The 57,671-nt window shown below is 66.3% G+C and carries 41 protein-coding genes, 1 tRNA gene, 1 other RNA gene and 1 pseudogene (1 of these 44 running past the window's edge); 24 read left to right on the top strand and 20 right to left on the bottom strand.

Going from position 1 to position 57,671, the window contains the following annotated elements:
• The 3 genes in view from SOM28_RS19445 to SOM28_RS19435 are tightly spaced (at most 9 nt apart) and all read right to left on the bottom strand, a layout consistent with a single transcriptional unit that may run on beyond the window.
• Positions 1 to 1,380, bottom strand: the 5' portion of a protein-coding gene (locus SOM28_RS19445; protein ID WP_320469123.1) for a PepSY-associated TM helix domain-containing protein. Its footprint begins 186 nt before the window's first position; 1,380 of the gene's 1,566 nt are visible here — the first part of the coding sequence; the start codon lies at positions 1,378 to 1,380; the stop codon falls past the left edge of the window.
• Positions 1,381 to 1,389: 9 nt separating this feature from the next.
• A complete protein-coding gene (locus SOM28_RS19440) occupies positions 1,390 to 1,662 on the bottom strand; it encodes an iron uptake protein (protein WP_320469122.1) in 273 nt (90 codons plus the stop codon).
• A complete protein-coding gene (locus SOM28_RS19435; RefSeq protein WP_320469121.1) occupies positions 1,646 to 3,769 on the bottom strand; it encodes a TonB-dependent receptor in 2,124 nt (707 codons plus the stop codon). The genes SOM28_RS19440 and SOM28_RS19435 overlap by 17 nt, the downstream gene beginning before the upstream one ends.
• Positions 3,770 to 4,025: 256 nt before the next feature.
• Between SOM28_RS19435 and pflB the strand changes: the two genes are divergently transcribed.
• Genes pflB through SOM28_RS19415 form a run of 4 tightly spaced genes read left to right on the top strand, consistent with a single transcriptional unit; the run spans position 4,026 to position 9,557 of the window.
• Complete coding sequence (gene pflB / locus SOM28_RS19430) at positions 4,026 to 6,230, top strand: formate C-acetyltransferase (RefSeq protein ID WP_346433472.1); 2,205 nt, start codon at positions 4,026 to 4,028, stop codon at positions 6,228 to 6,230.
• 24 nt (positions 6,231 to 6,254) lie between these two features.
• Positions 6,255 to 7,121: a pyruvate formate-lyase-activating protein gene (pflA, locus tag SOM28_RS19425; RefSeq protein WP_320469119.1), complete on the top strand. Its 867-nt coding sequence runs from the start codon at positions 6,255 to 6,257 to the stop codon at positions 7,119 to 7,121.
• Positions 7,122 to 7,131: 10 nt separating this feature from the next.
• On the top strand, positions 7,132 to 8,712 hold the full coding sequence (locus SOM28_RS19420; protein WP_320469118.1) for an aspartate:alanine exchanger family transporter: 1,581 nt from the start codon (positions 7,132 to 7,134) through the stop codon (positions 8,710 to 8,712).
• Complete coding sequence (locus tag SOM28_RS19415; RefSeq protein WP_320469117.1) at positions 8,709 to 9,557, top strand: formate/nitrite transporter family protein; 849 nt, start codon at positions 8,709 to 8,711, stop codon at positions 9,555 to 9,557. The genes SOM28_RS19420 and SOM28_RS19415 overlap by 4 nt, the downstream gene beginning before the upstream one ends.
• Here the strand turns inward: SOM28_RS19415 and SOM28_RS19410 are convergent.
• On the bottom strand, positions 9,538 to 12,447 hold the full coding sequence (locus tag SOM28_RS19410) for a M16 family metallopeptidase (RefSeq protein ID WP_320469116.1): 2,910 nt from the start codon (positions 12,445 to 12,447) through the stop codon (positions 9,538 to 9,540). The genes SOM28_RS19415 and SOM28_RS19410 overlap by 20 nt on opposite strands.
• 84 nt (positions 12,448 to 12,531) lie before the next feature.
• Positions 12,532 to 15,222, bottom strand: a complete 2,691-nt coding sequence (locus SOM28_RS19405) for a two-component system response regulator (protein ID WP_320469115.1) — start codon at positions 15,220 to 15,222, stop codon at positions 12,532 to 12,534.
• 329 nt (positions 15,223 to 15,551) lie between these two features.
• On the opposite strand from SOM28_RS19405, the gene ribBA reads away from it, so the two are divergent.
• Genes ribBA through nusB form a run of 3 tightly spaced genes read left to right on the top strand, consistent with a single transcriptional unit; the run spans position 15,552 to position 17,666 of the window.
• Positions 15,552 to 16,664, top strand: coding sequence for a bifunctional 3,4-dihydroxy-2-butanone-4-phosphate synthase/GTP cyclohydrolase II (ribBA, locus tag SOM28_RS19400; protein ID WP_123068673.1), 1,113 nt, complete (start codon positions 15,552 to 15,554; stop codon positions 16,662 to 16,664).
• A gap of 32 nt (positions 16,665 to 16,696) precedes the next feature.
• Positions 16,697 to 17,176, top strand: a complete 480-nt coding sequence (ribH, locus tag SOM28_RS19395; protein ID WP_005671273.1) for a 6,7-dimethyl-8-ribityllumazine synthase — start codon at positions 16,697 to 16,699, stop codon at positions 17,174 to 17,176.
• Between the two features lie 19 nt (positions 17,177 to 17,195).
• Positions 17,196 to 17,666: a transcription antitermination factor NusB gene (gene nusB, locus SOM28_RS19390; protein ID WP_123068672.1), complete on the top strand. Its 471-nt coding sequence runs from the start codon at positions 17,196 to 17,198 to the stop codon at positions 17,664 to 17,666.
• A 65-nt stretch (positions 17,667 to 17,731) separates the two neighbouring features.
• Here nusB and SOM28_RS19385 read toward each other — a convergent pair whose 3' ends face one another.
• Together SOM28_RS19385 and SOM28_RS19380 are read right to left on the bottom strand one after the other, a co-directional pair.
• Entirely contained in the window at positions 17,732 to 19,459 is a 1,728-nt protein-coding gene (locus SOM28_RS19385; RefSeq protein ID WP_123068671.1) for a hypothetical protein, read from the bottom strand.
• A gap of 143 nt (positions 19,460 to 19,602) precedes the next feature.
• Positions 19,603 to 20,505 carry a transglycosylase SLT domain-containing protein gene (locus SOM28_RS19380; RefSeq protein ID WP_123068670.1) on the bottom strand — a complete coding sequence of 301 codons (903 nt, stop codon included), beginning with the start codon at positions 20,503 to 20,505 and terminating at the stop codon, positions 19,603 to 19,605.
• Between the two features lie 519 nt (positions 20,506 to 21,024).
• Between SOM28_RS19380 and ubiD the strand changes: the two genes are divergently transcribed.
• From ubiD to SOM28_RS19350, 6 genes are all read left to right on the top strand, one after another.
• Entirely contained in the window at positions 21,025 to 22,509 is a 1,485-nt protein-coding gene (ubiD, locus tag SOM28_RS19375) for a 4-hydroxy-3-polyprenylbenzoate decarboxylase (protein WP_320469114.1), read from the top strand.
• 249 nt (positions 22,510 to 22,758) lie between these two features.
• Positions 22,759 to 22,857: signal recognition particle sRNA small type (gene ffs, locus SOM28_RS19370), an RNA gene on the top strand.
• A 161-nt stretch (positions 22,858 to 23,018) separates the two neighbouring features.
• Positions 23,019 to 25,166, top strand: coding sequence for a DNA polymerase III subunit gamma/tau (locus SOM28_RS19365; protein WP_320469113.1), 2,148 nt, complete (start codon positions 23,019 to 23,021; stop codon positions 25,164 to 25,166).
• A gap of 49 nt (positions 25,167 to 25,215) precedes the next feature.
• Positions 25,216 to 25,545 carry a YbaB/EbfC family nucleoid-associated protein gene (locus SOM28_RS19360; protein ID WP_123068667.1) on the top strand — a complete coding sequence of 110 codons (330 nt, stop codon included), beginning with the start codon at positions 25,216 to 25,218 and terminating at the stop codon, positions 25,543 to 25,545.
• A gap of 48 nt (positions 25,546 to 25,593) precedes the next feature.
• On the top strand, positions 25,594 to 26,184 hold the full coding sequence (gene recR, locus SOM28_RS19355) for a recombination mediator RecR (protein WP_123068666.1): 591 nt from the start codon (positions 25,594 to 25,596) through the stop codon (positions 26,182 to 26,184).
• 116 nt (positions 26,185 to 26,300) lie between these two features.
• Positions 26,301 to 27,521, top strand: coding sequence for a glycosyltransferase (locus SOM28_RS19350; RefSeq protein WP_320469112.1), 1,221 nt, complete (start codon positions 26,301 to 26,303; stop codon positions 27,519 to 27,521).
• On the opposite strand, the gene SOM28_RS19345 is transcribed toward SOM28_RS19350, so the two are convergent.
• Positions 27,512 to 27,829, bottom strand: a complete 318-nt coding sequence (locus SOM28_RS19345) for a hypothetical protein (protein ID WP_123068664.1) — start codon at positions 27,827 to 27,829, stop codon at positions 27,512 to 27,514. The genes SOM28_RS19350 and SOM28_RS19345 overlap by 10 nt on opposite strands.
• Positions 27,830 to 28,109: 280 nt before the next feature.
• Between SOM28_RS19345 and SOM28_RS19340 the strand changes: the two genes are divergently transcribed.
• Positions 28,110 to 30,581: a penicillin acylase family protein gene (locus tag SOM28_RS19340; RefSeq protein WP_320469111.1), complete on the top strand. Its 2,472-nt coding sequence runs from the start codon at positions 28,110 to 28,112 to the stop codon at positions 30,579 to 30,581.
• A gap of 93 nt (positions 30,582 to 30,674) precedes the next feature.
• Here SOM28_RS19340 and SOM28_RS19335 read toward each other — a convergent pair whose 3' ends face one another.
• The 4 genes from SOM28_RS19335 to SOM28_RS19320 all read right to left on the bottom strand — a co-directional run bounded on the left by SOM28_RS19335 (position 30,675) and on the right by SOM28_RS19320 (position 38,185).
• Positions 30,675 to 32,819 carry a putative bifunctional diguanylate cyclase/phosphodiesterase gene (locus SOM28_RS19335; RefSeq protein WP_320469110.1) on the bottom strand — a complete coding sequence of 715 codons (2,145 nt, stop codon included), beginning with the start codon at positions 32,817 to 32,819 and terminating at the stop codon, positions 30,675 to 30,677.
• A gap of 1 nt (position 32,820) precedes the next feature.
• Positions 32,821 to 35,703 (bottom strand): hybrid sensor histidine kinase/response regulator, encoded by a 2,883-nt coding sequence (locus SOM28_RS19330; RefSeq protein WP_320469109.1) that lies wholly within the window; start codon positions 35,701 to 35,703, stop codon positions 32,821 to 32,823.
• Between the two features lie 221 nt (positions 35,704 to 35,924).
• The gene (locus SOM28_RS19325) at positions 35,925 to 36,119 is read right to left on the bottom strand and encodes a YbdD/YjiX family protein (protein ID WP_123070577.1); all 195 of its coding nucleotides are present in this window, start codon (positions 36,117 to 36,119) and stop codon (positions 35,925 to 35,927) included.
• Positions 36,119 to 38,185 (bottom strand): carbon starvation CstA family protein, encoded by a 2,067-nt coding sequence (locus SOM28_RS19320; protein WP_123070576.1) that lies wholly within the window; start codon positions 38,183 to 38,185, stop codon positions 36,119 to 36,121. Before SOM28_RS19320 ends, SOM28_RS19325 begins: the two co-directional genes overlap by 1 nt.
• 203 nt (positions 38,186 to 38,388) lie before the next feature.
• Between SOM28_RS19320 and SOM28_RS19315 the strand changes: the two genes are divergently transcribed.
• The 6 genes from SOM28_RS19315 (at position 38,389) to tssA (ending at position 45,329) form a co-directional block, all read left to right on the top strand.
• The gene (locus SOM28_RS19315) at positions 38,389 to 39,762 is read left to right on the top strand and encodes a cache domain-containing protein (RefSeq protein WP_123070580.1); all 1,374 of its coding nucleotides are present in this window, start codon (positions 38,389 to 38,391) and stop codon (positions 39,760 to 39,762) included.
• Entirely contained in the window at positions 39,752 to 40,396 is a 645-nt protein-coding gene (locus SOM28_RS19310; RefSeq protein ID WP_123070575.1) for a response regulator transcription factor, read from the top strand. The genes SOM28_RS19315 and SOM28_RS19310 overlap by 11 nt, the downstream gene beginning before the upstream one ends.
• A 92-nt stretch (positions 40,397 to 40,488) precedes the next feature.
• Positions 40,489 to 41,664, top strand: a complete 1,176-nt coding sequence (locus tag SOM28_RS19305; RefSeq protein WP_320469108.1) for an HDOD domain-containing protein — start codon at positions 40,489 to 40,491, stop codon at positions 41,662 to 41,664.
• Positions 41,657 to 43,711, top strand: coding sequence for a putative bifunctional diguanylate cyclase/phosphodiesterase (locus tag SOM28_RS19300; protein WP_320469107.1), 2,055 nt, complete (start codon positions 41,657 to 41,659; stop codon positions 43,709 to 43,711). Before SOM28_RS19305 ends, SOM28_RS19300 begins: the two co-directional genes overlap by 8 nt.
• 159 nt (positions 43,712 to 43,870) lie before the next feature.
• Positions 43,871 to 43,960 (top strand) — tRNA-Ser (locus SOM28_RS19295).
• Positions 43,961 to 44,147: 187 nt separating this feature from the next.
• A complete protein-coding gene (gene tssA, locus SOM28_RS19290) occupies positions 44,148 to 45,329 on the top strand; it encodes a type VI secretion system protein TssA (RefSeq protein WP_320469106.1) in 1,182 nt (393 codons plus the stop codon).
• A gap of 37 nt (positions 45,330 to 45,366) precedes the next feature.
• On the opposite strand, the gene SOM28_RS19285 is transcribed toward tssA, so the two are convergent.
• From SOM28_RS19285 to SOM28_RS19260, 6 genes are all read right to left on the bottom strand, one after another.
• Positions 45,367 to 45,858: an META domain-containing protein gene (locus tag SOM28_RS19285; protein ID WP_123070567.1), complete on the bottom strand. Its 492-nt coding sequence runs from the start codon at positions 45,856 to 45,858 to the stop codon at positions 45,367 to 45,369.
• Between the two features lie 154 nt (positions 45,859 to 46,012).
• A complete protein-coding gene (locus SOM28_RS19280; protein WP_229415005.1) occupies positions 46,013 to 46,669 on the bottom strand; it encodes a potassium channel family protein in 657 nt (218 codons plus the stop codon).
• A 40-nt stretch (positions 46,670 to 46,709) separates the two neighbouring features.
• A complete protein-coding gene (locus SOM28_RS19275) occupies positions 46,710 to 48,038 on the bottom strand; it encodes a TrkH family potassium uptake protein (RefSeq protein ID WP_123070565.1) in 1,329 nt (442 codons plus the stop codon).
• Between the two features lie 12 nt (positions 48,039 to 48,050).
• Positions 48,051 to 49,271 carry a Na+/H+ antiporter NhaA gene (gene nhaA, locus SOM28_RS19270; protein WP_123070564.1) on the bottom strand — a complete coding sequence of 407 codons (1,221 nt, stop codon included), beginning with the start codon at positions 49,269 to 49,271 and terminating at the stop codon, positions 48,051 to 48,053.
• 304 nt (positions 49,272 to 49,575) lie between these two features.
• Positions 49,576 to 51,009 carry a carboxylesterase/lipase family protein gene (locus SOM28_RS19265; RefSeq protein ID WP_320469105.1) on the bottom strand — a complete coding sequence of 478 codons (1,434 nt, stop codon included), beginning with the start codon at positions 51,007 to 51,009 and terminating at the stop codon, positions 49,576 to 49,578.
• Between the two features lie 51 nt (positions 51,010 to 51,060).
• Entirely contained in the window at positions 51,061 to 51,951 is an 891-nt protein-coding gene (locus SOM28_RS19260) for a LysR family transcriptional regulator (RefSeq protein WP_123070579.1), read from the bottom strand.
• A 297-nt stretch (positions 51,952 to 52,248) separates the two neighbouring features.
• Between SOM28_RS19260 and SOM28_RS19255 the strand changes: the two genes are divergently transcribed.
• The 4 genes from SOM28_RS19255 (at position 52,249) to SOM28_RS19240 (ending at position 56,406) form a co-directional block, all read left to right on the top strand.
• Positions 52,249 to 53,976: a diguanylate cyclase domain-containing protein gene (locus SOM28_RS19255; protein WP_320469104.1), complete on the top strand. Its 1,728-nt coding sequence runs from the start codon at positions 52,249 to 52,251 to the stop codon at positions 53,974 to 53,976.
• 20 nt (positions 53,977 to 53,996) lie between these two features.
• The gene (locus SOM28_RS19250; RefSeq protein ID WP_123070561.1) at positions 53,997 to 54,728 is read left to right on the top strand and encodes a helix-turn-helix domain-containing protein; all 732 of its coding nucleotides are present in this window, start codon (positions 53,997 to 53,999) and stop codon (positions 54,726 to 54,728) included.
• A 178-nt stretch (positions 54,729 to 54,906) separates the two neighbouring features.
• Complete coding sequence (locus SOM28_RS19245; protein ID WP_123070560.1) at positions 54,907 to 55,884, top strand: porin; 978 nt, start codon at positions 54,907 to 54,909, stop codon at positions 55,882 to 55,884.
• Between the two features lie 87 nt (positions 55,885 to 55,971).
• The gene (locus SOM28_RS19240) at positions 55,972 to 56,406 is read left to right on the top strand and encodes a hypothetical protein (RefSeq protein ID WP_123070559.1); all 435 of its coding nucleotides are present in this window, start codon (positions 55,972 to 55,974) and stop codon (positions 56,404 to 56,406) included.
• Here SOM28_RS19240 and SOM28_RS19235 read toward each other — a convergent pair.
• Both SOM28_RS19235 and SOM28_RS26365 read right to left on the bottom strand, forming a co-directional pair.
• Entirely contained in the window at positions 56,368 to 57,387 is a 1,020-nt protein-coding gene (locus tag SOM28_RS19235; protein ID WP_320469103.1) for an SDR family oxidoreductase, read from the bottom strand. The two genes, SOM28_RS19240 and SOM28_RS19235, sit on opposite strands and share 39 nt — an antisense overlap.
• 181 nt (positions 57,388 to 57,568) lie before the next feature.
• Positions 57,569 to 57,671 (bottom strand): annotated as a pseudogene (locus tag SOM28_RS26365) (IS1595 family transposase); the annotation flags it as partial.

Here is a 57,671-nt window from a genome sequence, read left to right as displayed (position 1 = left end):
CACCACGGCCAGCAGGCAGGTGGCCCAGGCTTGATCACGCCAGGCCGCGCGGCCACGCCACCACGCATGGCCGAAGCTGGCCATCCACACCAGGTAGAACGTCCAGACCTCGAGCGCCGCGCGGGCTTCGCCGCCCAGTCCCTGCGCGGGCGGCAGCAAGCGGTTGGTGGCCATGAATGCAAGCGTGGCGATCACGATCCCGGTGACGCTGCCGATAGTGAGCCCTTCCACCACGCTCACCCCGGCCAGTCCCTTCGCGGCATGGCGCGCGCGGCGCGCTTCGAGCCAGAACAGGAAGCCGGTGGCGATCAGCACGCAGCCGGCCAGCCCGGCCAGGAAGTACAGCCAGCGCAAGGTCCAGTGCTCGAACTGGATGAAGTGGATGCCCGAGATGAAGCGCTGGGCCGACATCACGGGCGCTGCCTGGAAGCGGTGCAGCACCTGGCCGCTGGCCGCGTCGAAGAAGATCTGGTCCACGTTCATCGTGACCTCGCGCGCGTAGGACCGGCGCAATTCGACATAGCTGTTGGCGTCGCCCGGGTGCCAGACCCGCACGAAATATGGCTGAGATTCGGGCTGCGTGCCGCCCCATTCGCGCCGCGCGATATCAGCCATCGCATCGAGCGAGGCCAGGGCGCCGGGCGTGTTGGCCCTGGGCCGGCTGTACTTGCCGTAGGCATCGGCGAAGAACGCGGCCTTGGCCGCCTTGCCTTCGCCGTAGGCGCCGGTGTACGCCTGGGGAAAATAAATCATCATGAAGATGACCATGCCAGACAGCGTGATGATGAAGTGGAAGGGCAGGCCCAGCACACCGACCAGGTTGTGCAGGTCCAGGCTGCTGCGCTGCAGGGATTTGCGGGGCCGGAACGTGAAGAACTGGGCGAATATCTTGCGGTGGATGATCACCCCCGACACCAGCAATAGCAGCATGGCCATGCCCGCCACCCCGACGATCCACTTGCCGACTTCTTTCCACTGCAGGTGCAGGCTGTAGTGAAAGGGGAAAAAGAAGCCGCTGCCGCCCAGCGTGCCTTGCTCATGCAGGAAGGTGAGCCGCTGCGGATCCAGTTGGCGCGGCGCCGGCTCGTCATCGCCGGCCTTGTAGGTGAAGCGCAGCACCGGGGTGCGCTGGGTCGGCAGGTCGACCCGCCACTGGCTGGCGCCAGCGGGCACCGCCGGCAGCACGGTGCGCGCGACGGCGTCGAGCGAGATCGGCGCGCTTGCGGGCGCGAGTCGGGTGGGCGGCATCATCCAGCGGTCGATCTCGCGGTCGAACACGCTCAGGGTGCCCATCCAGAACACGGCGAACAGCACGCTGCCCAGCACGACGCCGGCCCAGGTGTGGAGCCAGGCCATCGATTTGCGCAAGGTGTCTTCCATGGCGCCGTCCTAGTCAACCAGGTGGATGACGGTAGCCATCAGCGCTACCCCGGCTGCCAGCACGATCCACAGGCGCGCCGCGGCGCGTACGCTGAACGCCCAGACCAGCAGCGCGAGATAGAACACGAAGCCCAGCATCGAGGATAGCGCGACGGCTTCCGAGCGCGCCATGCCGAGGCGGGCCAGCACGGCGCCGGCCGCGATCACCGTCAACACGGTGAGCAGGTAGCCGCCCACCACCGCGCCGACGACCCTGAGGCCGCGCTCAGAAGCCGAGCGCATAACCCACGGTCACGGTGCGGCCGCGGCCGGCGAAGTAGCGGGCCGGTTCGACCAATGCGCTCTGGGAGTAGTACGTGATGTAGTCCTTGTCGAGCAGGTTGGCGAAGCCCAGGCGCAGGTCGCCCTTGCGCAGCTTGTAGGTCAGGGCCGCGTCGACCAGGGTGTAGCCCGAGAAGCGTTTGGCCGGATCGTCGAAGTCCTGCGAGAACGCATGCTGGGCCTGGACCAGCGACGACAGGCGGTCGCCCCAGTTCGCGGTCCAGCTGGCCAGCACGCGGTCCGGGGAGACGTTCAGGCCGTCGAGCTTCGCATCCAGGCTGCCGTCGTTATTGCTGTCGTAGCGGCCCTTGGTGCGCGCATACGAGAGGCTGGCGCGGTGCGTAGCATTGAAGCGGTGCGCGATCTTGGCTTCGACGCCTTCAAGCCGCGTCTTTTCGCGCGCCATCATGAACACGCCGCCGACCGAGACCACGCGCGCGCCGAAGTCGGAATCGGAACGGTAATAGCTGGCGTCGAATTCCCAGTCGCCCTTGCGCACGCGGGTGCCGGCCTCCACGCCGTCGGTCAGGATCGGTTCGAGGTTGCGCAGGCTGCCGATGCTCTGGCCAGGCGTGTTGATCGAGCGGAGCGTGCGGCCGATGTCCGGCAGGCCGAAGCCTTCCGAATAATTGGCGTACAAGGTGACGTCCTTGACAGGCTCCAGCACCAGTCCCGCATTGAGCAGCGTTTCGTTGAACTTGATCTTGCCGCCTTCGACGAAGGTGTTGTTGTAGGCGGCCAGCGTGCGATAGCTGTCGACTTCGAGGTCGGCGTTCTCGCGCCGCGCGCCGGCGTGCAGCGTCAGATTATCGAGCAGCTTGAATTCGCCCTGGGTGAACAGCGACAGGTTGCTGTACTTTGACTCGGGCACGAAGGTGCGCCCGGTGCCGTACATGTCCTGCTTGCCCTCGTCGACCAGCGTGTCGAAGCCGACGGTGAGCTTCAGGCGTCCATCGAACAGGCCCTCTTTCGTCAGGCCGACCTTGCTGCCGTACTTCGAGGCGACCGAACGCGACTGGTCATACAGGGTGCCGCGCGGCGCGATCGTCACGTCCTGGAAGGTGGCCGAGTTGTCGGCGCCGAACAGGCCGACGAATTCCTGGCTATAGGCCATCGCCGACAGTTCCATGCCGGCCAGATTGGTGTGGGTGTAGCTGGCGCTGGTGGTCCAGACGTCGTTCCAGGCTGGCGCGCCAGGCGGTGTGCCCTCGACCGACGTGGATGGAATGCCGCGCGCGCGGTCGCCCGGCACGCCGAGGTAGCTGGCCTTCGACTTGATGCGGTAGCGGTTGACCGAGAACTGCAGGCGCTGGTGTTCGTCCGGCCGGTAGCCGATCTTGGCCAGCACGTCGTAGCTGCGCGAATCCATCAGGTCGCCCTGGGTCACGTCGACCCCGATCGAACGGCCGGCGCCGTCCAGGTACAGCCCCTGGTCTTCGTAGCCGACCGAGAACAGGTATTCGAGCTTGTCGCCGCGGCCGTCGAGCCGGTAGGTGGTCTTGTAGCCGAGCAGGTCGCCGTTCACATCGGAGGTGGGCGTCGTCACCTGCACGTCGACGTGCTGATTAAAGCTGCCCGCGGCAGGGCGGCGCGTGATGATGTTGATGGTGCCGCCGGTGGCGCCCAGGCCGTTGATGGCGTTCGGGCCCTGCACGATCTCGATGCGGTCGACCATCGCATAATCGATGGTGTGGGCCTCGCGCCCGGTGGGGCGCACCGGATTCGATTGCGGCACGCCGTCGACCAGGATCAGCGGGGTGCGTCCGCGCAGCGTCTCGCCCGAGCCGTTCATCTTGCCGCGACTGGGCGTGTACGAGGGCAGCAGGTTGCTGAGGACGTCGGACGTGTTGGTGGAAATGGTCAGCTGGCGCGCGATGTCTTCCTTGCGGATCACAACCACCGTCTGCGGCGCCTTGTCCACTTCTACGTTGGAGCGCGAGGCGGCGATGACGACCACGGCGCCATCGGTATCGGCCTGTTGGGCTTGCGCGATGAGGGGAAGCAGGGCGAGAGAGACGAGGGCCGCGAGCGGACGGCGGCTGGTGGACAAGGTCTGCGGTGACTGCACGAACGACTCCGATCTACGTGATAATGAGAACTATTATCAATTAGATCGATCGTCGATGTCAAACCGCCATTGGCGCTCGCCACCTAAGACCAAGGTCCGATGGACCCGAAAAAACCGGGGACGTACGCTGTTCCCGGGTTGGACCGCTCGCCACCTTGCCCCTGTTCCGCGCGCCCTCCCGCAGACTACGGAGGACACAATGGACGTCAAGGTCGACATCAAGTTGCAGAACAGGACCAGCTCAGGAGCGTGGCGCATGTTCCTGCCCGGGCTCTGGCAGGACCGCATCAACCTGCGCGACTTCATCCAGCACAACTACACTCCCTACGAGGGGGATGGCGGCTTCCTGGCCGGCCCCACCGCGCGCACGACGGCCCTGTGGCAGAAACTGACGCCGCTGATTTCCGAGGAGCGCGACAAGGGCGTGCTCGACGTATCGCAGGTCCCCGCGAGCATCCTGGCGCACGGCCCCGGCTATATCGACAAGGACAGCGAGATCGTCGTCGGCCTGCAGACCGATGCGCCGCTCAAGCGCGCCATCATGCCGTTCGGCGGCTGGCGGGTGGTCGAGGCTGGCCTGAAGGCCTACGGCTACACGCCCGACCCGCTGCTGGGCGAGATCTTCAGCAAATACCGCAAGACCCACAACGACGGCGTGTTCGACGCCTACACGCCGGCGATCCGGCGGGCCCGGTCCTCGCATATCGTCACCGGCCTGCCCGATGCCTACGGGCGCGGGCGCATCATCGGCGACTACCGCCGGGTGGCGCTGTACGGCGTCGACTTCCTGATCGCCGACAAGCGGCGTGAAAAGGCCGAACTGGACGATCGTCATTCGACCGAGGAGGTGATCCGGCTGCGCGAGGAATTGTCGGAGCAGATCCGCTCGCTGGAAGAACTGGAAGAGATGGCACTGCGCTACGGCTGCGACATCGCGGCGCCGGCGGCCAACGCGCGCGAAGCGGTGCAGTGGACGTACTTCGGCTACCTGGCCGCGATCAAGCAGCAGAACGGCGCGGCGATGTCGGTCGGACGGCTGTCGAGCTTCCTGGACATCTATTTTGAACGCGACCTGCGCGAGGGCACGCTCACCGAGCAGGGCGCGCAGGAAATCATCGACGACCTGGTCATCAAGTGGCGCATCGTGCGCTTCCTGCGCGCGCCGGAATACAACGCGCTGTTCTCGGGCGACCCGGTGTGGGTGACCGAGACCCTGGGCGGTATGGGCGAGGATGGCCGCACCCTGGTGACGAAGACGGCGTTTCGCATGCTGCAGACGCTGTACAACCTGGGGCCGGCGCCGGAGCCGAACCTGACCGTGTTCTGGTCGCCGCGCCTGCCCGAGGGATTCAAGCGCTTCGCGATCAAGACCTCTATCGACACCAGCGCGATCCAGTACGAGTCCGACGACCTGATGCGCCCGAAATGGGGCGACGACTGCGCCATCGCCTGCTGCGTGTCGGCCATGCGGCTCGGCAAGCAGATGCAGTTCTTCGGCGCCCGCGTCAACCTGCCCAAGACCCTGCTGTACGCGCTCAATGGCGGCCGCGATGAGCTGAGCGGCGAGCAGATCGGGCCGGCGCTGGCGCCGATCGCCACCGAGGTGCTCGACTACGACGACGTCATGGCCCACCTCGACCCGATGCTCGACTGGCTGGCCGAGACCTATGTCAATGCGCTCAACGTCATCCACTACATGCACGACAAATACTGTTACGAGGCGATCGAGATGGCGCTGCACGACCGCGACGTGCTGCGCACGCTGGCCTGCGGCATCGCCGGCCTGTCGCATGCGGCCGACAGCCTGTCGGCCATCCGGTATGCCGAGGTGCGGCCGATCCGCGACGAGCGCGGGCTGATGGTCGATTTCGACGTCAAAGGCGAGTTCCCCTGCTACGGCAACAACGACGAACGCGCGGACGCGATCGCGACGATGCTGGTGACGACGATGATGAACAAGATCCGCAGCCATCCGACCTATCGCAATGCGGTGCACACCCAGTCGGTGCTGACCATCACCTCGAACGTCGTGTATGGCAAGGGCACCGGCGCCACGCCGGACGGGCGAAAACAGGGCGAGCCATTCGCGCCGGGCGCCAATCCGTCCAACGGACGCGACACCCACGGCGTGATGGCCGCCCTGATGTCGGTGGCGAAGATTCCCTACGACGATGCCGAGGACGGCATCTCGCTCACCTTGTCGGTGGTGCCGGCGGCGCTAGGCACCGAGGGCGAGCAGGTCGGGCGCGGTGTCGATGCGCTGGACGCCTATTTCGGCAGCGGGGGCTTCCACATCAACGTCAACGTGCTCAATCGCGAGACGCTGCACGATGCGATGGCCCATCCGGAAAAATACCCGCAGCTGACCGTGCGTGTGTCGGGCTATGCCGTCAACTTCATCAAGCTCACCAGGGAACAGCAGTTCGACGTGATCAACCGTACCTTCCACGGCACCCTGTAGCACGGCGCCCTCAAGGAGGAGAGCATGAGTGACCACCACCAATCCTTGTCCGGCAGCCGCTACGAGTTGCACCTGACCCGCGATGGCGCGGACGAGGTCAAGGCGCACCACTTCTACGCCATCCAGCCGGGCGACCTCGAAGAAGAGGAGGACCGGGACGAGGACATGGTCGGCTACGTGCACTCGTGGGAGGTGGGCAGCACGGTGGACGGCCCGGGGCTGCGCTTCGTCGCCTTCCTGTCCGGGTGCCTGCTGCGCTGCCAGTACTGCCATAACCCGGACACCTGGCACAAGCTCAACGGCCGCCCGGTCACGCTCGGGCGCGGTATGCACGAGATCGCGAAGTATGCGCAGGTGCTCAAGGCCAGCCACGGCGGCATTACGCTGTCCGGCGGCGAACCGATGGTGCAGAAGGCCTTCATGATGCAGGTCTTCCGGCGCTGCAAGGCGCTCGGCCTGCACACCTGCGTCGACACCGCGGGGCGGCTTGGGGCGCGCCTGTCCGACGACGACCTGATGCAGATCGACTTGAACCTGCTCGACATCAAATCGGGCGACCCGGCCACCTACGAGAAGGTGACGCGCCACCCGTTGCAACCTACGCTCGACTATGCCAGGCGCCTGTCCGAGCTGGGGCGTCCGGTATGGGTGCGCTTCGTGCTCGCTCCCGGCCTGACCGACGCCTGGGACAACGTCGAAAAGGTGGCCGACATCGCCGCCGGGATCCGCTCCCTGGAACGCGTGGAAATCCTGCGCTTTCATCAGATGGGCCGCGACAAGTGGCACCGGCTCGGCCTCGACTACACGCTGGAAACCATCGAACCGCCCGCGCCGGAACTGACGGAGCGGGTGCGCGCGCAGTTCCGTAGCCGCGGGCTGACGGTGTACTGAGGGGACGACCATGGAATTCATCAAGAACCTGCTCGAGCAGCAGCCGCTGATGGCGCTGTTCTTCGTCATTGCGATCGGCTACCTGGCCGGAGAAATCAATATCAAGGGATTTTCGCTGGGCGCCGGCGCGGTGCTGTTCGTGGCGCTGGCGGTCGGCTGGTTCGCCCCACAGTCGGCGCCATCGCCCATGGTCGGGACCTTGGGCCTGGCGATGTTCCTGTATGCCATCGGTATCCAGTACGGCAAGCAGTTCTTCATCGGCTTGAGCAGCATGAAGGGGCTCAAGGCGAACGTCATGGCGCTCACCGGCGTGCTGCTGGCGGGCGCGGTCAGCGTGCTGTTCATCGGGCTCGTCACGCCGGGTCACGCGCTGGGCCTGTTCGCCGGCGCCGGCACCAGCACCGCGACCCTGCAGGCGGCCATGACCACGCTCGGCAACAACGACGCGGCGGTGGGCTACTCGGTGGCCTATCCGTTCGGCGTGGCCGTCCCGATCCTGATCCTGTACCTGACTTTCCTGATCATGAAGCCGAAGGTCGAGCAGAAAAGCGCCAACCTGGAACTGCTCGAGATCGCGCTGCGCAATCCACAGCACATCGGACGCAAACTGGGTGAGGTGATGACCACGCTGCCGGCCGGCATCCAGATCGTCGCCCTGCGGCACCAGCATCACAATCTGCCGGCCTCGCCCGACATCATCCTGGGCGCCGACGACGTGGTGCTCGCCATCGGCCCGGACCAGGAAACCCTCGACCGCGTGCGCATCGACCTGGGCGAGGCGGCGCCCGGCCGCATCAGCGAGGACCGCAGCGACATCGACTATATCCGCCTGTTCGCCTCGAAGCCGGCGGTGATCGGCCACCGGCTCGGCGAACTGGCGCTGCCGGGCGGCCCGGGCTCGCTGGTGGTGCACGTGCGGCGCGGCGACGCCGACATGCTCCCGGGCCGCGACCTGGTGCTCGAGCCCGGGGACCGGGTCGGGGTGTTTGCCCACCGCGACCAGTTCGCGGCGCTGCGCAAGTATTTCGGCGACTCGATCAAGGCGACGGCCGAATTCAGCTATATCTCGATCGGCCTGGGCATGGCGCTGGGCCTCATCGTCGGCCTGGTCAGCGTTACCATGCCGGGACTGGGCAAGGTCAGCTTCGGCCTGGCCGGGGTGCTGATCGCAGCGCTGGTGCTGGGCAAGCTGCGCCGCACCGGCCCCGTGAACTGGACCATCCCGCTGCCGGCCAACCTGGTCATGCGCAACCTCGGGCTGACCCTGTTCCTGGCCCAGGTCGGCATGTCGGCGGGGCCCAAGTTCGCCGCCACGGTCTCGGCCACCGGCTTCCTGATGCTGGGCCTGGCCACCGTCGCCGTGCTGGCCCTGGTGCTGCCGGTGCTGTTGATGGGGCTGTTCATGTTCAAGATGCCCTACGACGAGGTGGCCGGCATCGTCGCCGGCGCCACCGGCAACCCGGCGATCGTCGCCTATGCCAACAAGCTGGCGCCCACCGACCAGCCCGACGTCGGCTACGCCATGATCTTCCCGGGTATGACGATCGTGAAGATACTGTTTGTTAACCTGATTCCGGCGCTGCTGCCATGAACGAGCGCAGCCGGGCTGCCGACCAAGCGCTGGCGCCGCTGTTCGCCTTCGACGCCTACTCGCCCCAGGAAGTCGCCACCCTCGTCAGGAACAGCGGCGTCAAGAAGGCGGGCCTGCCGCTGCTGCCGCAAGTGATGCTCGCCATCCTGGCCGGCGCCTTCATCGGACTGGGCGCGCTGTATTACGTCCTCGTCCGCTCCGATCCCACCCTCGGCTTCGCGGCCAGGCAGGTGCTGGGCGGCGGCGTGTTCTGCCTCGGGCTCGTCATGGTGGTGATCGCGGGGGCTGAGCTTTTCACTGGCAATAATCTGCTGGTGATGGCCAGGGCGCACGGGCTGATCACGAGCGGCCAGGTGCTGCGCAACTGGACCATCGTCTTGTGCGGGAACCTGGTGGGAGCGGTCGGGCTGGCCGTGCTGGTCTACCTGGCCGGCCAGGCCGCGATGAACGATGGCGCGGTCGGCGACGCCTACCTGGCCATCGCCGCCGGCAAGGCCGGGTTGCCGTTCTGGACCGCGTTTTTCAGGGGCGTGCTGTGCAACGCGCTGGTGTGCCTCGCGGTGTGGATGAGCATGGCGGGGCGCAGCGTGATCGACAAGGTGGTCGTGCTGCTGTTCCCCATCTCCGCCTTCATCGCCGCCGGCTTCGAGCACAGCGTCGCCAACCTGTACTTCTTTGCGATGGCGCTGCTGCTCGAAGGCGGGGCGGATGCGGCGCTGGCGGCGGGCATGGCGCGCAACCTCGCCGCCGTCGTGCTGGGCAATGCGGTCGGCGGCGGCGTGCTGGTCGGGCTGGTGTATTACCTCATCTACGTCAGGGGCCTGGCTAGCGGGAGGCGCCCCTAGCACCCGCGCCCGGTGCGCTGGCCACCTTGGCCGCCGCCTGCGTTTCCGGATTGAGCACCACTTGCACGTAGTTGTTCGTGTCGAAGTAACGGCGCGCCGCCGTCTTGATGTCGTCCGCCGTCAGGGCCTGCACCTGCTTCTCCACCGAGAGGATCGAGGCCGGATCGGTGCCCTCGGTCAGCGCCGATTGCAGGTTCGCCACCCAGTAGCCGTTCTCGCGCAGCGAGCGGCGGTGGTTCTGGATCCAGCCGGTCTTGACCTTGTCCAGTTCCGCCGCGTCCGGGCCGTGTTCCTGCAGGCGCGCGATCTCGGCGAAGGTCGCGGCGATCACCTTGTCCACGTGTTCCGGTCCGGTCGGCAGGCTGATGCCGACCGAGTAGTTCCCGTACGGGATCTTGCTCAGGGTGCCGCTGGCGCCGCCGCCGTAGATCATCGCCATCTTCTCGCGCAGCACCTCGATGATGCGCAGATTGGTCACTTCGATCAGCGCCGACAGGCGCAGTTGCTCGGCGTCGGAGAATTCGGCCGGGCCGGTGAAGTTGAGCGCGATGCTGCTCTTCGGCTCGGAGCCGCTGCGCACCTCGCGCTTGACCACGCCGGTGGCCGGACGCAGGCCGACGTCGCGGAAGGCGACCGGGATGTCGGGCGTCGGCAGGGTGCCGAGATAGGTCGCCAGCAGCGGCCGGATCTTTTGCTCGTCGAAGCTGCCGACCAGGATGAAGGTCAGGTCCTTGGCGCTCGAGAAGCGCTGGCGGAAGATGTCGATGCTGCGGTCCAGGTCGATCTTGGAGAATTCCTCGGCATCGAGCGTGCGCGGTGCGCGCGGGTGGTTGTTGTACAGGGCCGCCACCAGCGCGTCGTTGAAGTAGCGTCCCGGCAGGCCGCTCTGGTTGCGCGCGATCTCGGCCTGCTTGTCGATGTAGGCGTGGAACAGGCCTTCGTCGCGGCGCACGTCGGCGAACTTCAGCCACAAGAGCTGCAGCATGGTCTCGATGTCGGTGGCGCCCGAGGCGCCCGCGATCACGTCGGAATAGCTGCCCAGACCCACGGTCACGCCGGCGGCCTTGCCGGCCAGGATCTTGCGCATGTCGAGCGGACTGAAGTCCTTCACGCCCATGCTGGCCACGATCGCGTTCGAGAAGCGCGCATTGAGGATGTCGCCGTCCGGGAACAGGCTCTGGCCGCCGGGACGGGCCGCGCTCAGCATCACCTGGTCGTTGCGGAAGTCGGTGGGCTTGAGGATCACCTTGACCCCGTTCGACAGGGTCAGGCGGGTCAGGCCCAGCGCCTTGTCGTGCTGCTCGGCGGTGATTTTTCCAGGCTGCGCCGGGCGCTCCATCAGGCGCGTCGCCAGCAGTTTTTCGTCGTGCCGTTCAACGGGCTTACGCGCGGCTTCGCTGACGGCGGCCAGCAACTCTTCACCGGTCGGCGCGTCCGGCTGCTGGTCGCCTTTGCTCACGCCCGTGTACAGCACCAGCTTGCCCGAATCCGCCGGGATCGTGCGTTGCGCGTAATCGTTCATCTCGGCCAGCGAAATGCCCGGCACCAGCTGCTGCACGTAGTGCCACTCGGTGTCGATGCCGGGGATCGCTTCGTCCTGCAGGAAGTTGCGGATGTACTCGGCGGCGTAGGTCGCCGAGTCGCTCTTGGCGCGTTCGTTCCAGGCCTGCTCGTAGGTGCGCACCAGGTTCTTCTTGGCCCGCTCGAGCTCCTGTTCGCCGAAGCCGTGCTGGCGCGCGCGCTCGTTTTCCTGGACCAGGGCCGCGATTGCCGGCAGGGCGCCGCGCGGGCCGATTGCGGCCGACGAGTTATAGGAATGGTAGCGCGGGGTCAGCTTGCCGAGCGAGCTGCTCGCGCCCAGGTAGGGCGCGTCGGGCAGTTGCGCCAGTTCGGCCAGGCGCTGGTTGAGCATGGTCCCGAACAGCGATTGCACCAGTTCGTCCCGGTAGGCGCCGATGGTGCCCAGCTCGCGCACCGGCTGCACCGGGTAGCGGATCAGGACCGCATTGCCGTTGGCTTCCGGGTCGGTGACGACCAGCGCCTCGGTATCGGCGCGCGCCGGAATGGTGGCGTAGTCGCGTGGACGCGGATTGGCCGGGTTCTTCAGGCGCGCGAAATGCTGCTTGACGAGCTTCTCGGCGCGCGCCGGGTCGACGTCGCCGACCACCACCACCGCCATCAGGTCGGGGCGGTACCAGTCGCGGTAGAAGCGTTTGAGGGTCTCTGGCTTGAAATTACGTAGCACGTCCTCGCGGCCGATCGGCAGCCGTTCGGCATACTTCGAGCCGTTGAACAGGCGCGGATAGATCTCCTTGCCCATGCGGTCCGAGGCGCCTTTGCCGAGGCGCAGCTCTTCCAGCACGATGCCGCGCTCTTTCTCGATGGCGTCGGCATCGAAGCGCACGCCATGGGCCCAGTCTTCCAGCACCTGGAAGGCCTTGCTCACGTGTTCCGGCTTGTCGGTCGGGATCGGGAGGATGTAGACGGTTTCGTCGAACGAGGTGTAGGCGTTCAGGTCGGCGCCGAAGCCCACGCCGATCGACTGCAGATAGGACACCAGCTCGTGCTTGCGGAAGTTGGTGGTGCCATTGAAGGCCATGTGCTCGACGAAGTGGGCCAGGCCGCGCTGGTCTTCATCCTCGAGGATCGAACCGGCCTTGACCACCAGGCGCAGTTCGAGCTTGCGTTCCGGGCGCGCATTGCGCTGGATGTAGTAGGTGAGACCGTTGTCCAGTTTCCCGACCTTGACCTGCGGGCCGACCGGGATGGGCGATTCCATCTGCAGCGCCGGCGCCTGGGCCGCCTGCGGCGCGCCATGCGCCAGCGGGGACAGGCCCAGTATCGCGGCCAGCGCCATCAACGGCAGGCCGCGTACGAAGTTGTTGCTCATTCAATGGTTCCCAGAAGACTTGGTTATTGCATTCTACATGGCGCAAGGGCTTGCACGGATGAGCTTAAGGCTGCTCTAAACCTGTCAGAGGATGACCCGTCCTTTCGCCAGCAACTGGGCCATCTCGAAGGCCGGCACCGGCCGCCCGTACAGATAGCCCTGCAGGACGTCACAGCCGAGGGAGCCGAGAAAATCGCGCTGGCCGACCGTTTCAACGCCTTCGGCCACCACCGCCAGCGACAGGCCCTGGGCCAGGGCAATCGTGGCCTGGGCGATGGCGGCGCTACGCTGTTCGGTGGCGATATTGCGCACGAAGGTCTGGTCGATCTTGAGCTTATCGAGCGGGAAGCGCGACAGGTAGCCGAGCGACGAGTAGCCGGTGCCGAAGTCGTCCAGCGACAGCGAGACTCCCATCGCGCGCAGCTCGGCCATCTGGGCCTCGGCCGCAGCGCTGTCGCCCAGCATCACGCTTTCGGTCAGCTCGACCTCGAGCCATTGCGCTTCGAGGCCGCTGTCCTGCAGGGCGGTGCGCACCACCTTGGCCACGCTGCCGGCCTTGAACTGGCTGGCCGAGACGTTGACCGCCACCCGCACCGGCCCGAGGCCGGCGTTTTGCCAGGCCTTGTTCTGGAAACAGGCCTGGCGGATCACCCATTCGCCGATCGGGTGGATCAGGCCCGTGTCCTCGGCCAGCGGGATGAAGTCGGCGGGCGAGACCGACCCGATCTCTTCGCTGCGCCAGCGCAGCAGCGCTTCCATGCCGACCACCTGGCCATCCAGGCGCGAGACCTGCGGCTGGTAGTGCAGTGACAGCTCGTCGCGCTCGATCGCGCGCCGCAGGCGCGTTTCCAGCGCCAGCCAGCGCAGCGCCTCGGCGTTCATCTCGCCCTTGAAGAACCGGAAGCCGTTGCGGCCCGATTCCTTCACCAGGGTCAGCGCGGCGTCGGCCGCTTTCAGCAGGTCGCCCGGGGCGTCGCCGTCGCGCGGGTAGACGCTGATGCCGATGCTGCCAGTGACCACCACGTCGTGCTCGCCGACCAGCAGCGGCTGCGACACGGCTTCCATCAAGCGCTGGGCGCAGTAGATCACGTCGTCGGTGTCGTCGAAGCTGGTCAGCAGCAGCACGAACTCGTCGCCCGACAGGCGCGCCACGGTGTCGGTCGCGCCGGCCACCGCGCCGGCGCGGTGCGCCACCTCGCGCAGCACGGCGTCGCCGGCCGCGTGGCCCAGGCTATCGTTGATGCGCGACAGGCGGTCGACGTTAAACAGCAGCAGCGCCACCTGGGTCGCATCCTTGCGCGCGGCGGCCAGCGCCTGCTGCATGCGGTCGTTGAACAGCGAGCGGTTCGGCAGCAGGGTCAGGGCGTCGTGGTTCGACAAGAAATCCAGCTGGTGGTGGGCCGCCTTGAGCGCCGACAGGTCGGTCGACACCGATACATAGGCGGTAATCCTGCCATGGTCGTCGCGCACCGCGCTCAGGCTGGTGCGCTCGGGGTAGATCTCGCCGTTCTTGCGGCGGTTCCAGACCTCGCCGCGCCACTGGCCTTCTTGCTCCAGGCATTCCCACATCGCGCGGTAGAAGGCCGGATCGTGGCGTCCCGAGCGCAGCATGGCCGGGCTGCGGCCGAGCACCTCGGCTTCGCGGTAGCCCGTGATTTCCTCGAAGGCGGGATTGACGGCGACGATCTTCGTGTCGGCGTCGGTCATCAGGATCGCCTCCTGCGTGCTGTCGAACACCTGGCGCGCCAGTTCCAGCCGATGCTCGCTGTCGCGCAGGGCGGCGTCGGAATCGGCGCGCGCCATCGCCTCGAGCTGCAGCTGGGCGGCGTGGCGCTGCACGACTTCATACAGGTTCAGGTTTTCGTAAGCCACCGCCAGCTGGGCCGCCAGCGCCGTGGCCCAGCGTTCCTCTTCGTCCGAGAAGGGCGCCGCGCCGACCCGGCGCGTGCAATACAGCCAGCCGAGCGGATGCTGCAGGTCGTGCACCTGCAGGCCGAGCAGGTGGCCAACCTCGGGATGGTGCTGGGGCAGGGTGGCCAGCAGGGCGTCGTCGCCGTCCAGGCGCAGCGGGGCGCGGGCGCGCAGCAGCACGCCGGGCAGGTCTCGTTCGTTGAGCGCATAGGACTCGAGCAGGCCGCCTTCGACGCCATGGGTGGCCAGGTGGCGCACCGTGCGCTCGGTGCTGGCCAGCAGGCACAGGGCGACGCAGTCGGCGTTGAGCACGCGCCGCGCGGCGTCCACGAAGGCATCGGCCAGGGCCTCGACGCGGCGCTCGCCCACCAGCATCATGCACATGCGTTCCAGCTCGGACAGGCGCGCGCACAGGTCGAACGGCAGGTCGCGGTCGTGCTCGCGGCCCGAAGGCAGCGCCGGCGCCGGTGCGCCGTGCATCACGCCCAGTTCGGCGGCCACCGCGTCGAGGATGCGCTGCGGCTCGGAAGGCTTGCCCAATACCGTGGTCACGCCGCAGCGCGCCGCCATGGCCATCGTCTCGCGCTCCGAATAGACGGCCGAGAAGAAGATGACGCGGGTCGCGTGCAGGGCAGGATCGGCGCGCAGCTGCTGGACGAATTCGTAGCCGTCCATGGTCGGCATCAGGATGTCGGTGATGATCAGCTCGGGACGCTCGGCGCGCGTGATGGCGAGCGCCCGGGCGCCGTCCTCGGCTTCGAGGATCCGGTGGTCGGTGTAGCCGAGCAGGGCGCCGAGATAGCTGCGGTTGCTCGGGCGGTCGTCGACGATCAGGATCGTGGCCATCAGCAGCGCCCTCCGCATGGGGCGGCGCCTGGATGGCTGACTGGGACGGCTACCGGCATGGCAACTCCGAAAAATGGACAGCACCGCCTGGATGGGTGCGCTAAAGATGTCTTAATAATAATCCAGTTGGATGTGGACACAGTACGATGTTGCACGTGAAAACATCGAGCTTAACAATTTAAAGCCGCAAAATCACTAGTTGTTGCTCAATCGTAACGCCAGTTGACGCGATAGTACGGCTGTGCTGCCAAATTGGGGAGAGGCAGGGGCCGACAATGCGGTTGAAAGCCTGTAAATCCATTAAAATAGCGGATTACGCATAACTCTCCCGTTTCAAGGAATCCCGTATGTCTATTTCTAGCACCGAGGACATCGTTGCCGAACTGCGCGCCGGCCGCATGGTCATCCTGGTCGACGAGGAAGATCGCGAGAACGAAGGCGACCTCGTGCTTGCAGCCGACTTCGTCACGCCCGAGGCGATCAACTTCATGATCCGCCATGCGCGCGGCCTGGTCTGCCTGACCCTGTCCGAAGAGATCTGCGACCGCCTGGCGCTGCCGATGATGACCTCGCGTAACGGCACCTCGTTCGGGACCAATTTCACCGTGTCGATCGAAGCGGCCGAAGGCGTCACCACCGGCATCTCGGCGGCCGACCGCGCGCGCACCATCCAGGTGGCGGTGAACAAGGGCACGACCCCGGACGACCTGGTGCAGCCGGGCCATATCTTCCCGCTGCGCGCCCAGAAGGGCGGCGTCCTGATGCGCGCCGGGCATACCGAAGCGGGTTGCGACCTGACCCATATGGCGGGCCTGACCCCGGCCTCGGTGATCTGCGAGATCATCAAGGAAGACGGCACCATGGCGCGCCTGCCCGACCTGATCGAGTTCGCGAAGGAACACAAGCTCAAGATCGGCACCATCGCCGACCTGATCCACTACCGCAGCCAGAACGAGTGCCTGGTCGAGCGCGTGGCCGAGCGTACGCTGTCGACCGAGGCCGGTGAATTCCAGCTGGTGGCCTTCCGCGACGCGCCGAGCGGCTCGGCCCACCTGGCCCTGGTGCACGGCGAGCTGTCGCCCGAGAAGGAAGCGCTGGTGCGCGTGCACCAGCCGGTGTCGATCCTCGACCTGCTCGAGAACCGCGCCACCACCCACTCGTGGGACATGGCCTCGGCAATGAAGACGATCAAGGCCAGCGATGCCGGTGTGATCGTGCTGCTCAATTGCGGCGAAAACGCAGAGCAATTGTTCGCCCAGCTGGCGCCGCAGGACGGCAAGACCAGCCGCGCCGGCGCACGCGCCGCGTCGATGGACTTGCGCACCTACGGCATCGGGGCCCAGATCCTGCGCGCCCTGGGCGTGGGCAAGATGCAGCTGCTGGCCAATCCGCGCAAGATGCCGTCGATGACCGGTTTCGACCTGGAAGTCACCGGTTACGTGCCGCGTCCGGAAGCCTGAACAATCAACCAATCAACAAGAAGAGGTCAGCCATGACGGTAGGAACTTTTGAAAGCAATCTGCAGGGCGAAGACCTGCGCATCGGTATCGTGCAGGCCCGTTTCAACGCCGATGTGGGCCACGGCCTGCTGTCGTCCTGCCTGGCCGAACTCAAGCGCCTGGGCGTGGCCGACGAAGACATCCTGCACGTGACCGTGCCGGGCGCGCTCGAAGTGCCGCTGGCGCTGCAGCGCATGGCCGTTACCGAGCAGTTCGACGCGCTGATCGCCCTGGGCGCGGTGATCCGCGGTGAGACTTACCACTTCGAGCTGGTGTCGAACGAATCGGGCGCCGGCATCACCCGCATTGGCCTCGACTACGGCATCCCGATCGCCAACGCGATCCTGACCACCGAGACCGACGAGCAGGCCGAAGTCCGCATGGCCGAGAAGGGCGGCGACGCCGCACGCGTCGCGGTCGAAATGGCCAACCTCCTGATGGCGCTGGACGAGCTGGTGCCAGAGGACGAATAACAGTAAAGGCAAGAAAACAATGACTGACAAGAGTACGCACGCCAACCCGAGCAAGAACCGCACGCCGCGCCACCGCGCGCGCGAGTTCGCGCTCCAGGGTCTGTACCAATGGCTGCTGAATAATGAACCGGCACGGGTGGTCTCGACCAATATCCGCGGCGCCCACGGCTTCGACAAGGCCGATAGCGAGTTCTTCTCGGCGCTGCTCAATGGCGCGATCGGCACTTCGGTCGAGCTGCGCGAGTCGATCGCCCCGCTGATCGACCGTTCGATCGCCGAGCTGTCGCCGATCGAGCACGCGGTGCTGCTGCTGGGCGCCTATGAGCTGAAGAACCATCCCGAGATTCCGTATCGTGTCGTGATCAACGAGGCGGTCGAGCTGACCAAGTCGTTCGGCGGTATCGATGGGCACAAGTATGTCAATGGCGTGCTGGATAAATTGGCGTCGCGCCTGCGGCCGGATGAAGTGGCGGCGAACGAGCGTCGTTGATCGTTTTGCTTGCAGCTTGACGAAAAAAGCCACCGTGCGCGAGCCGGTGGCTTTTTTTCAGGCTGCTACGTGCAGGGCCGCGTGATGCAATAGCGGGTGGCGCGCTGCCAGAAGCGCTTGCCGGCGAATTCCAGGTCAAAGCAATAATGAGCATTCAGTCTGCGGTCCATCGCTCTGGTAGTGTCGACCTGGTCGAAACCGGTCGCCTGGAAGTAATGCGCAATGACCTGCTCCGGATCCTCGAGAGGGAGGATGCCCGCGCTGGTGCTGGTATGCGACGTCGCCCGATTCCAGTCGTCTTGTGGCGCAGCCGTATGGTTGATCATTCCTCGACGTAGCAGGTTGCGAAACAGGTTCCATTCATAGATCACGACACCACGGTTGCTGTACGCGCTGAAGTAAGGAAGCGTATGGATGATGATAAAGTGTGCGTTGTCCTGGATTTCCTTGTCGGTCAAGCGGATGCCAGGAAGGGCGCTTCTGACCTTGTCGCATACCGGGTGTTCCGACAAGCGCTTGCGGAGGCCTTCCAGTTGTCCGACGCCATGATCCATCGGTACGTTCTTGGCGCTCCAGGCTCTTAACTCATCTTCCAGGGACGCGGTTCTTCCATCGCGCTTCCATTTTGCCTGGATAAAAAAGATTTTCTTCCGTCGTGGCTCGTACAAGGTAAGGTCGCAATCGTAATTGATGCCGGGCCCGTTGGGCCCCTTCTGCACCGGTCCGCCGACGATGTAATCGTCGGGCGATATATTGTCCTCGATGAAGTTGCGAACGTGTAGCTCGAACCGCTCGCCTAATTGCCTGCTCTGAGTCCCATCGAGTACGACGCGTTTGCAGCAGTTAATTGCATGTGCCAGCGAGGTCTTGCCCAGCGTGATAGCGCCGGACCGATTGCGATAAATCCCCTGATCGGATGCAAGGCGGGTGGCTTGCGATGCAATCACTTCGTCCAATAGGACGCGGTCCAGCGCGAGGTCTTCGACCAGTTCCGGATGCGGCCACAGTTCGGATTCCTCCGCCGAGCGGACCAACTGGAGGAGAGCAATCCAACGGCAAAACTGGTAGGCGCGTGCGATGATCGGGCGAACGGCGGGATCGCGCTGCATCGGGGTACTCAATGAGAAGAAGCAGTCCAGCAGGCGACCTGCCAGCAAATCCAGCTGATCAAGGCTGATCTTGCGGGCAACGCTGGCGACCTGCTTTGATGGCAACTGACGCAGTGTGCTAGCTACAGCGGTCATCTCTCCCAGGAGAGCGGCTTCGGTTTGGTGCTGCATGGTAACCGTCGTCGTCCTGTTGCGCACGCACTCGCGCCCTAACGCTGTCAGGTCGAACCGATAGCTGGAGCCATTCACCCGAAGTTCGAAGGCGCCGGCGAGTGTCAGGAACAACGCCTCATGAAAGGATGCCGCGCGCAGCGTCATGACCGCGTCCTGCATGCTCATTTTGCCCGAGGCGGCGATCTGTTTCTTCGAGCGCAAGCCCTCGTGGGCGTCGCGTACGTACTCGTCTAGTAGAATGACTTGTGCCGTGAGCAGCGGGTCCGCTATTTCCGGTCCAGAGGGATGGGTGGGAAGCGCCGAGAATACGGATTCCACATTGTCCGCCAGCCATGGCAGTCCTTGGCTGGCCCGCGCCGCATGGTCTGCGGCCAGCCTGCGATAAGCGCCTGCAAGTTGTGGAACCCTGGCTTCCACCAGTTGGCAACTCGGCTCCGAGAACGGGAACCGCAAGAAGCCGCCAAGCGTGTCGCGTAATTCCTGTGAAATCTGATCGGCGAAAATCAGCATGGACTGTCCTTTATCAAAGGATGGACCGGATTTGCGACATCGCATGGTTGCGCATCGGACATCGCGCGCCAGCGCTCGCCTGCGATGTCAAACGCAAAAAACCACCGCCTTGGCGGTGGCATCGAAGAACTCTCTTCGTGAGCTTACAGGCCGGCCAGCGGCTCCACGTTCGGCACGTGCGCGCCGACGGTGGAGGCAGTGGTGGTTTCCTGCATCGGCTTGGCTTCAGGCTTGACCGTGTCGGACTCGGTCTGCTTGGCGGTGACGATCGTCGCCGGCAGCGGCGCCGCGCGCGGGGTGCGCACCGGGACGTTCTGGCCTTTCGAGACCTTCTTGAGCAAACGGTATTCGGTCAGCACCTTGTGACCATAGCCCGAGTCGGTGTCGAAGTTGGCTGCGCCGACATAGGTTTTCAGGCCGCCTTCGACCGAGCCGGTACGCTTGACGTAGTCCTTCAGGATCAGGGCGCCGACACGGATGTTGGCGACCGGGTTCAGGGCAGCTTGCGGGCCGCCCACGTCCTCGAACTTGTCGTGGTGGACCTTGGCCATGACCTGCATCAGGCCCTTGGCGCCCATCGCGCTTTCGGCGAACGGGTTCAGGCCCGATTCGATCGCCATCACCGCCAGGATCAGCAGCGGATCGAGTTTCAGCTCGTGCGCCGTCAGGTAAGCAGTCGACACCAGCATATTGGCAGCATCGCCGGCGACGCGGTAACGCTTCGACAGCCAGGTGGTGACGTACTGCTGCTGCTTGCTGTCACCGAGCATTGCGTGCGAATCGCGCAGGTGCGTCGTTTCGACGGCCACTGCTTCGGCCACGGCCTTTGGCGTAGGCGCGACGATTGCCACCGGTTCTACGGCGGCGACGACTGGCTGCGGATGCAGCATTTCAGAAACGCGCTTGGCGAAACTGTCATTGGTGTACAGCAGCGCCAGCATGGCAACTGCGGTCAGACCGAATACGGTCAGGGTAGTGCGGGCGGTTTTCATGAAACCGCTTGCCGTTTTGCTCACGGAAGACCACGTGATTGGCTGGCTGGCCATGGATTGCACGAGCCTTGCGCTCGTGGTTAAACGATGAAACATCGAATTTTCCCCTTGTCGCGGCGAAAAGAATCCCGTCGTGTCGCTGTGAGCGAAACGCAGAATGTGGTTTGCCGTGCATCAGAAAATCGTTTGTCGCCGCGACGCGGCCGACTAACGCCGTCATTGCTTTGCTTCAGCTGGCTGCTAACCCGTAGGGCAGGGACCAGTGGCTCAACAACTGTCTCGGGGGATATGGGCAGACGCCCAAAAAGAAAACACTCCTTAAAATGTCGTGTGGGGCCCCGACCCCGTGAATGCATGAGAACAGCTAAAATTGTGGCAAAAAAAGTAAGGCCGTCTCATCAAGTAGGACGGATTGTAGGGGCGGAGCTTATATCAAGTCAACCCTAGCACGCCTGTCTCTTATTACTTTTGGTTCTGATGACGTGGCCTTCCAAATAGAAATACTTGACGAATCAATCACTTGGCTCCACCCTCTCACTTACGTTCTGCAATCGAAGAAATGCTCAAAACTTGATGAAATATACAGACTTGCGAGATTTTATGGCCCAGCTCGAACGCATGGGCGAGCTCAAACACGTTGACATTCCGGTGTCGACCAACCTCGAAATGACCGAGATCTGCGACCGCACCCTGCGCGCCGAAGGTCCCGCGCTGCTGTTCCGGCAACCGACCGGGCACACGATCCCCGTCCTTGGCAACCTGTTCGGCACCCCGAAGCGGGTGGCGCTGGGCATGGGGGCGCAGGATTTGAGTGAGCTGCGTCAAATCGGCCACGTGCTGGCGCGCCTGAAGGAGCCCGAGCCGCCCAAGGGTTTCAAGGACATCATGGGCATGGGCTCGCTCGTCAAGGCGGTATGGGATATGGCGCCGAAAGAAGTAAAAGGCGCTGCCTGCCAGGAAATCGTCTGGGAGGGCCAGGACGTCGACCTCGGCCGCCTGCCGATCCAGCACTGCTGGCCGGGCGACGTGGCGCCCCTGATCACCTGGGGCCTGGTGATCACCAAGGGTCCGAACAAGAAACGCCAGAACCTGGGCATTTACCGCCAGCAGGTGCTGGGCCCCAATAAAGTGATCATGCGCTGGCTGGCCCACCGCGGCGGCGCGCTCGATTTCCGCGAACACGCGCTGGTCAATCCGGGCAAGCCCTATCCGATCGCGGTGGCGCTGGGCGCCGACCCGGCCACCATCCTGGGCGCCGTGACGCCGGTGCCGGACACGCTGTCCGAATACCAGTTCGCCGGCCTGCTGCGCGGCAGCCGCACCTCGCTCACCAAGGCGATCGGCAGCGAGCTGATGGTGCCGGCTTCAGCCGAAATCGTGCTCGAAGGGCATATCTACCCGGACGAGAACCACCCGTCCGGCTTCGAGCATGCGCTCGAGGGGCCGTATGGCGACCACACCGGCTACTATAATGAACAGGACAGTTTTCCGGTGTTCACGATCGACCGCATCACGATGCGGCGCGATCCGATCTATCACTCGACCTATACCGGCAAGCCGCCGGACGAGCCGGCCGTGCTGGGCGTGGCGCTGAACGAAGTCTTCATCCCGCTGCTGCAGAAGCAGTTCACCGAAATCACCGATTTCTACCTGCCGCCGGAAGGCTGCAGCTACCGCATGGCGGTGGTGCAGATGAAGAAGCAGTACGCGGGCCATGCCAAGCGGGTGATGTTCGGTGTATGGAGTTTCCTGCGCCAGTTCATGTACACCAAATTCATCGTCGTGGTCGACGAGGACGTCAATGTGCGCGACTGGAAAGAGGTGATCTGGGCCATCACGACCCGCGTCGATCCAACCCGCGACACGGTCATGGTCGACAGCACCCCGATCGACTACCTCGACTTCGCGTCGCCGATCAGCGGGCTGGGCAGCAAGATGGGGATCGACGCCACTAATAAATGGCCGGGTGAAACCAATCGCGAGTGGGGCACGCCGATCGTGATGGCGCCGGAGGTCAAGAAGAGGGTGGATGAGATCTGGGGGCAGCTGGGGATTTGAGGCTGGCGCATCTGCTCGTTCCGTTTCCAGTATCAGCTAGCCCCGGCACGTCGTTCCCGCGCAGGCGGGAACCTAAGTTTTCGTGCGTAGCCGATAGCGTTTGAGTTGGCAGCTGCGCGTAGAGCTTAGGTTCCCGCCTGCGCGGGAACGACGGGCTGAGGCTAACAAAGAATTTGCCTTCTGCGGTTTGTCCCAAGCCATGACAGGGCGATTTCCCCAAACGCCATCCGCTAAGGTATAATGTGCGCTGGCGGGCCCCTGCGCATTGTGGCATGGTTTACCTGGTCAGGTCGGGAACGAAGCAGCCAAAGCCGTTCACCGCAAGTGCCGCAGATCAGGCTCGCCTCTTATCTCTTTTCAGTAGTACCTTCTCGGCAGTACCTCCCCCTATTTTTTCTCAGGCAGCCTACGGCGCCCGCACGTCCGTCTCTCGCATTTTTCATGCCAGTTGCACAAGAGCCCGACCGTTGAATGTTCGCGACGACCGCCATCTGCGGTAAAATCGTGGCATGTCCTATCAAGTCCTCGCCCGCAAATACCGTCCCAAGAACTTCGACACGCTGGTTGGCCAGGAGCACGTCGTCCGTGCGCTGACCCATGCCTTGCGCACGGAGCGGCTGCACCATGCCTATCTGTTCACGGGCACGCGCGGGGTCGGCAAGACCACCCTGTCGCGCATCCTGGCCAAGTCGCTCAATTGCACCGGGCCGGATGGGCAGGGCGGCATCACCGCCGAGCCGTGCGGACAGTGCGAGGCTTGCCGCGCGATCGACGCCGGCCGCTTTGTCGACTACATCGAGATGGATGCGGCGTCCAACCGCGGCGTGGACGAGATGGCCCAGTTGCTGGAGCAGGCGGTCTACGCGCCGAGCAATGCGCGCTTCAAGGTCTATATGATCGACGAGGTGCACATGCTCACCAACCACGCGTTCAATTCGATGCTCAAGACGCTCGAGGAACCGCCGCCGCACGTCAAGTTCATCCTGGCCACCACCGATCCGCAAAAGATTCCCGTGACGGTGCTGTCGCGCTGCCTCCAGTTCAATCTCAAGCAAATGCCGCCGGGCCATATCGTCGGCCATCTCGAGAACATCCTGGGCCAGGAAGGCGTGAGCTTCGAACAGCCGGCGCTGCGCCTCTTGGCGCAAGGCGCGCACGGCTCGATGCGCGACGCGCTGTCCCTTACCGACCAGGCGATCGCCTATGCGGCCGGCCAGGTCACGCTCGATGCGGTGCAGGGCATGCTCGGCGCGCTCGACCAATCCTACCTGGTGCGCCTGCTCGATGCCCTGGCGGCGCAGGACGGCGCCGACCTGATGGCGGTGGCCGACGAGATGGCCAGCCGCAGCCTGTCGTACAACGGCGCGCTGCAAGACCTCGGCACCTTGCTGCACCGGATCGCGCTGGCGCAGTCGGTGCCCGGCGCCGTGCCGCAAGACCTGCCCGAGCTGGCCGACATCATGCGCCTGGCCGGCTCGTTCGAGCCGCAGGAAGTGCAGCTGTACTACCAGATCGCCGTGCACGGCCGCAACGAGATCGGCCTGGCGCCGGACGAATATGCGGGCTTCACCATGACCCTGCTGCGCATGCTGGCCTTTCGCCCCGGACAGGGTGGAGCGGAAGCATCTGCAGCGCCGCCCGCCGCCGCTCCGGTAGGCGCGTCGCCTGCGCGTGCGGCGGCCGCTGCCGCGGCCAGCCATGCGGCGGTGACGCCACGTTCGGCCCCACCATCGGCCGCACCGCCCGCACCGCCCGCACCAGCACCTGCGGCGCCTGCGCAGCCCAGTGCGCCGACCGCCGCAGCAGCCCCCGGCGCGCCGGCGATGACGTCGGCGCGGGCCGCGATCAATGCGGCGCTGGAGGCAGCGCGCGCCGCCTCGGGCATCCGCACCCCACCCAAGCGTCCAGGGGCCGAACCGGTCGCGCCGGCGGCGCCACCGCCTGCGGTGCCGCCGCCAGCCGCGCCCGGACCGGCGGCAGCGATGTCGTCTCCTGGCGTCGGCATGCAGGCGCGCGCCGCTGCCGCGCCGCCGCCATGGGAGGGCGGCCAGCCGCAGGCCATGGCCCAGCCGCAGCCGGCCATGCAGGCCCGCCAGCAGCCGCAGTCACAGCAGCCGCAGCAGGAAGACGACGTGCCGTCCTGGGTCACCGATTTTTCCGATGACACCGCCGTCGCCGCCGAAGCGCCGGCCGTGGTCGCACCCGCGCCCCAGGTGCGGGCACCGGCCGCGCCGCCGCATGCCTATGTCGTCACGCCCGTGCCAGAGATCAATTGGGACGGCAACTGGCCGGCGCTGGCCGGCAGCCTGCCGCTGCGCGGCGTGGCCCAGCAGCTGGCGCTGCAGACCGAACTGGTCGCCTGCGTCGTGCACGACCGCTCGGCCACCTTCAATCTGCGCGTGCCGGTCGATACGCTGCGCGCCAGCGGCAATAGCGAGAAGCTGGCGGCTGCGCTGCAAGAACATTTCCCCGACTTCCGCGTGAATGTGGAGTCCGAGATCGGCCCGGTGTGGTATACAGCCGGGGCCGAACAGAAAGCGGCGCGCGAAGAGCGCCAGCGCCTGGCCGAGTCCATCGTTGCCGCCGATCCTTTCGTGCAGGAGCTCGAGCGACGCTTCGACGCGTTCGTCGTGCCCGGCTCGGTCAAGGTCGCCTGAGCACGTCGCTGCCGATCAATCACCCATCCGACTTTTGGAGAAACCCACCATGATGAAAAACCAGCTCGCAGGCTTGATGAAACAGGCGCAAGCCATGCAGGACAATATGAAGAAGGCGCAGGAGCAGCTGGCCCTGGTCGAAGTCGAAGGCCAGTCGGGCGCCGGCCTGGTGAAGGTCGTCATGACCTGCAAGAACGACGTCAAGCGCGTCACCATCGACCCGTCGCTGCTGGGCGACGACCGCGACATGCTGGAAGACCTGGTCGCGGCCGCGTTCAACGACGCCGTGCGCAAGGCCGAGGCGACCGCTGCCGAGAAGATGAGCGGCCTGACCGCCGGCATGCCGGGCCTGCCGCCTGGCTTCAAGATGCCTTTCTGATCCATTGAAAGCAGTCCCGGCCGGCGCCTTGCCGGCGGGACGCCCCACATGTCGACCTCGCTCGAATTTCTCATCGAATCGCTGCGCCGCTTGCCGGGCGTGGGCCCCAAGTCGGCCCAGCGCATGGCATTCCACCTGCTGCAGCACGACCGCGAGGGCGCCGCACAACTGTCGCGCGCGCTCTACCAGGCGGTCGACACGGTGCATCACTGCGCCAAGTGCAATACCTTCTCCGACATTGAAATTTGCGAGCTGTGCGCCGACCCGGAGCGCGACCACACCCTGCTGTGCGTGGTCGAGACTCCGGCCGACCAGATCATGATCGAGCAGACGCTCACCTGGCGCGGCCTGTACTTCGTGTTGATGGGCCGGCTGTCGCCGCTGGACGGCATCGGCCCGCGCGACCTCGCCCTGGACAAGCTCGTCAACCGCGCCACCGATGGCCTCGTCGGCGAAGTGGTGCTGGCGACCAATTTCACCAACGAGGGCGAAGCCACCGCCCACTACATCAGCGAAATGCTCAAGGCGCGCGGCCTGAAGGTCAGCCGCCTGGCGCGCGGTGTGCCGGTGGGGGGAGAGCTCGAGTACGTCGACGCCGGCACGATCGCGCGCGCCATGCTCGACCGTCGCAGCGCGTGATGTCCGCCGTCTCTTTCCGCTAAGCCCGGTCGATCCGGACCACCGGCGCACGCCCTGCGTGCGCGCAAGCCTGCTTGCCGGGCCGCTGCTATCGTGGATTTTTCTGCGAGCCGGCCATGCATCTCGTCGATCTCACGATGTTCTATGCCGCCGAGGGTGGTGGCGTCAGCACCTACCTGAACGCCAAGTCGGCGTGGCTGGCGCGCCAGGGCCGTGCGCGGCACACGATCCTGAGTCCGAACCGCGATGTTGCGCGCGATGTGGGGCCAGACACCGCGCGCGCCACGCGCGCCGGGTCGGCATGCTTGCGCGTCCCCAGCCTGGCCTTGCCCGGCTTCCACGGCTACCGCATGCCGCTGTCGGTGGCCGCCATCGCCCGCCGCCTGCGCCGCCTGCGGCCCGACCTGGTCGAAGTGGGCGACGCCGGCCATTGCGCCTGGGCCGCGCTGCGCGCGCGCGACCGGCTTCACATCCCGGTCGTGGCCTTCTACCATTCCGATCTGCCGCGCCTGGTCGAGAACCGTTTCGGAGCTCACGCCGCCCAGCTCACCCGGCGCTACCTGGCGCAGCTGTACGGCCAGTTCGACCTGGTGCTGGCGCCGAGCCGGCTGATGGTCGCGCAACTCCATGCGATGGGGGTGCGGGGCGCGCTGCACCAGCCGCTCGGCATCGATTGCACCATCTTCCATCCCGACCGGCGCGACGCCGCCGTGCGCGCCGAACTGGACGTGGCGCCCGGGACATGCCTGCTGGTATATGCCGGACGCTTCACGGCCGACAAGAAACTGGACGTGCTGCTGGCGGCGATGGGCCGGCTCGGCCCAGGCTTCCACTTGCTGATGGTCGGGCCCGACGAGACGGCATTCGATCTCCCGAAGGGCGCCCGGATCAGCCGCCTGCCGTTCCAGCGCGACCAGCGCGCGTTGGCGCGCCTGCTGGCCAGCTGCGATTTGCTGGTGCACCCGGGCGATTGCGAAACTTTTGGCTTGATCGTGCTCGAGGCCATGGGCTGCGGCCTGCCAGTGGTGGCAGCGGGCGCAGGGGGCCTGGCCGAACTGGTCGACGACGATACGGGCGTGCTGGCGCGGCCCAATTGCCCCAACAGCCTGGCCGAGGCGATCAGGCATGCGTCCGCCAGCGACCTGGCGGCGCTTGGCGCCAATGCGCGGCGCAAGGTCGAATCGTCGTTCGCCTGGGAGGCGGTGTTTGACGGGTTACTGATGCACTACTGCAAGCTGCTGCCGAAGGATGTAGCGGGCTGCGTAAAGCCGGGCTGCGCGACCCCGGGCCGCGCGCTCGACGAGCAATCCTATGCCGGGGCCGGCTCTTACCAGTAAGGGCCCCAGTAGCCGCCGCGATAGCGTGGCCCCCAGGCGCCATATGCCCCGGCGCCATTGCCCATGCGCTGCAATTCCTCGCGCGTGCCCAGGTGCAGCACGCATTCGCGCCAGGGATCGGTGTTCGCGCCATAGCCGAGCTGGGTGCATGCCGGGCCATAGATATTCATGAGTTCCGCCATCTCGGCCTGTGCACGCGCCGATTTTTCTTGCGGCGTGGAACAGGCCGCGGCCAGCAGGGCCAGGCCGATGACGGCGGACGTGCGCACGATGGCTGGCATTCTTGCGCCCTTGGTGACGTTTTGCATGACAGTTCCTCCCGCCGCATCGCGCGGCATGATTCCAGAATAGCATCGTCGGCACACACCGCGTGTGCGATGGCCAACGAATAGTGAGATTTCTTCACATCCCTCATTATCGGATATGGGGACGGATGTGTCCGCCTTCAACGACATCGGTAGCTACGGCGCCGCGGGTGTAATGGATCCACCCGTAATACGACGTGCGACGGGGTATTTTCTCGCGCCGTACCGCATCGGGCGTGGATTTTCTGGCAAGATACGCCCCCAAAACAAGGAGACGCGACGTATGGACAAACCCTTGGGCAAGTCCCGATGGAAGACCTGGACCCTGCGCGGGGCCGGGGCGCTGCTGGCGCTCGTGCTGCTGGCCGCCCTGGCCATCTGGATATTCCTGCGCGCCAGCCTGGCCCAGCTCGATGGTGAGCGCCGGGTGGCCGGCCTGGCGGGGGAAGTCAGGGTCGAGCGCGACGCCGGTGGGGTGCCCCTGATCAGCGGCGCCAGCCGGCTCGACGTCGCCTATGCGACCGGCTTCGTACATGGACAGGAGCGTTTCTTCCAGATGGATTTGCTGCGCCGCACGGCGGCCGGCGAGCTGGCCGAGCTGTTCGGCGCGGCGGCGCTGCCCGCCGACCGCACGCACAGATTGCACCGCTTCCGCGCCCGCGCGCTGGACACGCTGGCGCGCCTGCCGGCGCCGGAACGCGAGATGCTGGAACGCTACGCGCAAGGCGTCAACGAGGGCTTGGGCGCGCTCGGCGCGCGGCCCTTCGAATACGCGCTGACCGGCATGGCGCCGCGGCCGTGGACGGCGCCCGATTCGCTGCTGGTGGTGTGGGCCATGTACATCGACCTGCAAGGCGCCCAGGAGGCGCGCGAACTGGCGCGCGGCTGGCTGCGCGCGCACAGCGACGAAGCGCAGCTGGCTTTCCTGCTGCCCGAATCGACCGCTTTCGATGCGACGCTCGACCAGGGCGAGGCGAAGGCGCAAAGCCCGTTGCCGCCGCAGGCGCCGGCCTGGTGGGGCGCCGCGCCGGAAGCGCCGGGCGCACCGGTCAAGCTGGCCGGCCTGGACGTCACCGATTCGGTCGGCAGCAACAACTATGCGCTGGCCGGGACCCGCAGCAGCACCGGCGCGGCCATCGTGGCCGACGACATGCATCTGGGCCTGCGGCTGCCGAATATCTGGTACCGCCTCGCGCTGCGTTTTCCCGACCCAGGCGCGCCCGGCGGCCAGCGCCGCCTGGGCGGCGTCAGCCTGCCCGGCGCGCCGCCGTCCGTCATCGTCGGCAGCAATGGCCAGGTGGCCTGGGCCTTTACCAACAGCTATGCCGATTCGCTCGACCTGGTCGAACTGCGGCTCGACCCGGCCCGTCCAGGGCAGGTCGGCCTGCCGGGCGGCTGGGAGACGCCGCGCGAGCACGTCGAGGCGATCGCCGTGAAAGGCGCCTCAGTCGAGCGCATGGTCGTGCGCGAGACCTCGCTCGGCCCGATCCGCGAGGTGGCGGGGCGCAGCTATGCGCTGCACTGGATCGCCCACGATCCGGCCGCGCTCAATATGAATCACCTGAAGCTCGAGACGGTGTCCAACGTCGAAGAAGCGCTGGCCGCCGCCGCGAGCAACGGCATCCCGGCCCAGAACTTCGTCGCCGGCGACGTACAGGGAAATATCGGCTGGACCATCGCCGGCCTGCTGCCGCGCCGCGCCGCGGACGGCCAGGCGGCCGGCCTTGCCGCCGGAATTACAGCTGGAATTACAGCTGGATTCCCGCTCGCCGCCGGCAGCGGAGCGCAAACCTGGAGCGAGGCGCTGCCCTACGCCGAGTATCCGCGCATCCTGAATCCCGCCGATGGCCAGATCACGACCGCCAACAGCCGCCAGCTGGCCGGCGCCGGATATGCGCTGCTGGGCGACGGCGGCTACGACCTGGGCCAGCGCAACCGCCAGCTGCATGAAGGCTTGCAGGCCATGGGCGACAAGGTCGACGTGCGCCGCGCCTTCGACGGCGCGCTGGACGACCGCGCGATCCTGGTCGGCCAGTGGCGCCAGCGCGCCCTGGCCGCGCTCGACGCGCAGGCGCTGGCCGGCCACCCGCAGCGCGCCGAGTTCCGGCGCCTGCTCGAGACCAGCTGGAGCGGGCGCGCCAGCGTGGAGTCGATCGGCTATCGCTTGGCGCGCGACTTCATGTGGGCCGTGCACGACCTGCTGTACGGCGGCGTCAATGCAGCGCTGAAGGAGATCGATCCGAAGGCCAGCGCCGCCGCGGCCAGCGCGCGCTGGCCGGCGGTGGCGGCGCGCCTGCTGGACGAGCGGCCGCCCGGCTGGCTGCCGGCAGGCCACGCCTCGTGGCGCGAGCTGGAGCTGGCGGCGGTGGACCGCGCCATCGCGGCCCTGGTCGACGCCGGCACGCCGTTGGCCGAGGCCACCTGGGGCCGGCGCAACACCGCCGACATCGCGCATCCGATCAGCATGGCCGTGCCCGCGCTGCGCCCCTGGCTCGCCGCGCCGAGCCAGCCGCTGGTGGGCGACGCCCACATGCCGCGCGTGGCCGGACCGAAGTTCGGCCAGTCGGAGCGGCTGACCGTGTCGCCGGGGCGCGAAGAAGAGGGTTTGTACAATATGCCGGGCGGGCAGAGCGGCCACCCCTTGTCGCCGTTCTTCCTGCTGGACCACGCGGCCTGGGTCGAGGGCAAGCCGGCGCCGTTGTTGCCGGGGGCGGTGAATCATACGCTGCGGTTTGTGCCCCAACCCGTGCCGTAGGGTGGGCGGCTACGCCGCCCACGCGTTCAAATCACCTATGCGTCGTAGCAAAGCTCAATATGGTTGAACGCGTGGATGGCGAAGCCATCCACCCTACTTCGCCGGCAAGGCCTGCTGCGCATGCTGCAGCATCTCGGTGATCTTCTCGGCGCTGGAGGGATGGCCGAGGTAGTAGCCTTGCACCATGTCGCAGCCCAGCTCCTCGAGCAGCAGCAGCTGCTCGCCGGTCTCGACGCCCTCGGCCACCACCACCATCTTGAGGCCGTGGGCCATGGCGATGATGGCGCGCGTGATGGCCGCGTTTTCCGAATCCTGGGGCAGGCCGGCGATGAAGCTGCGGTCGATCTTGAGGGCCCGTACGTCGAAGCGCTTCAGGTAGTTCATCGATGAGTACCCCGTGCCGAAGTCGTCGATCGACAGATGCACGCCGATGCCGCGCAACTGCTCGAGCGTGACCAGCGTGGCGCGCGCATCGTCCATCAGGGTGCCTTCGGTCAGCTCCAGTTCCAGCAGGCGCGGTTCGAGCCCGGTCTCGGTCAGGGCCGACAGCACGATCTGCGACAGGTTCTCGTCCTTGAACTGCTTGGCCGACAGGTTCACGGCGATGCGCAGCAGGCGCCGCGTCAGGCGCTGCCAGGCGCGCGCCTGGCGGCAGGCGGTGCGCAGCACCCATTCGCCGATCGGGACGATCAGGCCGGTCTCCTCGGCCAGCGGGATGAATTCGGTCGGCGGCACCAGCCCGCGCTCGGGATGGCGCCAGCGCACCAGCGCCTCGACGCCCACGATTTCGGATGTGCGCACGTCGCGCTGCGGCTGGTAGACTAGGTACAGCTCGTCGTTCTGCAGCGCACGCCGCAGGCCCACCTCGAGCTTCACGTGGCTCATGATCTGCATCGTCAGCGAAGAGCTGTACAGCTTGGCGTTGTTCTTGCCGCAGTTCTTGGCATGATACATCGCGGTGTCGGCGAACTTGAGCAGTGATCCACAATCGTCGCCGTCCTCGGGGAATAGCGAGATGCCGATGCTGGCGGTGACGAAGATCTCGTTGCCCTCGATCAGGAAGGGCCGCCGCATCGCTTCCTTGACGCGGGTGGCCACGTTCAGCGCATGCTCGACCCGTTCCAGGTCGGGAATCAGGATGGTGAACTCGTCGCCGCCCAGGCGCGCCAGGCTGGCGGCATCGCGCTCTGCGCCTTCGCCGCGCGAGACCAGGTCGCTGGGACGGGTGGTCTCGCGCAGCCGCTCCGACACCATCTTGAGCAGCTGGTCGCCGGCGTTGTGGCCCAGCGTGTCGTTGATGCGTTTGAAGGCGTCGAGATCCATGAACAGCACCGCGAACTTCTTGTTGCCCATCTTGGCGCGCTGCAGCTCGCGCTCCAGCGTCTCAAGAAAGGCTTGCCGGTTGGGGATGCCGGTCAGGCCGTCGCAATAGGCCAGGCGCCGGATCTGCTCCTCGGCGCGCTTGCGTTCGCTGATGTCGCGCACCAGTCCCAGCACCTCGGACGGACTGGTGGCCACCAGCCGCGCCTCGAAGTGCAGCACGTCGCCGCATTCGATCAGCTCGTACTCGACCGAGCGCACCTGCTGGCTGGCGAGCACGGTCTTCACCTGCTCCAGCATGCGCGCCGCGATCTCGGGCGGCAGCGTGTCGGACAGGTGCTTGCCGATGAAGCGCGCGCTGGGCGGGAGAGTGCTGGCCGCGCGTCCGGGACACGGCTGGCGCTCCTGGCCTGGCTCGTAGTCGAGATAGAAGCCGTCACCGTTCAGGCGAAAGAAGGTGTCGGGGATGGCTTCGAGCACGGCGCGGTTCTGGGCGTCGGCGATGCGCAGGCGGGCGATGGCGTCGCTGGCGCGCAGCACGTACAGCACGCGGTGGCCGAGGATCGGCCAGTTGATCGGCTTGGAGACGAAGTCGGTGGCGCCGACCTCGTAGGCCTGGGTCACGGCCTCGACGTCGTCGCTGCCGGTGACCATGACGATCGGGACGCAGGCGCCATCCTTCTCGGCCGCGCGGATCGTGCGGCAGGCCGTGAAGCCGTCCATGCGCGGCATGTCGACGTCCATCAGGATCAGGTCGGGCATGCGCGCGCGCGCCAGCTCGACCGCTTCCAGGCCGTCGCCGGCCTCGATGCCTTCCATCCCGACCTGGGCCAGCATCTCGAGCATCAGGAGGCGCATGACGGGATCGTCGTCGGCGACGAGCACCGTCCCGCGCTGGTTGGAGGCAAAGGCTGGCATGTCAGGATTCCTTTTCAAGCATGGCGTGGAGCGACTGGCGCACCGACTGGAATTCGCGCTCCATGTCGGCCAACAGCGGCGCGGCGCCGTCGACGCTACCGCCGCGGCCGAGCTGTTCGAGGTCGCGGCACGTCGCGGCCAGGCGCCCCGCGCCGATGTTGGCGCTGGCCGACTTGAGGCCGTGGGCGATGCGGCGCAGGCTCTCGGCGTCGCCCGTGCTCACTGCCTGGCGCAGCGCCTGCAGGTGGCGCGGGGTGTCGCCGACGTAGGCGTTGATTACTTTCTGCACCAGGGCGTCGCCGGCGTCGCGGCTCAGCGCGCGGATATTGTCGAGGGCGGCGCGGTCGACCGGGTCGCCCTTCGGCGGTGGCGGTGGGGACGCGGGAGGTCGCGGGGGCGGTGGCGCAAAGCCGAGCGCCAACTCGGGTTCGTCGTCATGGTGGCGCTCGGCCAGCACCGGCAGCGCGACCCAGCGCCCGATCACGGCCGCCAGCTGCTGCTGGGTAAAAGGCTTGGACAGGTAGTCGTCCATGCCGGCCGCGAGACAGGCTTCGCGGTCGCCCTGCAGCGCGTTGGCGGTGATCGCGATCACGGGCAGGGTGCGGGCGCGGCCCATCTCGCGCTCATGGCGCCGGATCTCTCCGGTCGCCGCGAAGCCGTCCATCACCGGCATCTGGCAGTCCATCAATACCGCGTCCCAGCCGCCGTCGTGCACCGCATGCAGCGCCTCCTGGCCGTTGGTGGCGCAATGGGTTTCCAGGCCCAGGCCTTCCAGCATGGCCCTGGCCACTTCGACGTTGACCGGATTGTCCTCGGCCAGCAGCACGCGCCGCGCGCGCCGCGCCGGCTGCTGGAGCGGCGCCGGCGCCGGCCGGGGAGCATCGTACGGCGCCGCAGCGGCAATGGCGGCGCCGGCCGGATGATGCAAGCGCGCCGCGCGCGCCGTCAGGCACGCGTACAGGTCGGCCGCGCGCGCCGGCTTGACCAGCTGGTAGGCCACGCCGGCCTCGCGCCGCTGGACCGGGTCGGCGGCCAGCTTTTCGGGGCTGAGCAAGACAAAATGGGTAGTGATCGGGGTCGAACGCGCCACCGCCTCGGCGCGCACCGAGGCCGCCAGCGCCAGGCCGCTGGTCTGGGTGAGTTCCATGTCCAGCACAGCCGCGTCATAGGGGCGGCCGGCGCGCGCCGCGCTCACCAGGTGTTCGAAGGCGGCCGCGGCGCTGCCCACGCCCTCGCAGTCCGCGCGCCAGGCTTCCAGCTGCTGCACCAGGTCCTTGCGGCTGGCCTCCTGTTCGTCCACCACCAGCACCCGCAGGCCGTCCAGCGTGTGCTGGCGGTGGCCCGGTGCATCGGGGTCGACGCGGCGCTTGTCGAAGCTGAGCGTGAACCAGAAGATCGAGCCCTGCCTGGGCGCGTTCTCGACGCCGATCGTGCCCTTCATGAGTTCGACCAGCTGTTTCGAGATGGCCAGCCCCAGGCCGGTGCCGCCGTACTTGCGGGTGGTGGAATCGTCGGCCTGCGAGAAGGCATTGAAGATGCGCGCGCGCGCGTCGCGCGAGATGCCGATGCCGGTGTCGTGTACCTCGAAGCGCAGCGCCACCCGCTGCGCGTCCTCGCCGGCCACGCGCACCCGCGCCATGATGCGGCCCTCTGTGGTGAACTTGATCGCATTGCCGATCAGGTTGGCCATGATCTGGCGCAGCCGGTTCGGGTCGCCGCAGATCGCCACCGGGATGTCGTTGGCGATGTCGAAGTCGCAGCCCAGGCCCTTGGCCGCCGCCTGCGGGGTGTAGACGTTGTGGATGTCGTCCAGCAGGTCCCACAGGTTGAAGTTGATGTATTCGATGGTCAGCTTGCCGGCCTCGATCTTCGAGAAGTCGAGGATGTCGTTGATGATCACCAAGAGGTGTTCGCCCGAGCGCTTGACCAGCTGGGTGTAGCTGCGCTGCGCCTCGGTCATCTCGGTGGCGAGCAGCATCTCGGTCATGCCAAGAACCCCGTTCATCGGGGTGCGGATCTCGTGGCTCATGGTGGCCAGGAAGCCGCTCTTGGCGCGGCTGGCCGCTTCGGCCGCGTTCTTGGCCTTTTCCAGCTGCTCGGTGCGCACGCCGACCTGCCGTTCCAGTTCGTCGCGATGGTGCAGCAGGGCCGCGCCGCGGTCCTCGATCTGGGCCAGCATGGTGTTGAAGCTGTCGATCAGCACGCCCAGTTCGTCGCTGCGCTTGTGCTGCACGCGCAGGGCGTAGTTCTGGCTGGCCGAGACTTTTTGCGCGGTCTGGATCAACCGGGCGATCGGCTCGGCGATGCTGCGCTTGAGCGGCCGCGCCAGTCCCAGCGAGACCAGCAGCGCGGCCCCCATCGCCAGCCCGATCACGACCATGCTGGCCAGGATCTCGAGCCACATCGGCAGCAGGTCGGCCTCGATCATGACCGCACCCACCGCCAGCTCGCCATGGCGCACCTCCTGCACCACGCGCATGTGGCGCGACAGCAGGACGCTGCCGGCGCGGTTGGCATCAATCAGGGTGTCGAGCCCGAGATCGTCGAGCGAGGGCAGTTCGGCGCCCAGGCGCGACGGCGCGCGGTACTCGGCCAGCGAGCGGCCGAAGCGGTCGTACAGCACTGCCGCCGAGATGTGCTGCTGCGCTTCCAGCGCCGCCAGCGTGGCGCCGGCCTGGCGCCGGTCGACCAGCATCAGGTCTCCCGACGTGGCCGCGCCGATCACGCGCGCGAAGGCGGCCAGTTGCAGGTGTTCGGCCTGGCGGTGGTTGATAATGGAAGTGACGGCAAAGGCGCAGAACACGAACAGCAGCGCGGTCGCCGTCGAAAGCAGCGAGAGGATGTTCAGCTTCCGGTTCAGGCTCGAGCGCTCGAAATTCTGCATCGTGGTTCCCGCAAACGGCACAGCGCAGCGGATCCGGCAACGGTGCAGATCCTCCTAGCGGGCAAGAACCCGCAGGAAAAAAATATACGCACTAGGGGAGGTGACAGCTTTGCGAATCCGCAAATGTGGCAAAGGGAACAATTCCATGTCGCAATTAGCATCGACGGGCGCAAAAAAGGGGCGCCCGCGGCGCCCCTTGTCGGATCAGTTCATGCCGCCTGTCAGCAGCACGACGCCCGGCTCCCCCCATAGCGCGCCTCCTGGCGCTCGCGGAAGAATTCCTCGTACGTCATCGCCGGTTTATCCGGATGGGTACGTTCCATATGCGCCAGGTAGGTGTCGTACTCGGGCAGGCCGACCATCAGCCGCAGGCTCTGCCCGAGGTAGTTGCCGGCCTGTTTCAGGGTGCCGAACATCACTGCACCTGCGGGGCAGGCATGGCGACGTACGGCGACTCCTTGGCGGTCGGCCCATTCGCGCGGCGCGCATCGATCACCGTGCGCACGCCGTAGAACAGCACCGCCAGCACCACGAAGATGAAGAAGCCGGCCAGGCTGGCGTTGACATAGTCGTTGAAGATGATGCGCTCCATGTCGAGGATCGACTTGGCCGGCGCCAGGATTTCGCCCGCGTCGTGCGCCGCCTGGTACTTGTTGGCGTGCGCCACGAAGCCGATGCGCGGATCGCTGTGGAAGATCTTCTGCCAGCCGGCGGTCAGCGTGCATGCCAGCAGCCACAGGGTCGGCATGATGGTGACCCACGCATACTTGGCGCGCTTCATCTTGAACAGCACGCAGGTGCCCAGCATCAGCGCGATACCGGCCAGCATCTGGTTGGCGATGCCGAACAGCGGCCACAGGGTGTTGATGCCGCCCAGCGGATCGACCACGCCCTGGTACAGGAAGTAACCCCAGGCGGCGACGCACAGGCCGGTGGCCAGCAGGTTGGCCGGGAGCGAGTCGGTCTTTTTCAGCGATGGAGCGAAAGCGCCCAGCAGGTCTTGCAGCATGAAGCGTCCGGCGCGGGTGCCGGCATCGACCGCGGTCAGGATGAACAGGGCCTCGAACAGGATCGCGAAGTGGTACCAGAAGGCCATCATGGCCGGGCCGCCCACCAGGTTCGACAGGATCTCGGCCATGCCGACCGCCAGCGTCGGCGCGCCGCCGGCGCGCGAGATGATGGTGTGCTCGCCGACGTTGCGCGCCATCTGCTCCAGCGCTTCCGGCGTGATCACGAAGCCCATCTGCGAGACTGCCTGCGCCGCCGATTGCGCGGTGGTGCCGAGCAGCGCGGCCGGGCTGTTCATGGCGAAGTAGATGCCCGGGTCGATGGTCGATGCGGCGATCAGCGCCATGATGGCGACGAAGCTTTCCATCAGCATGCCGCCGTAGCCGATGAAGCGCGCCTGGGTTTCATTCTCGAGCATCTTGGGCGTGGTGCCGGACGAGATCAGCGCGTGGAAGCCCGACACGGCGCCGCAGGCGATCGTGATGAACAGGAAGGGGAAGATATTGCCGGACCATACAGGGCCGGTGCCGTCGATGAACTTGGTCATGGCCGGCATCTTGAGGTCTGGCGCGACCACGATGATGCCGATCGCCAGGCCCAGGATGGTGCCGATCTTGAGGAAGGTGGAGAGATAGTCGCGCGGCGCCAGCAGCAGCCACACGGGAATCACCGCCGCCACGAAGCCGTAGCCGATCAGCATCCAGGTCAGTTCGGTGCCGGTGAAGGTGAACATCGGGCCCCAGGTCGGCGAATCGTGCACCCACTGGCCGCCGATGATGGCGAGCATGAGCAGGACGAAGCCGATCAGCGAAATCTCGCCGATGCGGCCGACCCGCACGTAGCGCGAATAAATCCCCATGAACAGCGCGATCGGGACGGTCGCCATCACGGTGAAGGTGCCCCACGGCGAACCGGTGAGCGCCTTCACGACGATCAGCGCCAGCACGGCGAGAATGATCACCATGATCATGAAGGTGCCGAGCAGCGCGATCAGGCCGGGGATCTCGCCCATCTCGGACTTGATCAGGTCACCGAGCGAGCGGCCGTCGCGGCGGGTCGACATGAACAGCACCATGAAATCCTGTACCGCACCGGCGAACACGACGCCGGCCAGGATCCACATCATGCCGGGCAGGTAGCCCATCTGCGCCGCCAGCACGGGGCCGACCAGCGGGCCGGCGCCGGCGATCGCGGCGAAGTGGTGGCCGAACAGGACGTTCTTATTCGTCGGGACGTAGTCGAGGCCATCGTTGAACTTGTAGGCCGGGGTCTGGCGCGTCGGGTCGAGCCCCATCACCTTGGTGGCGATGAACAGCGAGTAGAAGCGGTAGGCGATCAGGTAGACGCAGCCGGCGGCGGCGACGATCCAGATGGCGTTGATGGTTTCACCGCGCTTGAGCGCGATGTAGCCGAGCGAGAACGCGCCCAGGATGGACAAGGCGATCCATCCGAGCATGCTCGAGAGACGTTTCATGGGTGACTCCTCCGAAGTGGATTGATGCTTTTTGCGCCAGTACGTGCCGACGCCATTATTTACAGCATGCCGTTGAGTATCTTGCACTATTGTCAGTACCGCAAGCGCATGATTACGCAGTCCCTACGTAATGCTACGTAGATCGGTCCCTGCCATCGGACGTAGAATGCAGACCTTCGAATCAAAGCATGCGGAACAAGCATATGCGGCTGAGGCAAAAAGTGATCGTGCTGGCCGTCGTGCCACTGGTGGTGGCGCTGTGCGCGATCGCGCTCTACGTGCGCCAGCAGGGCGTGACCCTGGCGGCCGAACAGCGCGCCACGATCCAGCGCGCCTACCTGGCGAGCAAGGAGGCCGAGCTGCGCCACTACGTCGAGCTGGCGACCCGCTCGATCGCGCACCTCACCCGCACCGGCGACAGCGACCCGGCCACCCAGCAGGAAGCGATCCGCATTCTGTCGAGCCTGAGCTACGGCGAGGATGGCTACTTCTTCGTCTACGACACCCGGGGCAAGAACCTGATGCACCCGCGCCAGCCGGAGCTGGTCGGTACCGATATGTGGGAATGGCGCGACTCGACCGGCGCGCCGACCATCCAGCGCCTGATCGCACTGGCGGGTGGGGGCGGCGGCTTTTTGCGCTATACCTGGGCCAAGCCCTCGAGCAACCGGCCGGCGCCCAAGCTGGGCTACGTGGTGCCGATCGCGCACTGGAACTGGGTTATGGGCACCGGCATCTACCTCGACGACGTCGAATCGGCGCTGGCGCTGGTCGATGCCCAGCAGTCGCGCAATATCGAAGAGACGCTGCTGTGGATGGCGGTGCTGGCCACGGTGGCGGCGGTGGGCGTGGCCGGCGGCGGCCTGGCCCTGAACATCAGCGAGGGCCGGGTGGCCGACGCCAAGCTGAAAGCGCTGGCCCAGCGCGTGGTGGAATCGCAGGAAGAAGAACGCGCGCGCCTGTCGCGCGACCTGCACGACGGGATCAGCCAGGCGCTGGTCTCGGTCAAGCTGCAGCTGGAGGCCGGCATCATCCGCATCGATGGCGACGAAGCGCGGCGCGAGCAGGGCCGCGCGGGGCTGGAGCGCACCGTCGAGCAGGTGAAAACGCTGCTGGGCGAGGTGCGCCGCATCTCGCACGACCTGCGCCCGACCCTGCTGGACGATATGGGCCTGGCGCCGGCGCTGGACCACCTGGCGAGCGAATTCGGCGAGCACGCGGGCGCGCCGGTGCGCTTCCGCGCGGCCGGCGCGGTGGACGCGCTGCCCGAGATCGTGGGCACGGTGCTGTTCCGCATCGCGCAGGAAGCGCTGACCAACGTCGAGCGCCACGCCCAGGCGCGCCATATCGAGATGGTGCTCGAGCGGGTGGGCGACATCGTCAGCCTGTGCATCGCCGACGACGGCGTGGGCTTCGACATGGACGGCGTGGCCGTGCATCCCAAGCGCGGCATCGGGCTAAGGAATATGATGGAGCGCATGGAGGCGATCGGCGGGCGGTTCTCGATCGCGTCGTCGTCCACGGGCACCCGGGTGGTGGCCAGCATCGATTTGAAGGAGCAAGGCAGTGAGTGGTGAAGCAAGCGATAAAGCAAATGAGGTAAAAATCCTGTTGGTCGACGACCACCCGCTGGTGCGCGACGGCCTGCGCGCGCGGCTCGAGTCGGCGCCGCACCTGACCGTGGTGGCCGAAGCCGGCTCGGGCGAGGAAGCCCTGGCGCGGGCCGGTGAATTCCATCCCGACCTGGTGCTGATGGACGTGAACATGCGCGGCGGGAGCGGCATCGAGGCCACGCACCAGCTCACCGCGCGCTATCCCGGCATCGCGGTGCTGATGTTGTCGATGCACGACAAGCCCGAATACGTGAGCCAGGCCATGGCGGCCGGCGCGCGCGGCTATGTGCTCAAGGACGCGCCGGGCAAGGACATCGTGCTGGCCATCGAGACCGTGATGGGCGGCGGCATCTACTACAGCGCCGCGCTGGCGCGCCAGCTTGCCAATCCGGCCACGCCGAGCGACCAGCTGACGGCGCGCGAGCACGAAGTGCTCAAGCATATCGCCGCCGGCCAGTCGAACAAGCAGATCGCGCGCGACCTCGATTTATCGGTGCGCACGGTCGAGACTCACCGCCTGAATATCAAGCGCAAACTCGGCATCGAAGGGCAGGCGGAACTGATCCGTTTCGCGGTCCAGCGCGCCGGCAGTAACTGAGAGTGAACTCCCAATATCCACCGGGAAACATTGCTGTTGCTTTAAAGTATTCGGTGCAATAAGATTGACTGAATATTATTGAGAAACATCACATGGCCGAGCAGGGACATATTCCGCTGGTAGCAATCGACCCGGTCGCCAATGCGCAGAACGAATGGGTAGCGCTCAGCCTGCGGCTGGCGCCCGGCGCCGACCTGGCGCAACGCCTGCAAGCGATGTTCGCGGGCGCAGAACTGCTCACGGCGATCGCTCCGCTCGACTGCCTGCTGCACCTGGATGGCCCCGAGGCCCTGACGGTGCCGGTGCTGGCGCTGTTGCCGGCCAACCGCGTCGGCCTGGTCATCAAGGCCGAGGCGCTGGCGTCCGGCAGCGCCGCGCGCCAACTGGCCGAGCTGCACGCCTACGGCTATCGCGTCTGGCTCGACGGCGACATCCCCGAGGGCGCGAAGGCGCCGCCGGCCTTGCGCTCGGCGGCGCGCGACTGCCGCGCCCATCGCGACACTGCGCTGCAGCCAGGCCGCCTGGTCGCGCTGTTCGGACCGCACCTGGCGCACGGCGTCGACGGCGCGCGCCGCTTTTCCGAATGCGAGAACGCGGGCTTCGACTGGTTCAGCGGCGACTATCCCATCGATCCCGACGCGGCGCCATCGAAGGACGACGACGGCAGCTCGCGCCGCCGCATATTGACCCTGCTGGGCCTGTTGGCGCGCGACGCCGAATCGCGCGAGCTGGAAGACCAGATCAAGCAGGATCCGGCGCTGGCCTACCACCTGCTCAAGCTGGTGAACTCGGCGGCCTTCGCGGTGAATACCCAGATCACCAGTTTCTCTCATGCGATCACGGTGCTCGGCCGGCGCCAGCTGCAGCGCTGGCTGCAGCTGCTGCTGTACGCGCGCCAGCAGCCGGACGGCTTGCCGAACCTGCTGCTGCCGCTGGCGGCGCGCCGCGCGGCGCAGCTGGAAGCCCTGAGCCGGGAAGCGGGCGGAGATCGCGATGCACAAGACCTGGCCTTCATGACCGGCGTGTTCTCGCTGCTCGACCGCCTGCTGCACATGCCGATGGCGGCGATCGCGGCCGAACTGTACCTGCCGGACGACGTCGCCGGCGCCCTGGTCGACCGGCGCGGCCGGCTCGGCGCCTGGCTGCGGCTGACCGAGACCCATCCGGATGAGTCGCTGCTGGAGGAGGCGGGCGTGAGCCCGGCCGCCTGGTGGCACAGCCAGCTGCACGCCTGGCACTGGGCGATCCAGGTGGGCCGGAATGTCTGACCTGCGCGAACTGGATTCCTTCGACTTCGTCGGCGGCACGACCGCCGTCTGCGACGCCATCCTCCGCCTGCGCGGCGAAGCCCTGACCCTGGAGCTGGGCCGCCTGGCGGCACAGCTTACGGGCAGCCCGGAGGGGCGCTTCGTGCCGGGCGCCGGCCTGATCGAGCCGAATGAAGCAGGCGCGCGCATCCTGCGCCACGCAGTGGCGGCCGGCATAGAGCAGTTCGGCTGGTACGAAGTCAGCGGCGGCGACGGCTACTGTCCCGAGACCGAGCGCACGCTGGCGGCGCTGGCCCAGCTGACGGCCAGCCTGCTGCAGATGCACACGCTGGCGCAGCGCTCCACCCACGCCTATGCGCAGATGGAGGCGCAGCTGGCGCACCAGTCGCAGATCCTCGATCAGATCCACGAATCGGTGCTGACGATGGACCAGATGGGTTACATCACCAGCTGGAACCGCGGCGCCGAGCAGCTGTTCGGCTATACCGCGCTGGAAGCGGTCGGACGCAACATCCTGTTCTTGTACGCCGACGAAGACGGCGGCGACGACATGCAGCCCGACCTGTTCGCAGAGCAGGGCGGGCGCATGATGGAAGTGCGGCGCCGGAAAAAATCGGGCGAGGTGTTCTGGGCCAGCCTGTCGTTGTCTCCGCTGCGCGACCTGGCCGAGCGGCCGACGGGCCTGATCGCCTATCTCACCGACATCACCGAACGCAAGCAGGCCGAGGAACAGCTGCACCACCTGGCCTATTACGACGAGCTGACCGGCCTGCCGAACCGCACGCTGTTCGCGCGCCTGGTCGACCAGGCGCTGGCGGTCTCGCAGCGCAACGAGACGGCGGGCAGCGTGCTGTTCGTGGACCTGAACCGCTTCAAGCGCATCAACGACACGCTCGGCCGCCGCATCGGCGACGAGCTGCTGCGCCAGGTCGCGCAGCGCTTCAAGGACGCCCTGCGCGACGAGGACGTGGTGGCGCGCCTGTCGGGCGACGAATTCGCCGTCGGGTTGTCGGACATCCGCCAGCACTTTGAGGCCACCACGGTGGCGCAAAAGCTGCAGGCTTCGCTCGACGCGCCGTTCTTCATCGCCGGCCACGACCTGCGCGTGGGCGCCAGCATCGGCATCAGCGTGTATCCGCAGGACGGCAACGATGCCGAGACCCTGCTCGGCCTGGCCGACATCGCGATGGAGCGCGCCAAGCGGGCCGATGCCAATCCGGACCGCAGCGTCGCCTTCTACAGCCAGGACATGAACAAGGGCATGCAGGAGCGCATGCGCATCGAATCGGGCCTGCGCCATGCGCTGGGCAACGGTGAGTTGATCCTGTATTACCAGCCGAAGTTCGAGATCGCTAGCGGGCGTATCGTCGGCGCCGAGGCCCTGGTGCGCTGGGTGCATCCGCAGCGCGGCATCGTGCCGCCGTCGGAATTCATTCCGCTGGCTGAGACCACGGGGCTGATCGTGCAGGTGGGCGAGTGGGTGCTGGAGCAGGCCTGCGCGCAGGCGGCGATCTGGCAGAGATCCGGGATTTCGCCGTTCAGGCTGGCCGTGAACGTGTCGGCGCGGGAGTTTACGCCGTCGCTGCCGTCGCGGGTGGCCGATACATTGCGGCGCTATCAGCTCGATCCGTCGTGGCTGGAACTGGAGATCACCGAGAGCACGCTGATGCACGACTTCGAGCGCGTGACGGCGATCATGGACCGGATCACGGCGCTGGGGGTGTCGTTGTCGCTGGATGATTTCGGGACGGGGTATTCGAGTTTGTCGTATCTGAAGCGGTTCCCGATCCAGACCCTCAAGATCGACCGGTCGTTCACGACCGGGATTCCGAGGGATGCGAGCGACTGCGCGATCGCGGGGACCATCGTCAGCATGGCGCGGCAACTGTGCCTGCGCGTGATCGCGGAAGGGGTGGAGACGCTGGATCAGCTGGAATTCCTGCGCGAGGCGGGGTGCGACGAGGTGCAGGGGTACCTGTATGCGGCGCCGTTACCGGCGTATGAGTTCGAGCGGTGTTTGCGGGATAACTGGTTGTTGATTGGGTGAGCTGCGCGCCTGTGCAGGCCGGCTTCGTCCGCTTTAACCACTAACGTCCGCACGTCGTTCCCGCGAAAGCGTGAGCCCAAGGTGGTTTGCGTCACCGCGACGTGTGAACAACCTAACCTGACCAGCCTAGATGATTTATGTATAATGCCGGTTCCCTAGGGAAGCGTGGCCGAGTGGTTGAAGGCAGCAGTCTTGAAAACTGCCGACGGGGGAACCCGTTCGTGAGTTCGAATCTCACCGCTTCCGCCAAGCATACTGAACAAGAGCCCCACAAGTTGGGGCTTTTTTCGTCATACACGGCCAATTCCAGCCTACACAGCCAGGAAGCTGCGCCCTCCGCGCAAGTGGCGATAACTTCGAGCGACAAGAAAAGACATGGACCAATCCCGTCACGAGCGCAATAATCGTGTCGAGACCATCCATCATTTTCCGCCACATGACCGATATCGACGTTACCCAGCCAGCCTCGCCACTGAGCGCCGAACACCACACCGAACTGGAGTCGCTCCTCCACCCAATCAGGGACGACCTGCCCACCGGACCGCCGATCCGCTTCGACCCCATTTTCGACGTATTACGCGAGGCGCGCCGGGAAGACGATCCGAGTCTGCCGATGGGCGCGTGGGACAAGCCTCGGAGGCGCGCCGATTGGGCCAGAGTCGAGGAGGGCTGCAAGGCGGTATTGAAGAGACACGCCAAGGATCTGCAGATCGCCGCCTGGCTCACCGAAGCCTGGACGCACCGGCATGGTTTCGAAGGGCTCGTGCGCGGTCTGCTGCTGGTAGAGGGCCTGCTCGTGCGTTTCTGGGAGACCGTGCATCCGCAGGTGGACGAGGATGGCGACCCCGGATATCGCGTGGCGCCGCTCGAGTGGATGAACAGTTCGTTGGCGACGACGATCAGGATGCAGGTTCCAGTGCTGGGCCAATCCGGCGAGCCGCTCGGGCAATTCAGCCTGGCGGACTGGGAACGCATGTCGAGCGACGCGTCGTCGCCGGCTGCGCAAGAGAGGGCGCGCAGGGCGGCGGACGAAAGCGGCCAGCCGCTGCAGGCGCGTGCCGACGTCATCGACCATGCCAGGGCTCGTCGGGGCGCGGACGCCGAGCGCAGCCTTCAGCAGGTTCGCCATTGCGTGGCAGCCGCGCTGTCGATCGTCAGTGTGACCCAAGCGCGCCTGGGTGAGGATGCGCCGGATATGTCGAGGCTGTGCGATACACTGCGCGCGGTCGAGCGTGTATTGCTGCAACTTGGGGCCACTGGCGACGCCGGCGCCGTCCCTCGTGATGCGGCGCAGGCGCAACTCGGCGCGGTCGTGGGCAAGATCCTGCACGAGCAAGCTATGCCTGACGATGCTGCCCCGACGAGCTACACATCGACCGGCGAAGCCTCGCCGCCGGATGTGTCGGAACTACTCGGCCGGCGCATCGACGCCATCTGCAAGGCGGCGGGTATCCATGCGCCAGGTAATGCCGAGCGCCTGATGGCGATGCAGATCGGACTGCTGCGCGATCAGAATACGATCCTGCAAGGCGCCACGAGGGAAGCGGCAGATACCGCTTGCGCAGAGTTTACCGCGCTCGTTGGCGCCGTTCTGTCCAGCAGGGTGACGACCCGCTAGATCGGCGCCGTCCGCTGATGGAAGGAAGCTGGCACGTTCACCGGGTGGCCGGTGTGGTCGTCTCCGGTTTCCAGACATAGATGCCCCCATCGGCCATCAGGCTCAAGGACAGCATCCCGCCCTGCATCATGTATGAGCGAACATACGCCATATCCCTGGCGATGCGGCTGTCGAGCGACCCTGGCGGGCACATCGCCCGCGTCATCGCCAGGTTGCTGAACGTAAGTGTGCCCCGGCCCGGCTCGCTGGTCCCCATGGTGTATGACGTCGAGCCCCGATTGCAGTCGAGCTGGAACGCGGCGCGGCCGTCCGGGGCCAGCTGCATGGTATAGACCCGGTCCGGCGCCGGCCGCGTGGTGCCCGTGGCGTCGTCCATCGACTGGATTTCGTGCAGGCGCCAGGTCGTGCCGGTCAAGGCGATGGCCTGGGTGTCCCGTGCGGCGGGGTTGGTCGATGGCGCCGTGCCGGTGCTGCAGGCGGCGCACAGGACGGTTGCGAGTGCGACGGCAATACTCGATGGTTTCGACATGGTTGGTTTCCTCACGCGTGCCCGGGACCGTCCCGGTGGTTTTCTTGGGGATGTGTATTTTTATCATCATCCCATGCGAGCGTCCACCACAGGTGCACAGTTGAGCCATCCGATCATCGGTGCACGACGCCCCCCGGGCTCTGCGCCAGCTTGTCTACGTCGCCTTGCGCTTCTTGCCCCCGGCCGCGAACATCTCGATCTTCTTGGTCGGCCCCGACACGATCAACAGGTCGGCCGATCGGATCGTCGTTTCCGGCAGCGCATGCTGGAAATCCTCGTTGGCGCGCTTGACGCCCACCACCGTCACGCCGAAGCGGGTGCGCACGTGGGCTTCGGCCAGCGTCCGGTTGTGGGTCTCGGCTGGCGCATTGATCTTGGCAATCGCAAACCCGTCCTCGAACTCGATGAAGTCCATCATGCGCCCGGTGATCAGGTGCGCCACGCGCGCGCCCATGTCGGCCTCTGGGTAGATCACGTGGTGGGCGCCGATGCGCTGCGCGATCTGGCCGTGCTCCGGCGTCATGGCCTTGACCCAGATGTCCTTGATGCCCAGTTCGGTCAAGACCATCAGGGTCATCAGGCTGGCCGCGAGGTCCGAGCCGATGCCGACGATCGCGTGCGAGAAGTCGGCCACGCCCAGCTGCAGCATCACGTTCTCGTTGGTCGAGTCGGCCTGCACGGCGTGGGTCAGGCGGTCGCCCCAGATCTGCACCAGGTCTTCGCGCGTGTCGATGCCCATGACGTCATGGCCCAGGCGCATCAGCGACTGCGCCACCGCGCCGCCAAAGCGTCCGAGGCCGATGACGACCACGCTGTCGCCAGAGGAAAACGCAAACTGCTCTGTGAAAATTCTACCCAACAATTGGATGCTCCTCAGGATAACGGTAAGGCATGCGCCGCTCGCCCAGTACCAGCGAGGTCGCGAAGGTGATCGTGCCGACCCGGCCCACGAACATGAGCAGGGCCAGCACCAGCTGGCCGGAGGGCGGCAGGTCGGCGGTGATGCCGGTCGACAGGCCGGCGCTGCCGAAGGCGGCGATCACCTCGAAGATGACCTGGTCGGTCGGGAAATGCGAGATCCGCAGCAGGGCCACGGTGCCGAAGGCGACGACGACGCTGCCCAGCACCAGCACCGTGATCGCCTGGCGCTGGGCGGACGAACCGACCCGGCGTCCGAAGGCCTCGGTATCGGTGTGGCCCTTCGCCTCGGCAATCACCAGCAGCACCAGCACCGCCACCGTGCCCACCTTGACCCCGCCCGCCGTGCCCGCGCTGCCGCCGCCGATGAACATCAAAAAATAATGCAGGGCCCAGGTTTCGCGGGTCAGCGCCGCCACGTCGACCGTGTTGAAGCCGGACGTGCGGGCCGCCGCCGACATGAACATCCCGTTCATGAGCTTGTCGACCAGGCCAAAGGCGCCCAGGGTCTGGGGATTCTTCCATTCGAACAGCAGGATGGCGACATAGCCCAGCAATAGCAGGATCAGGGTGCCGGACAGGGTCAGCTTGGTGTGCAGCGACCAATGGCGCGGATCGCGGAAGCGGTGGCGCAGGTCGTGCAGCACCGGAAAACCCACGCCGCCGATGATGGCGGCGAGCATGACCGGCACCAGGATGCCGGCGTCACCCGCATAGCGGATCATGCTGTCCGGGTGGATCGAGAACCCGGCGTTGTTGAAGGCGGACACCGCATGGAACAGGCCGACCCAGCCGGCCTCGCCCCAGGCCATGCCGTAGTCGGATTGCAGCCTGAGCGTCAGCATCGCCGCGATCGCCAGCTGGAACAGCACCGACACCACCAGCACCACCCGCGCCACGCTCGAGATGTCGCCCATGCCGATCGAACGCGTTTCGGTCTGGGTCATCAGGCGCGTGCGCAGCTTGGGCGAGCGGTTCACCATGAGGCCGAGCAGGGTGGCGGCGGTCATCATGCCCAGGCCGCCCAGCTGGAACAGGACCATGATCGTCGACTGGCCGAAGCCGGACCAGTAGGTTCCCGTATCGACCAGGATCAGTCCGGTCACGCACACCGCCGACACCGAGGTGAAGAAGGCCACCATCAGCGGCACGGCGCTGCCGTCGGCGCGCGCCAGCGGCAGCATGAGCATGGCGGTGCCCGCGAGGATCGCCAGCAGGAAGCCCAGGGCGACCGCGCGCGCGGGGTGGATGACCTTGTTCATTGGTGGCCTGGTTTATTTCGCTTGCGTGGGCGGATCGACGTCGAAGTCCATGGTGTCCAGGTCGCGGTCGGAAGCCAGCGGCGCGCCCATGAGCTTGAGCCAGACGAAGCCGATCGTGCCTGCAATCACCGAAGCGGCCAGGATCGACATCTTCGAGGCGTTGATGATATCCGCATGCCCCACGAACGCAAGGTTCGTGATGAAGATCGACATCGTGAAGCCGATGCCGCCCAGCATGCCGGCGCCCAGCACGTGGCGCCAGGCCAGGTCGAGCGGCAGGCGGCATACGCCGATCGCGACCGCCGCAAAGCTGAACAGCAGGATGCCGACCGGCTTGCCGAGCACCAGGCCGACCAGGATGCCGAGGCTGTTGAGCGAGGCCAGCTCGCCGGCCCAGTCGGCGCCGATCACGATGCCGGTATTGGCCAGCGCGAAGATCGGCAGGATCAGGAAGGCCACCGGCTTGTGCAGCGCGTGTTCCAGGCGGTGCGATGGAGAATTGGCATCGTCTTCCAGCGCCGAATAGGGAATGGTGAAGGCCAGCAGCACGCCGGCGATGGTGGCGTGCACGCCCGACTTGAGCATCAGGAACCACATCAGCGCCCCGCCCAGCAGATAGGGCCACAGGGCCAGCACGCGCAGGTACTTGTTCATCACGCGCAGCGCCACGAAGACCGCGAGGGCGCCCGCCAGGTAAGCCACCGACAGCTGGGCTGTATAGAACACGGCGATGACGATGATGGCGCCCAGGTCGTCCATCACGGCCAGTGCGGTCAGGAACACCTTGAGCGAGGCCGGCACTCGGTTGCCCAGCAGCGCCAGCACGCCCAGGGCGAAGGCGATGTCGGTGGCCATCGGGATGCCGACGCCGGGCTGGGTCGGCGTGCCGCCGTTGAGGGCGAAGTGGATCCCGGCCGGCACCACGATGCCGCCGGCCGCCGCCAGGATCGGCAGCATGGCGTTGCGCAGGTCGGACAATTCGCCGTTGTACATCTCGCGCTTGAGTTCGAGGCCGACGAGCAGGAAGAACACCGCCATCAGCAAGTCGTTGATCCACAGTTCGACGGTGAGGCCGCCGAGCGGGATGTGCCAGAAGCCCAGGTAGGAAGGGCCCCACGCCGAATTGGCGATGGACAGGGAAACCAGGGTGCACAGGATCAGGATGGCGCCACCGGCCTTGCCCGATGCAATGAATTCTTGGAATGTATGGGAGAGTCGTCGTTCTATGCGCATAAATGTTTTCCAGCCGCGACGGCGCATGCGCCGTCCGGTATGTCTCATGAATTGGCAGCCGACGGTCCGGCATGGCCGGGAATGGGCCAGCGGGGGGCGGATGAAAGCGGGAAGCGGGGCGGCCAAGAGGTGGCCGGAATGATGCAACGATACTGGGTGAGTGTCATGGTAGACGTGCGTAGCCGAACCGCGTGGCGGCCCGACCAGCGCAAATCCTGTCATACCTGAGCGGTATGATCACCCAAGCAATATTATAGACGATGCGCGATGCCCGCGGCGCCCCAGTGGTGCGCCGCAGGTCGGGTCAAGGGCGGGCTGCTGCAGCGGAGTCGATCTCGGCGCCCCACGGATCCTTCTGCGCCACCGGCTTGCCCTCCGCCGCGAAATCCATCAGCTGGTCGCCCGAGCGCGCATAGCGCGGCCAAGCCGGCAAGCCCGCCCCATTCGGATCGCCGCGCTTGGCGAAGTTCACCATATACGTGCTCATCGCCTTGCCCACGGCGATGTCCTTGGCCGTCGCCTGCTCGCCGTACTTGACCGCCACCGTATCGAAGAAGAAGGGGATGTCGGTCGCATGGCCGGCGCCGGCGCCTGGTTTGGCGACGGAATCGGCCACGTACGAGAAGCGGTAGGCGTACACCGGCACGCCGTGGTCGGCCAGCGTCGCCGCCAGGCTGCGCGCGCCTGCGACCATATAGCCGGTCTTGCCGCCGATGTCGGCGCTGGTGGCGCCGATCATCACCGGCACCTTGTGCATGCGGCCGGCGGCGAAGGCGGCGCCCGAATCGATCGCCAGCCTGCCATCGGCGAACGGCCCGTGATAGGTCGGCATGCCCTGCATCCTGAAGTTGGCCAGGTTCATCCCGTCGACGACGCTGTCGGCCGGCAGCGCGCGCAGTTTGTCGAGCGCCTTCGGATCGTCGGCGGCGATGCCCTTGGCGACCGCGAAGTTCACGCCGACTTTTTCGGCGCCGGCCAGCGGCGTCGGCGCCGTGCCGCCATCGCCGCCTGACATCACGACGGCCTTGGCGAACAGCCCACGGCTGGCTGGCGACGTGAGCAGGAAATTGACCGACATGCCGCCAGCCGATTCGCCGCTGATGGTGACGTTGGCCGGATCGCCGCCGAAGTTCGCCACATTGCGCTTGACCCATTCCAGCGCCGCGACCTGGTCCATGAAACCGTAGTTGCCGAGCGCGGCTTCCTGGCCGACCTTCTGGCCGGCTTCCTGCGTCAGTTGCGGATGGGCGAAGAAGCCGAAGCGGCCAATGCGGTAATTGAAGCTGACCACCACCACGCCCTGTTTCGCCAGCTCGGCGCCGGAATAGGTCGGCGGCGACGAGCCGCCGTTGACGAAGCCGCCGCCATAGATCCAGACCAGCACCGGGAGCTTGCCTTTGGCGTTGGCCGGCTTCCAGACGTTCAGGTACAGGCAGTCTTCATCGGGCTTGGTACCGAGCGGCGCGGCGTCGCTGGGGAAGGGCAGTTGCATGCAGTCCGCGGCGTAGCTGGTGGCCTGGCGCACTCCGTCCCAGGACTGGACGGAGTGCGGCGCGCGCCAGCGCAGCGCGCCCACCGGCGGGGCGGCAAAGGGGATGCCTTTCCAGCTGGCGATGCCGGCGTCGAGCTTTCCCTCCACCTTGCCGCTGTCGATCGTCACCACCGGGCCCGCGAGCGATATGGGGGCGGCGATGGCCAGGGCGGCGGCGAGCAGGGGGCGGAAGGGGGAACGCGGCATCGGGGTCTCCTTATTGAATAGGTAAGCGTGTCTTCATGGTAACCGAATCGCTCAGCCGAAGCCGGCGAACGCATCCTTGAGGAAGTCGACGAATACCCGCACCCGCGGCGACAACTGGCGGCTCTGCGGATACAGCACATACACGGGCAGCGCCGGCGGCGCGAGCTCGGGCAGCAAGACCTCGAGTTCGCCCCCGGCCAGCTCGCGTTCGACGCGGTAGCGCGGCACCTGCACCAGCCCCAGGCCGGCAAGCGCGCCGGCCGTATACATATCGGCGCCGGTCACCGAGACCGGGCCTGGCAGGGTCAGCTGGCGCAGCGCACCGTCGACCAGGAATTCGAGCGGATACGGCTTGCCGGTCGCCGAGGAGATGAAGTTCACGGCCTGGTGCTCCCGCAAGCCGTCGAGCGTGGCGGGCCGGCCATGGCGCTCCAGGTATGCAGGGCTGGCGCACGTCACTTGCGCGATCTGCGCGATTTGCTGGGCCACCATCGACGAGTCCTGCAGATTACCGACGCGCAGCACGCAGTCGATGCCTTCGCGCACCAGGTCGACCAGCCGGTCCCCTTCGCCGATCTGCAGTTCGATGCCCGGATAGCGCGCCAGGAAGGCCGGCAGGCGGGGCGCCACGACCCGGCGCGCCAGCGTGGCTTGCAGGTTCACACGCAGCAAGCCGGTCGGCGCTGCGCGGGTGAAGACGCTTTCCATTTCACCGAGATCGGCCAGCAGGCGCACGCAGCGCTCGTAATACGCTTCGCCATCGAGCGTCGGCGCGACCACCCGCGTGGTGCGGTCCAGCAGGCGCGTGGCGAGCCGCGCTTCCAGGCGTTTGATCGCGTTCGTCACGGTCGCGCGTGGCAGCGACAGCTCGTCGGCCGCGAGCGTGAAACTGCGCCGCTCCACGATGCGCGTAAAGATCTGCATCTCCTGGAAGCGGTCCATATGGGTGGTCATCGATATCTTCCTTGTGGCAGTCGGCAAAAACGAATAGTGACACGGTCGAATGTCTTATTCCCCATATTCGATTTTTCCGGAAATGCCCGTTCTAGAATGGAGAGAAATGAATACAATTTTTTGCTAAAAGAAATGCTACGACGACTTCGGCTTGCGTTAAAGTGTTGCATTCTGTCCAAAATCCCCGGTGACTAATAAATTTCCTTTGTGCATTGTTTCCAGGGATGAACTCACCCTTGGTTTCAGCGCTATGATGACGGGTTATTACGTTTACGCAAATCTCTTATGCAAGGTCTGCTCTGCAAATTTCGCCTGTCCACCCTGATGACCTTGGCAGTGTGCATCACCGTGGCATTGACCGTAGCGTTGCAGTTGGCGGTGGTGAACCATTTCGCTGTCCGCCAGGCGAATGCCGAAGCCGAGTTGCGCCTGCAGCAACTGTCGTGGCAGATGCGCGATGCGCTCAATCGGGTCGTCGACCAGGCCGTCGGCGATGCCCGCCTGCTGGCTGCCTTGCCGTCGGTGCGCCAGGCACGCAATCCCGCGGTGGCGCGGGTCACGCTCGAGAGCCTGCAGCAGACCTTCCCTGACTATGCCTGGATCGGCATGGCCGACAACTCGGGCAAGGTGGTCGCCTCGACCATGGGGCTGCTGGAGGGGAACGACGTCAGCATGCGTCCCTGGTTCCAGGTTGGCCGCGATGGCGTGCGCGCCACCGACTACCACCCGGCGCTGTTGCTGGAAAAGCTGATGCCGCAAAGGCCCGACCCCTGGCGCTTCGTCGACGTCTCGACGCCCGTGTTCAGCCAGGAGGGCGAGCTGTTCGCCGTGCTGGGCCTGCACCTGAGCTGGGAATGGGCGCGCCGCCAGGCGCAGATGCTGCTCACGCCGGCGCTGCGCGAATATGGCGCCGAGATCCTGGTCGTGCGCGCCGACGGCACCGTCATGCTCGGGCCGCAGGAGCTGGTCGAGCAGAAAATCGATACCGCCAGCCTGCGCCGCGCCAATATGGGCGACACCGGCGCGCTGCGCGAGGCGTGGCCGGGCGGGCGCACCTATCTGACGGGATTCAGCCAGACCGGCCACGCCGGCAATCCGGCGACGCTGCAGTGGTCGGTGCTGGTGCGGCAGGATGAAGAAAAAGCCCTGCAGGGCGCCAGCGAGCTGAAGCGCCGCATGCTGGCCTGGAGCACATTACTGGGCCTGCTGCTGGTGCTCGCGGCCGCGCTGCTGGCGCGCCGGCTGGCGCAGCCGATGGCCCAGCTGGGCCAGGCGATCGAAAGGGTGACCGAAGCCACGGCGAGCGGGAAAGACTTGCCGCCGATTCCGCAGATCAGCGGTTTCCATGAAGCGAACATGTTGTCGGGCACGATGCGCGACCTGGTCAGCAGCGAAGCGCAGTACCGGCGCGCGCTGCAGCAGATGAACGAGCATCTCGAAACGGCGGTGGCCGAACGCACCGCCGAACTCAATGCGCTGCTGCTGCGCGACGTGCTGACCGGCTTGCCGAACCGGCGCGCGCTCATGGAAGCATTGCCCGAGACCATGGCCCGGGCCTCGCGCAGCACGATGCCGGCGGCGCTGCTGTTCATCGACATGGACGGCTTCAAGGCGGTCAACGACACCCACGGCCACGAGGAGGGCGACGAGCTGCTGCGCCAGTTCGGCGCGCGCCTGGCCGCGGCCGTGCGCAAGACCGACCTGGTGGCGCGCCTGGCCGGCGACGAATTCGTGGTGGTGCTCGAGATGCTGGCCAGCCCGGGCGACGCCGAAGATACCGCGCGCAAGCTGCTCGCCTGCATCCGCGAACCCTACTCCTTGCGCACCACCGACGTCACGGTGGGCGCCAGTATCGGCGTGGCGCTGTTCGCGCCCGCCGACAAGCCCGACCTCGATGCCTGGCTGGCGCGCGCCGACCATGCGATGTACGCCGCCAAGCGCGACGGCAAGAACGCCGTCAGGCTGGCCGCGGTGCCGGTCTGGCACGCGGCGGTGACCGGTACCGTTTCCTGATCGTTCCTCGAGTTCCCATCATGACCCAAATCAGCCAGATTATCGCCACCCTCAAGCGCCAGCTGAAGCTGCAAGGCTTGACCTACCGCGACGTTGCCGTCGCGCTCGACCTGTCCGAGCCCAGCATCAAGCGCTTGTTTGCCAGCGAGCAGTTCACGCTCGAGCGCATCGTGGAAATCTGCAGCCTGCTCGGCTTTACGCTGGCCGAGATCGCGCAGGAAGCCCAGAACGGCCAGCGCCGCCTGCGCACCCTGAGCGCCGAGCAGGAGAGTGAACTGGTGCAGGACGACAAGCTGCTGCTGGTGGCGGTGTGCGCGCTGAACCATTGGCGCATGCTCGATATGCTCAGTGTCTACCGGCTGAGCGAGGCCGAGTGCCTGCAATACCTGCTGCGCCTCGACCGCCTGCAACTGATCACGCTCTTGCCCGGCAACCGCATCCGGGTCAATGTGGCGCGCGACTTCGACTGGCTGGCCGACGGCCCGATCCGGCGCTACTTCAATGGCCAGGGCATGCCCGAGTTCGTCGCCGGTGATTTCGACGGGAGCGGCGAGACCCTCGACTTCGCGCACGGGATGTTGACCGACAGCGCGCGCGCCAAGCTGCAGCATGAGCTGCGCTTGATGCGCGCCCGCTTCGCCCAGTTGCACGAGGAAAGCCTGGCCGCGCCGCTGGCGCAGCGGCGCGGCAGTGGCTTGCTGCTGGCGCTGCGCGAATGGGAGCCGGCCGCTTTCGCCGCGTTGCGGCGTTGAGGGCGACATTTCTGGAAATCTCGTAAAGATTGCACCGGTTCACCATTCGGTGTACGGTGGACATCAATGCCCTGTGCGCCGTATCAAGGGCGAGCCGAAACTCTCGGTTATGTGAGGTATTAGACAGATCAGGTTGCCATAACAGGCGGATAGTAGGTGTCAGGGAGAGAATGACGCCATGAGAATGTCCATCGTCGCATTGGCCGTGCTCGGAGGGAGCGCGGCGTGCGCTTCGGCGCAGAACGAACCGGCCCGTCCGCATGCGGAGGTTGCCGGCGCCGGGGCGATCCAGGAAGCCGTTTGCGGGGCCGACTGCCTGGCCGAGCTGCAGCTGGCCGCGCGCGCCGAGACGGTGCCGGCCGAGTCGTCCATCTTTACGCGCGAGACCGAATCGGAGATTCCGCTTTCGTCCGAGCGCGAGTGGCGCAGCAGCGTCACCGCCGGACGCCAGTACAACCTCGACTACACCGCCCTGAACGACGTCGGCGATCCCTTCCAGGGCGGCCTGGCGGCGCAGTCGGCCCCGCGCGGGATGCGCGCCGACGACAGCGAGGGCTTCGAGGGCCGCTTCGCCGGCGTCAGCGCCGGCGCCAAGTGGCGCAAGGGCGACGTCGACGGCTCGCCGTCGGGACGCGCCTGGGGCATGACGGTCGGCGTCAACCTGGGGCCGCTCAATATCCGCGCCGCCCACCAGAACCGCAACGTGGCCAAGGTCACCCGCTACAACGAGGTCGATATCACAATGGCGGCCCGCAATTCCATCGTCGCCGCCAATATGCGCTTCGACTGGGGCACGGCCTATACCGCCTACAGCGCCAACCGCGGCTGGGGCAATTCGCCGCTGTTCAATCCCGACAATCCCTATGGCGCCAGCGTCGCCGCCACGCGCTCGACCGACAGCCGCGACGTGCTGATGGGGGTGGCGGTGCCGGTTTCGCGCCAGACCACGCTGCTGGCGTCCTACGTGCGCCGCAACGACCGCGATCCCGCCAACGACGATGCGCGCCAGCTCGCCGTCGGCGCCACCTATGCGATGTCGCGCCGGATGGATTTCTATGCCGCCTACTCGCGCGTCCAGCACCTGGCCGGTGCGCACCTGGGCGTCAAGCCGGGCAATGGTTCCTCGCTCAACGTGGGCATGCGGCGCGCGTTCTGAGTTCCGGCGCGCCGCCCTGCGCTGCGACACCGCGCGGCGAAATTCAGTACTCTGTCTCCATGGTTCATCAACACTTATGGAGGCACTATGACTGGCACCAGCACACTTGATCCGGACAACTTCCCGGAACGCCCAGACCGCAACCTCGGCAAGGGCCACGGCATCGACGCGCTCGGCCCGAGCGATATCTCGGACACCGGCAGCGACGTCGTCGGCGGCCCTGGCTTCGCCGGTAATCTCGATCCCGAACAGATGCTCGACTTCGATGAAGGCACGACCTCCGACCTCGAAGCGAGCCACGCCGGCGACACCGCCGGGCCGGACGTCGGCGACGCCGATTTCTCGGGCGACAGCGACGTGGGCGGCACCGGCGAACGCGCCGCGGCCGGCCGCGACGCCGTGTCGAGGGACGGCGCCGACATCGACACCGACCGCATCGAGTCCATCCCCGATCTGCCGCTGACCGAGGAGGACACCGAGTTCTTAACGAGCCGTCCGCCGACTCAGGGCGAAGGCCGCTAGCAGGGCGCCGCCGCCCAGCAGGGCGGTGGTGATCTGCTTCGAGCGCAGCTGGGCCGCGGTGTACGGGCTGCGCTCATGGGTCTGGTAAATGCCCTGGCGCTCGCGCAGTTCGCGCGTGTGGTCGGGCTTGTGCAGCGCGTCGCGCCGGCCCGGGTCGGCCGGCGCGTCCGACTTCTGGCCCTTGAACATGGTCGCAGTCACGTATTTGTCGAAGGCGCGCGGCAGGAAGCGGGCGCCCGACGAATTCATCTTGGCCGCGCCGCCGACGAACACGTCGCGCTTCGGATGCTGGGCCGCATACAGGATGGCGTCGGCCACCAGCTCGGGCGCGTACACCGGCGATGGCAGCTTCGGTTCCTTGTCCATGTAATTCTTGGCGTGCACCGCGAACATGGTGTCGATGCCCGACGGCTTGACCAGGGTGACCGACATCGGCGCGCCTTCCTTTTCCAGTTCCATGCGCAGCGAATCGGTGAAGCCTTTCACCGCATGCTTGGACGCCGCGTACATGCCCTGCAGCGGGATGCCGTGGTCGGACAGTTCGCTGCCCAGGTTGATCAGGGCGCCGCCGCCGCGCAGCTTCATGCGCTTGACCGCTTCCAGCGAGCCGTTCACGACGCCCCAGAAATTGGTCTGGAACAGGCGGTGATGGTCTTCCGGCGAGATGTCCTCGATGCGGCCGAAGATCGAGATGCCGGCGTTGTTGACCCAGGTGTCGATGCGGCCGAATTCGCGGATGGCGGCGTCGCCGATGCGCTCGATGTCCTCGATCTTGCCGACGTCGGCGGTGACGGCGATGACGTCGGCGCCGCGCGCGCGCAGCTCGGTAACCAGCTCCTCCAGCGCAGCGTCGGCGCGCGCCGCCAGCACCATGCTGGCGCCGCGCTCGGCGGCCATGCGCGCGGTCGACAGGCCGATGCCGCTGGTGGCGCCGGTGATGACCATGACTTGTTCGTTGATCTTGCGGAGTTTGACTGACATTGGTGATCCTTTCCGTGTTCGGGTAATGCGGGGAAGGACCGCCGCGTTCGCGACAGCGATGCGCGGCAGGCCACGGGTTAGTGAATTGTTCACTTCGTGACCGAGTTTGCTATTTCAAGGGATTTTTTGGCGCGCGGGTGAAGCGATGCGCCATCCGCCGAAAAAAAAGGCGCTGTCATCGTTACCTGTTGATGACCCCGAATGCAATACGCAGCAATTGCTCGACAGAAGTGACTCGGCCGCCATCGAGCGCCCACTGCCAGCCCAGATAGTTTGGGAGCCAG

The sequence above is a fragment of the Massilia sp. CFBP9026 genome (assembly GCF_034045165.1).
In the GTDB taxonomy this organism is placed as follows: domain Bacteria; phylum Pseudomonadota; class Gammaproteobacteria; order Burkholderiales; family Burkholderiaceae_D; genus Telluria; species Telluria arenae.
This window is presented reverse-complemented; position numbering and strand designations above follow the sequence as displayed.

Excerpts from the sequence above, each read along its gene's own strand:
- SOM28_RS19440 (WP_320469122.1), bottom strand. The coding sequence starts at position 1,662 with ATGCGCTCGGCTTCTGAGCGCGGCCTCAGGGTCGTCGGCGCGGTGGTG.
- pflB (WP_346433472.1), top strand. The coding sequence starts at position 4,026 with ATGTTCCTGCCCGGGCTCTGGCAGGACCGCATCAACCTGCGCGACTTC.
- pflA (WP_320469119.1), top strand. The coding sequence starts at position 6,255 with ATGAGTGACCACCACCAATCCTTGTCCGGCAGCCGCTACGAGTTGCAC.
- SOM28_RS19420 (WP_320469118.1), top strand. The coding sequence starts at position 7,132 with ATGGAATTCATCAAGAACCTGCTCGAGCAGCAGCCGCTGATGGCGCTG.
- SOM28_RS19415 (WP_320469117.1), top strand. The coding sequence starts at position 8,709 with ATGAACGAGCGCAGCCGGGCTGCCGACCAAGCGCTGGCGCCGCTGTTC.
- SOM28_RS19410 (WP_320469116.1), bottom strand. The coding sequence starts at position 12,447 with ATGAGCAACAACTTCGTACGCGGCCTGCCGTTGATGGCGCTGGCCGCG.
- SOM28_RS19405 (WP_320469115.1), bottom strand. The coding sequence starts at position 15,222 with ATGCGGAGGGCGCTGCTGATGGCCACGATCCTGATCGTCGACGACCGC.
- ribBA (WP_123068673.1), top strand. The coding sequence starts at position 15,552 with ATGTCTATTTCTAGCACCGAGGACATCGTTGCCGAACTGCGCGCCGGC.
- ribH (WP_005671273.1), top strand. The coding sequence starts at position 16,697 with ATGACGGTAGGAACTTTTGAAAGCAATCTGCAGGGCGAAGACCTGCGC.
- nusB (WP_123068672.1), top strand. The coding sequence starts at position 17,196 with ATGACTGACAAGAGTACGCACGCCAACCCGAGCAAGAACCGCACGCCG.
- SOM28_RS19385 (WP_123068671.1), bottom strand. The coding sequence starts at position 19,459 with ATGCTGATTTTCGCCGATCAGATTTCACAGGAATTACGCGACACGCTT.
- SOM28_RS19380 (WP_123068670.1), bottom strand. The coding sequence starts at position 20,505 with ATGGCCAGCCAGCCAATCACGTGGTCTTCCGTGAGCAAAACGGCAAGC.
- ubiD (WP_320469114.1), top strand. The coding sequence starts at position 21,025 with ATGAAATATACAGACTTGCGAGATTTTATGGCCCAGCTCGAACGCATG.
- SOM28_RS19365 (WP_320469113.1), top strand. The coding sequence starts at position 23,019 with ATGTCCTATCAAGTCCTCGCCCGCAAATACCGTCCCAAGAACTTCGAC.
- SOM28_RS19360 (WP_123068667.1), top strand. The coding sequence starts at position 25,216 with ATGATGAAAAACCAGCTCGCAGGCTTGATGAAACAGGCGCAAGCCATG.
- recR (WP_123068666.1), top strand. The coding sequence starts at position 25,594 with ATGTCGACCTCGCTCGAATTTCTCATCGAATCGCTGCGCCGCTTGCCG.
- SOM28_RS19350 (WP_320469112.1), top strand. The coding sequence starts at position 26,301 with ATGCATCTCGTCGATCTCACGATGTTCTATGCCGCCGAGGGTGGTGGC.
- SOM28_RS19345 (WP_123068664.1), bottom strand. The coding sequence starts at position 27,829 with ATGCAAAACGTCACCAAGGGCGCAAGAATGCCAGCCATCGTGCGCACG.
- SOM28_RS19340 (WP_320469111.1), top strand. The coding sequence starts at position 28,110 with ATGGACAAACCCTTGGGCAAGTCCCGATGGAAGACCTGGACCCTGCGC.
- SOM28_RS19335 (WP_320469110.1), bottom strand. The coding sequence starts at position 32,819 with ATGCCAGCCTTTGCCTCCAACCAGCGCGGGACGGTGCTCGTCGCCGAC.
- SOM28_RS19330 (WP_320469109.1), bottom strand. The coding sequence starts at position 35,703 with ATGCAGAATTTCGAGCGCTCGAGCCTGAACCGGAAGCTGAACATCCTC.
- SOM28_RS19325 (WP_123070577.1), bottom strand. The coding sequence starts at position 36,119 with ATGTTCGGCACCCTGAAACAGGCCGGCAACTACCTCGGGCAGAGCCTG.
- SOM28_RS19320 (WP_123070576.1), bottom strand. The coding sequence starts at position 38,185 with ATGAAACGTCTCTCGAGCATGCTCGGATGGATCGCCTTGTCCATCCTG.
- SOM28_RS19315 (WP_123070580.1), top strand. The coding sequence starts at position 38,389 with ATGCGGCTGAGGCAAAAAGTGATCGTGCTGGCCGTCGTGCCACTGGTG.
- SOM28_RS19305 (WP_320469108.1), top strand. The coding sequence starts at position 40,489 with ATGGCCGAGCAGGGACATATTCCGCTGGTAGCAATCGACCCGGTCGCC.
- SOM28_RS19300 (WP_320469107.1), top strand. The coding sequence starts at position 41,657 with ATGTCTGACCTGCGCGAACTGGATTCCTTCGACTTCGTCGGCGGCACG.
- tssA (WP_320469106.1), top strand. The coding sequence starts at position 44,148 with ATGACCGATATCGACGTTACCCAGCCAGCCTCGCCACTGAGCGCCGAA.
- SOM28_RS19285 (WP_123070567.1), bottom strand. The coding sequence starts at position 45,858 with ATGTCGAAACCATCGAGTATTGCCGTCGCACTCGCAACCGTCCTGTGC.
- SOM28_RS19275 (WP_123070565.1), bottom strand. The coding sequence starts at position 48,038 with ATGAACAAGGTCATCCACCCCGCGCGCGCGGTCGCCCTGGGCTTCCTG.
- nhaA (WP_123070564.1), bottom strand. The coding sequence starts at position 49,271 with ATGCGCATAGAACGACGACTCTCCCATACATTCCAAGAATTCATTGCA.
- SOM28_RS19265 (WP_320469105.1), bottom strand. The coding sequence starts at position 51,009 with ATGCCGCGTTCCCCCTTCCGCCCCCTGCTCGCCGCCGCCCTGGCCATC.
- SOM28_RS19260 (WP_123070579.1), bottom strand. The coding sequence starts at position 51,951 with ATGGACCGCTTCCAGGAGATGCAGATCTTTACGCGCATCGTGGAGCGG.
- SOM28_RS19255 (WP_320469104.1), top strand. The coding sequence starts at position 52,249 with ATGCAAGGTCTGCTCTGCAAATTTCGCCTGTCCACCCTGATGACCTTG.
- SOM28_RS19250 (WP_123070561.1), top strand. The coding sequence starts at position 53,997 with ATGACCCAAATCAGCCAGATTATCGCCACCCTCAAGCGCCAGCTGAAG.
- SOM28_RS19245 (WP_123070560.1), top strand. The coding sequence starts at position 54,907 with ATGAGAATGTCCATCGTCGCATTGGCCGTGCTCGGAGGGAGCGCGGCG.
- SOM28_RS19240 (WP_123070559.1), top strand. The coding sequence starts at position 55,972 with ATGACTGGCACCAGCACACTTGATCCGGACAACTTCCCGGAACGCCCA.
- SOM28_RS19235 (WP_320469103.1), bottom strand. The coding sequence starts at position 57,387 with ATGTCAGTCAAACTCCGCAAGATCAACGAACAAGTCATGGTCATCACC.